The sequence below is a fragment of the Mesorhizobium sp. CA5 genome, assembly GCF_020165105.1.
Taxonomy (GTDB): domain Bacteria; phylum Pseudomonadota; class Alphaproteobacteria; order Rhizobiales; family Rhizobiaceae; genus Mesorhizobium.
Genome location: NZ_JAIUHJ010000001.1, coordinates 326398 through 383697, shown reverse-complemented (window position 1 = coordinate 383697; position 57300 = coordinate 326398). Strand labels below are relative to the sequence as shown.

The window sequence follows — 57300 nt, the reverse complement described above, 5'->3', positions numbered from 1 at the left end:
ACAACACAGCGAAGATCAACAAGGACAAGGACCCGAAGCTGGCCGAGATCGCCAAGGACATCCGCACGACCAACATGCCGATCGGTCCGGTCGGCAAATCGGTCGAGCTTTTCCAGGTGACCACGGCCGTCATCTTCAACTACACGCCCTACCCCAATGCCGCCAAAGCCTATCTGCAGTTCATGTTTGAGGACCCGCAAATGTCCGACTGGATCACCTCGTCGGCAGGCTATTGCTGCCAAACGCTGAAAGCCTTCGACAACAACCCGGTTTGGAAGGCCGATCCTAACAATGCAGCCTACGCGAAAGCCTCGGCGACGCTGCGCCCCAACGGCTATGCCGGGCCGCTCGGCTATGCATCCGCCGCGACAATGGCTGACTACGTGCTGGTGGACATGTTCGCCAAGGCGGTGACGGGCCAGGCGACGCCGCAGGAAGCGATGGAGGAGGCCGAAAAACGCGCCAATCGCTACTACCGCGTCTGATCCTGGCGCAGTTTGAAGCAGGATGACCGCGCTTTGCGGCTTACTCGAGCCAAGCGCGGTCAGCCACAGTTCCACCCGCATAACAAGGAGCCCGCGCCATGGCCGTGCCGTCCGTTGCCGTTCAGACGCGCCCGTCGATCCGTTCGAGGCTCGCCGAGAGCAGGAACGCTCTCGGCTTCGGCTTCATGCTGCCGGCGGCGGCGCTGCTCCTGGTCTTTCTCACCTATCCGCTCGGGCTCGGTGTCTGGCTCGGCTTCACGGACACGCGCATCGGCCGGCCGGGCATCTTCATCGGCGTCGAGAACTACGAATATCTGTGGAGCGACAGCGTCTTCTGGCTCTCGGTATTCAACACGCTGCTCTACACGGTCAGCGCTTCGATCCTAAAATTCGTGCTCGGCCTCTGGCTGGCTCTCATCCTCAACGAGAAGCTGCCCTTTAAGTCATTCTTCCGCGCCGTCGTGCTGCTGCCCTGGGTCGTACCGACGGTGCTGTCGGCCATCGCCTTCTGGTGGATCTACGACTCGCAGTTTTCGATCCTGTCCTGGGCGTTGCAGCAGATGGGCCTGATCGACCACCGCATCAATTTTCTCGGTGACCCGACCAATGCGCGCGCCTCGGTCATCGCGGCCAATGTGTGGCGCGGCATTCCCTTTGTCGCCATCACGCTGCTTGCCGGGCTGCAGACGATTCCGCAATCGCTCTACGAGGCCGCTACGCTCGACGGCGCCAGCCGCTGGCAGCTGTTCCGCTACGTGACCCTGCCGTTGCTGACGCCGATCATAGCCATCACCATGACATTTTCGGTGCTGTTCACCTTCACCGACTTCCAGCTGATCTATGTCCTGACCCGCGGCGGGCCGGTGAACGCCACGCATCTGATGGCGACATTGTCATTCCAGCGCGGTATTGCGGGCGGCCAACTGGGCGAAGGCGCGGCAATCGCGGTTGCCATGATTCCCTTCCTGCTGGCCGCGATCCTGTTCAGCTATTTCGGGCTGCAACGGCGCAGATGGCAGCAAGGCGGCGGAGACTGACATGGCCGCGATCAAGGAAGTCGAGCGCCTGGAGACCGACGAAGGCGGCATGGGATACCTGCAAAGCCTTCCGCGGCGTGTGGTGACGGTCTATCTGCCGCTGCTGGTGTTCCTGATCGTGCTCCTGTTTCCGTTCTACTGGATGACGATCACGGCGATTAAGCCCAATCTCGAGATGACCGACTATGTGAACTACAATCCGCTCTGGGTCGTGCATCCGACGCTGGAGCACATCCGTTATTTACTCTTCGAGACCTCCTATCCAGGTTGGTTGCTCAACACGATCATCATCTCGACCGCCGCAACTTTCCTGTCGCTGGCGGCTGCCGTGCTTGCCGCCTACGCCATCGAGCGGCTGAGGTTTTCGGGGGCGCGGCAGGTTGGCCTCGCCGTCTTCCTCGCCTATCTCGTGCCGCCCTCTATCTTGTTCATTCCGCTGTCGGTGATGGTGTTCAATCTCGGTCTTTACGACACGCCGTTCGCGCTGATCCTCACCTATCCGACCTTCCTCATCCCGTTCTGCACCTGGCTTCTGATGGGCTACTTCCGCTCGATTCCCTTCGAGTTGGAGGAATGCGCGCTCATCGACGGCGCAAGCCGCTGGCAGATCCTCACCAAGATCGTGCTGCCGCTGTCGGTGCCCGGCCTGATCTCGGCCGGCATCTTCGCTTTTACCTTGTCCTGGAATGAGTTCATCTATGCGCTGACCTTCATCCAGTCTTCGGAGAAGAAGACGGTGCCGGTCGGCGTGCTCACCGAACTCGTTCGCTCCGACGTCTATGAATGGGGCGCGCTCATGGCCGGCGCGCTGATCGGCTCGCTGCCGGTGGTGGTGCTCTATTCCTTTTTCGTCGAGCACTATGTTTCATCGATGACTGGCGCGGTGAAGGAATAGAAGTGCATCAGCGCCTGCGTCGCCGCGTCGCGGATGGTGCGGACACGACGAGAGTTCCGCGTTAAGCCGCCCGCCAGATAGGCCATCGATGGCATCGCCCGACGCCAGACCATCGGCACGCCGAAAGTATCGGGGTGTTTCGACGCGTCACAACCGACTTTGTCCGCCATCGTAAAGCGGGCGCGGCGATCGAATTCAGCAAAATATCAGCAGCCGTTCAGGACAAATAAGCTCGCCGCGGCAATGCTTGCGCTTCGATCACTGCGACGAGCACTGGAGGTTGGTCATGAACATCAACGCTGACGCGCCGTTCCCTCCCGCCCAGTTGGCGCGAGAGGAATTGCTTCGTTTCCTCTCGACCGGTTTCGCCGGCCCGTGCTTCGGCGAAAGCAACGAGATGCTAAACTATCTTGAAAAGGCGGCATCCAGCGAGACATCGGCTGATCCGACCTTCGGGCGCCCCCGGCCGCGGCTGCGCCTTCGCGGCATTGTCTCACGCTTGCACCTGTTTCCGGCTTGACCTCAGCCGCATTTGCCGTTCCCATGAACGGCGCGCAATGAGGCGCGGCGATGAGGCGGCGGGTTGGCGCTACGGATCGGCGGCGCGGTTCTGGATCTTGACCGGGGTACGCTCCGGCGCGACGGCGAGATTGTGCCCGTCCGGCCAAAAACTCTCGAGTTGCTCGCCTTCCTGACGCGCAATCCCGGACGGGTGCTGAGCAAGGACGAGCTGTTGCAGGCAGTCTGGCCGGGCGTCATCGTCACCGAGGACTCGCTCACCCAATCGATCCGCGACGCGCGCAAATCCATTGGCGACGAGGCGCAGGCGCTGATCCGCACGGTACCGCGGCGAGGCTACCTGTTCCAGCCGGAGATCGAGGCGGCACCAGCGCCCGTCGGCGCCATGCCTGCTGCCCGGGCGGAGCCGATGGTGGCTATTTTGCCGTTCCAGGTCGATCCGGTCGACGGCACTGCCAAGGCATTGTTCGACGGCGCGGTCGAGGAGATCACCAATGCGCTCTCCTACTTCAAGACTGTCGCCGTGCTGGCGCGTCATTCCGCTTTCGCTTTGGCCGAGCATTCGCGCGAGGACATCCGGGCGACCGCCGTGCGCTTCGGAGCCGACTACCTCGCCGAGGGCAGCGTCGGGACTTCCGAAGCGGAATACAGCGCACGCGTGGTGCTTACCGAGACGACGTCCGGGCGACGCGTCTGGGGCCAGAGCTTCACCTTCGCCAAAGGCGAGATCTTCACGTTCCAGACGATGGTGGCGCAACGCATCGTGACGGCCCTGGTTACCAATATCGAAAGCGCAGTGATGCGGCGCGGCCTACCCGCAGCCGCGGCCAATGTCGAAGCCTATCTGCATTTCCTGCGGGGGAAGGAGCTGCTGCGCAGCTACGGCGAACGGGTCAACCAGGATGCGCGCGAGCATTTCCTCAAGGCGATCGAGCTTGATCCGCAATCAGGGCTGGCACATGCCTATCTTGCCCTCGCCGAAGTGATTATCGGCGGCTATAACGACGCGCCGCGCGCCGCGCTCGACCAGGCGCGCGACCGTGCGCTGCATGCGATCGCGCTCAGCCCGGACGAGGCGCGCTGCCACCGCATGCTGGCGCTGACGCTTCTCTATCGCGGGCGCGACGAATACGACGCAGTCGAGAAGCACTTCGCCCGCGCGCTTGATCTCAACCCTTACGATGCGGACACGCTCGCCCAAACCGGCTTCTTCCGGGCGCTGCGTGGCGACGGCGAGGCCGGGCTGGCCCTGCTCGACAAGGCCATCCAGCTCAATCCGATGCATCCGACCTGGTACTATTACGATCGGGGCGAAGCGCTGCTGATCCTCGGGCGCTACCGCGAAGCGGCTGCGTCCTTCTCATGCCTGCCCCGCAAGAGCGCCTGGCAATGGGCGAGACTGGCAACGTGCCACGCCCTGGCCGGTGATGCCGGGAAGGCGCTGGCCTGCGTGCGTGAAGGACGCGCCCTCGAGCCCGGCCTCACCATCGCGCAAATCATCGAGGAAACGCGCATCGAGCGATCCGAGGACCGCGAAAGAATACGCGAGGGTCTCGAGCTGGCAGGCTGGGACAGCGACGGCCCGCCGCTCGCTAAAAACTGATCTCCACCGCGGCGGCACTTCGCTTCGCCTGGCCATGAAACACCGCCTCGATGTTGTTGCCGTCGGGATCGAGCAGGAAGCAGGCATAGTAGCCGGGGTGGTAGGGGCGCTCGCCCGGCGCGCCATTGTCCTTGCCGCCGGCGGCGAGCCCGGCCTGGTAGAAGGCATCGACCATGGCGCGGTCCTTCGCCTGGAAGGCGAGATGGTGACGGCCGGTGAGCACGCCTTGGGCGGAACGGCTGTCGGGGGTCGAGACGAACAGCTCGTCGGCCCAGAAATGGTCCTCAGCGCCACCGCCGATCGGGATGCCCAGCACTTCGAACAGGCTGCTGTAGAAACGCCGGCTGGCCTCGATGTCGCGCACCACCAGGTGAAGGTGATCGATGAGCCGGCCGCGATAGAGTTCCATGGGATGCTCCTGGTTGAGAGGCTAAATCTAGATGGGGCTGGTGTGCGGTCAATGACGGGTACTGCCGGCTGCTGACACTTCAGCCACTCGGAGACAGCGCCTGGGACAACGAAATCGGCCCTCAAAAAAATCCGGATAAAAAATGCAACCAGATTGTAGGATCGGCTCCCGCTCCGGCGTCCTTCGGACGCAAGCGGCCCGGTGGACTGGAAAAACCGTGCCGCATCAAACAGGATGCCTTATGGCATGGAGAAAACCATGAACCATTCTTATCGTTGGGTCATCGTCGCGGCCGGCGCGCTGATGACCTGCGTGGCGCTCGGCGCCATGTTTTCGCTGGCGATCTTTCTGGAGCCGATGTCGCTCGACACGAACTGGTCGCGCACCGGCATTTCCAGCGCCATGACCTTGAATTTCCTGGTGATGGGTCTGGGCGGCTTCGCCTGGGGCGCGATCTATGACCGGGTCGGCGCCAGGCCCGTGGTGCTTGCGGGCGCGGTGCTGCTTGGATTGTCGCTGGTGGTGGCGAGCCGGGCGACCTCGCTGCTGGTCTTCCAGCTCAGCTACGGCGTCATCGTCGGGCTGGCGGCCAGCGCCTTCTTCGCGCCGATGATCGCGCTCACCACCGCCTGGTTCGAAACCAATCGCAGCCTCGCCGTCTCGCTGGTCTCGGCCGGCATGGGCGTGGCGCCGATGACGATCTCGCCCTTCGCCCGCTGGCTGATCACGGCCTATGACTGGCGCACCGCCATGTTCGACATCGGCGTCATGGCCTGGGTGCTCCTGTTGCCCGCCGTCTTGCTGGTGCGCCAGCCACCGGCGGCGGTCGCAGCCAGCGACGGCACGCCGGCGCCGGTCACCGACGATCCAGGCATGAGCGTCGGCCAGGCGCTGCGCTCGCCGCAATTCATCGTGCTGGGCCTCACCTTCTTCGCCTGCTGCGCGGCGCATTCGGGCCCGATCTTCCACATGGTGAGCTATGCCATGTCCTGCGGTGTGGCGCCGATGGCGGCCGTGTCGATCTACAGCGTCGAGGGGCTGGCCGGCCTTGGCGGGCGCGTGCTCTACGGCGTGCTCGGCGACCGGCTGGGCGTCAAGCCTGTGCTGGTCACCGGGCTTGCTATCCAGGGCCTGGTGATCGCCGCTTATCTCACCGTCGGCCAGCTCGAGCAGTTCTACCTTCTGGCCGTCATCTTCGGCGCCACCTATGGCGGCGTGATGCCGCTTTACGCGGTGCTGGCGCGCGAATATTTCGGCCTGCGCATCATCGGCACCGTCCTCGGCGCGGCCACGATGCTCTCCAGCCTCGGCATGTCGCTCGGGCCGCTCGCCGGCGGCATGATCTACGACGCCACTGCCAGCTATCGCTGGCTGTTCATCGGCTCGGCGCTGATCGGGCTGGGCGCCGCCGGCATCGCGATTGCCTTCCCGCCGCAGCCGAGCCGGCAGAAACTGCAGATGGCTTGAGAACTGCTGATGGTCTCCCCCCTTGTGGGGGAGATTAGCCAGTCCTCTCACCCCGTGCCCGTGCCCGTGCGTACCGCCTCGCGGTCGCTCTCGTCGCGCTTCACCCGCTCGTCGGAGATCAGCACCACCGGGCATGGGCTGCGCCGCAGGACGGCCGTCGTCGTCTCGCCGAAGATCAGCTCCTCGCCCTGGCGCCGCGCCACGCCCATGACGATCAACGCCACGTTGCGGCCTGCCTGGCGGGCGATGGCGTCGGCGGCGGCGGCTCTGCTGCGGATCGCCGTCTCGATCTCGACGCCGTAGCGGTCGGCAAGCGCGACGATGTCCTTCAGCACGGCTTCCCTGCGGCGGTGCGAGACGGTGTCGCGCAGCTCGTCGCGGCCGGCCCGTGCGACATAGAGCGTCTTGACGGGCGCGCCGGTGACGGCGGCAACGGCCAAAGCCAGTTCGGCGCCGCGCCGGGCAACGGCCGTGCCGTTGACCGGCACCAGTATCTTGCCCGATCGCGGGCCGAGCCGAGGCATCTGGCGGCCGGCGGTGGCCGGCTTCAACACCAGGCAGAGCGGCCCGTCGAAGGCGCCGGCGACCTCGTTCAGCCGATGCGAGAAGGCCCCCTTGGAAGTGACGGCGCGGCCGAGGCCGACGAGCAGCATGCCGTAGCCCTTGCGCGCCTCCTTGGTGACAGCTTCGGCCGAGAGCTCCTCATGCTGGCGGCGGGTGACCGGGGCCTCGCGCACCGGCGTCTCGTCGCCTTGTTTCGCCGCCTCACGGCTGTCTTCGGCGCCTTTCTCGATTTCCTCCAGATGCAACCCTTCGGTCGGCTCGGCATCGGTCTCGCCGCTCGAATGCAGCACCGTCGTCGGCTTGCCGGCGCCGATGACGCCGGCGAGATAGGCGGCGAAGCGTCCGACGATACCCTCGTCGACTACAACCAGCAGCCGCTCCAGATTGGCGACGAATCCGCGCTGGTCGATCTCCTCGCGCTCCAGTCTTTTCTGCTCGCCTTCGCCCATCGGCAGGCGGCGCAGCGCCCAGCGCAATGTCGGCGGCATGGCCAGGGTGGTGATGACCGCCATGGTGACGATCATGGTGAAGAGGTTGTGCGACAGCACGCCCATCGACAGGCCGATCGAGGCGACGATGACCTCCGTGGAACCGCGCGCGTTCATGCCGCAGCCCACCGCGACGCCCTCGGCGCGGCTCATGCCGGCGAACTCGGCGCCGATGAAGGCGCCGCCGAACTTGCCGATGCTGGCGATGATGACCAGCGCCACCGTCAGCAGCGCAAGCTGAGGATCGAGAAGCACAGTGAGGTCTGCGGATAGTCCGGCGACGCCGAAAAACACCGGCATGAAAAGGGCGGTGATGATGCCACGCAGCTGCCCTTCGATGTGGCGCGACAGGATTGGGGACTCGCCGACCAAGATGCCTGCGACGAAGGCGCCGAGCACGGTGTGCACGCCGATCAGATCGGTGATCAAGGCCATGGCGCCCATGATGGCGAGGATGACGGTGACGACCGCATATTCGGAGCGGAAAGTGTCGTTGGTCCAGCGGATGGCGTCGAAGACGATGCGGCGCCCGAGCGTGAAGGAAAACGCCATGAAGAGGGCGACGCCGGCAACCGTGAAGGCCAGGTTGCCGATCTGGATCCGCCCCTGGGTGGCGATGCCGATGGTGATGGCGATGATCACCCAGCCGATCGTGTCCTCGATGATGGCCGACGAGACGATGATCTGGCCGAGGTCGCGGCGCATGAAGTTCATATCGCGCACCACCATGGCGACGATCTTGACCGAGGAGATGGAGAGCGCGGTGCCGAGGAACAGCCCGGCGACGATGCGTTCGCTGCCTGCGGCAAGCAGCGTGGCCGGCATGAACTGGGCGGCGACGAAGCCGAGCGCGAAGGGCACCGCCACGCCGGCGGCCGAAATGGAAAAACAGGCGCGGCCGACGCGGCGCACGAGCCGCAGATCCGTTTCCATGCCGGTGAGCAGGAGCAGCATCAACACGCCCAGCTGGGCGATGGCGTTAATCATCGACTTTTGCGAGGCGTCACCGGCAAAGACCAGCCGCTCGGCCGCCGGCCAGACCCAGCCGAACAGCGAAGGCCCAAGCAGGATGCCGCCGATCAGCTGTCCCATCACCGCCGGCTGGCCCAGTATTTCCAGAACCTCGCCGATGCCGCGACCGACGACAAGGAGCAGGATGAGTTCGGCGACGAAAATGCCTTCCGAGGACATGCCGGTCTTCTCGGCGGCGAAGGCGACGACGGGCATCAGCAGAAGCGCAGCGGCGGCTAACACGACCGACCGGCGCCGATTGAGTATTTTGGACAAGCTGTCTCCCCTCGATTTCGCGTCATAACGGTTTGGCCGGTGGTTCGGTTGCACGGCGTCGGAGCTGCCAATCTCCCCCCTCGTGGGGGAGATGTCCGGCAGGACAGAGGAGGGCGCGAAGGAACGCGGCTTCACAGCCAGAAGCGTTAACATCTGCAGGTCCGGCATGGGACATGCAGCAAGAGAGACAGGCAGAAGTTGGTGCTCTACGGCGCCCCCCTCTGCCCTGCCGGACATCTCCCCCACAAGTGGGGAGATCAGCAGTTCCGGCGCCGTCTCCGACAATTCTAATCAAATGCCACCACGGATTTTTGCTTCCCGGTAAAACGACTCGGCGATGTTCGCGCCGTGGCGGGCAATAAGGAGAAGCTAATGAAAAGCGACTTTGCCGCCGCCCACCTGCACCTCGACCGGGCCTGCCATTACCTGCGCGGCGACGATGAAACGAGCCGCGCGGCACTTGCGGCGCTCGACCTTGTGATCGAGGCAGTGGCGGCAGCCCAGCATGCCAGGCCGATGGCCGATGTGCTGCCGTTTCCGCGGCGCGCGAATGGTGGTGTCCCCCGCTTGCAACCTGACTTATCCGCCTGAAAAGGCGGGAACATTCCGGCCGGCCGCACGTTGAAGCAACAGGGGTGTGGCCGGTCGATGTCAAGGCGAGGACCGGCCATGGCGGCGGGAGGCGCCCGGCAGAATGTCCCAGACGAATGCCGCAAAATCCACAGATGCAGCTGTGGCAAGGTCGACAGAGGCGGCTGCGCCGGCAAGATCCACCGAGAAGGCCGCGCCGCCGCGCGCTTCCGACACGCTGGCGCTCAAGCTCAGCTCTCCTGAATTCACCACGACGCTGTCGCATTTTCACCGCGCCGAGATCGCGCGCATGGCCGGCTGGCGCGACCGGCTCGACCGCACCAGCAACTGGGCGATCACGGTGGTGGCTGCGATGCTGTCGGTATCGCTGTCGACACCCAGCGCGCATCACGGCGTGCTTTTGTTCGCCATGCTCCTGATCACGCTGCTGTTGTGGATCGAGGCGCGGCGCTACCGCTTCTTCGACGTCTACCGCGCCCGCGTGCGGCAATTCGAGCGTTACTACTTCGCGCAGATCTTTTCGCCACAGCCGGACTATGCTTCCAACTGGCTGGCCATCCTCGGCGAAGGCCTGCGCTCGCCGCGTTTCCTGATCACGCAGCGCGCGGCGCTGATCCGCCGGCTGCGCCGCAACTACATCTTCATGTACACGATCCTGCTGCTTGCCTGGATCCTGAAGATAACCACGCCGAGCCTGTCGCGCGAAGGCTCTCCCATCGGCTTCGGCGCTTCGCTCGTCGACACGTTCCGGGTGGCGACGCTCGGCCCGATTCCCGGCGTCGTCGTCGTGTGCGGCGTGGCCGGCTGCTACCTCGCGCTGCTCGCCGCGGCGTTCCTGGTCCGCGCCGACGACGGTGAGCTGTCCTTCGGCGACGTGCATGTGTGAGGGAAAGGAATAGGGCAGTAGTGAGTAGTGAGTAGTGAGTAGTGAGTAGTGAGTAGTGAGTAAGTTAGCGATGGGAGTTCGCGGCGTCTATGTGGCCTGAGACTCTTGACCTACTCCCCTACTCCCTCACCTACAGCGACAGCGCCGTCCGAAACTCCCGGGTCGAATTGCGGGCGGGATAAGGCTCTTCCGGCACGGGAACGCCCAGATGGGCGCAAAGCGGGGCCCAGCCGTCGCCGAGCTTGTGGACCAGCAGACGTTCGGCCGGCACGGTATTCAGCACCGCCTCGACATTGTCCTGATAGATCGCGATCGCGTGGGCGCGATCCTGCGGGCGGCCGTCAAAAGCCTGTTTCGAAACGAGCGAGATGCCGAGCGACTCCTGGTCCGTGCTGCCGACGATCGCCGGCAGGATGGTTTTTTCGAAACTCTCCCACCAGCTTTCGGGCGAGCGCCAGGTCAGGATGACGCGCGCCTGGGGATAGATTTCGATCAACTCGCGCCAATAATGCGCCGAGGGCCAGTCGACGCAGGATTTATAACCGGCAAAGAGCCTGTCCCAGTCGGGCGCGGCGCCCTTGGCCAGCGCCCGCCAGAGCGCCTTCTGCTCCTCATGCGCCATCACCTCCGACATATGATGGCAAGGGCCGAAACCCAGCATGGTCAGCGCCTCGCGCATCGAATCCGTCCCGGTCCGACCGAAGCCGGTTCCAATCACCTTGAGCGACATTTCCCCTCCTCCTCCCGTCTTCAAGCGGCTGCGATCAATCTCCCTGTACCACGAGCCGCAGGCGGTTGCCTTCCGGATCGGCGGTCGAGATAACGCGACCGTCCCTTTTCACCGGTATGTCGGCCGCTTCGAGCCTGCGCTCCACGGCGGCGAGCTCCTGCGCGGAGCCAAGCTCGACGGTGAAATGGTCGAGGCCGGCCGCACCCGGCGGCGGCTCGCGCAGCTCGTCGCGCGCCCAGATGTTGAAGGCCACCATATGGGCGCGGCGCGCCGTGCCGCAGTCGAACATGCCGAAAGTCCGGGACTGGATATGCGGCCGGAAGCCGAGCACCCCGAGATAGAATTTCATCAGCATCTCGGGCGCGCGGGCGCGCAAATGGATGTGGCCGATAAAGGCATCCTGCGCCATCTTCTGCTCGATATGGCCGGAGTTGCCGAGGTCGCGCAGCAAGCCCGATACGTCGAGCGGCTCGAGCCCCGAATGCGCGCTGCCGTCGGTGGCAATCAGCGTCACGCGGCCATTGGGCGACACTTCGCGGCGCAGCAGGCGCTCCGGCGTGTCGAAGCAGATCTCGATGCCGTTACCGGAGGGGTCGGAGACATAGAGCGATTCCGAAACCAGGTGATCCTGGGCGCTGAACCGTAAGCCAGATGCCTTGAGGCGGGCGGCCGTATGCGCGAGATCGCGGCGGCTGGTGATATGGACGGCGACGTGGAAGAGATCGCGCGACTTCTGCGGCAACGGTGCCTCCGCGCCGGCATGGAGCACGATCAGTGTCCGGCCGCCGGCGCCAAGCTCCGCCATGGTGGCGTCCTCGCCAAGCAGCGCCAACCCAAGCGCGTCGCGCCAGACATTCAAGGCCGCCGGCACGTCGGTCACCTTGAGATGGACCGGCCCGAGACGGGTCACCGGAGACAGCAATCCATCATCCATCATCGTCTGTCCGATTGCGGCCAATGACATATTAGCTGTGAATGAATTGCCTGTCGCGCTCCAAGTTCGGGTTGACCCCTTCCCGGCGGACGGCAACTATTGCGACGGTCGGTTTTCTGGAATTGGTTCAGCAGGAGGAGATCGCATGGACGAGACCGAACAGTGGCGCAACATGGCGAGCGCGCCGCGGGACGGCAGCCGCATCCTGGTGACGGTGCGCTCCTCCGAGCAGGGACCGGCCGAGGTCGACATGGCCTACTGGTCGCGCGCCGACCAGTTCGGCGAGGAAGGCTGGCGGGCGTCGGATTCCTCGCCCGGCCGCATCGTCGAATATGCAGAACCGGAACTCAGATGCTGGATGCCGCTGCCGACCGCAGGACTCGGGACGATGCCCAGCCCGTGGGAGGGAGATGACGTGCCGCTGGTGGACGGAGAGGGAATTTAAGGTGAAGCCCGCCGTGGCTCGGAAGGCCGGCTTTCAAAGCCGAAACGAGGCGGGTCCTCGCCCGGCACGCCGGCGAGAGAGCGCTGCACGGGCCGACGCCGCCAAGGCAAGAAGCCTGCTCACGAGCATTGGTAGACTTATCCTGGGAGCGCCGGGAAACCGTTGAGCTAACTGCCGCTCCCGGTACCGCGCCTGGGCGATGTCGTGACGAAAGATTGCGGGTGGGTTGCCTTGGGGCCGGCAGAAACCGTCTTCTTGCCGGAAGGGCCAGTCGGTCGGGCTGAATGGCAGCATTGAGGTTCTCCCACGTTTCAGGTTCGGCAACTCTCTGGCGCGACCGTGATAAAGCTGGAGATGGCAGCGTGATCGAAACGTGAAAAAGACCGCTTGGGACAGATAGCGGTTGAATTACTAGGGGCGAAGCGAAAGAATTGCCATGACCGTGGCCGGGGCCGAACTCAATGAAAGGGCCTCATCTTTATCTTCTGGGCGGATTTGATCTCGCCGGCACTGGCGCGGCTGCTCCAACTTTGAGCCGCAAGGCACGGGCGATGATGGCGTATCTCGCCCTGCAAGCCGGACAGGCACAATCGCGCGAGAAGCTGGCCGCCCTGCTCTGGAGCCTGAATGGCGAAACCCAGGCCCGGATGAGCCTCAGGCAAGCCGTTTCGGCCATCCGAAAGGCCATGCATAAGTGCGGCAGCGGACGGTTTCTGACGGACGGCGCCAGTGTCGGCCTGTATCTCAACGAGATCGACTTCGATGTCGCCCGGTTCGAGACGCTTGCGACAGGATGGTCGCCCGAACACCTCGAGCAGGCACTCGCCGTCTACCGCGGCGACCTGCTCGACGGTCTTGGCGTGAAAGAGGAGCCGTTCGAAGATTGGCTTCGAGTTGAACGCGAGCGGCTGAGAACGATCGCGGTTGCAGCGCTGGACAGGCTGGTGGCGCATTACAGCGCGTCGAACGACCTTTCATCCTGTGCGCGGACGGCTGCGCGACTGCTCGCAATGGAGCCTCTGCGCGAAGATATCCACCGGGCATTGATGAGGGCCTATGCCGCGCAGGGCCGCATCAACCTTGCTCTTAAACAGTATGAGCTCTGCCGTGAGGCGCTGGAGAGAGATCTTGGGCTGCAGCCAGAATTGGAAACGCGCCAACTATACAAGGCTCTCCGGACACGCCGGATGAGCTCATCGCCTCACTCGACACGTCCGGTTGCGGCCGCCGAGCCGGCGGCCGGTTCGGGGGCAAATGCCGGTGGGAGCCTTTCCGGCGGCGAGCCGATGCCACCGACCACCCACTACGTCAAATCGGCAGGAATCAACATCGCCTATCAGGTGACCGGCGAAGGGCCGATTGACCTCATATACGTGCCCGGCTGGGTCTCCAACCTCGACCTTGCCTGGGGCTCGCCGCGCTTCGCGCATGTGCTCAAGCGGCTCGGCACCTTTTCACGCCTGATCCGATTCGACAAACGCGGCACCGGTCTATCCGACCGCAATGTCGGCCTGCCGACGCTGGAAGAGCGCATGGAGGATATGCGTGCGGTGCTGGACGCAGTCGGCTCCACCCGAGCGGTGCTGTTCGGCAGCTCGGAGGGCGGTCCGATGTGCATGCTTTTCGCCGCCACCTATCCCGAGCGTACGTCCGCGCTGGTGCTTAACGGAACCTACGCCAAGGGCACTTGGTCAAAAGAGTATCCGTGGGCCAGAACTGTGGCGCAGGTGGACGACGACGTAGCAGCCGTCGAGAGACAATGGGGCAAGCCAGCCGACATGAGCAACGCAGCGCCGAGCCTGACCGAAGACATGGTCGAACGCGAATGGTTCGCCGCCTATCTCAGGAATTCGGCCTCGCCCGCCGATGCAATCGCGCTCTGGCGCTGGGGTACCGAGGTCGACGTTCGCGACATCCTGCCGGCGATCCGCGTGCCGACGCTGATCGTGCAGAGGACCGGCGATCGCTGGGTGCGCCCAGAGGAAGGGCGTTACTTGGCAACCCACATCCAAGGCGCCAGATACGTCGAGCTGGCCGGCAGAGACCACGTGATCTGGGGTGAAGATTGCGACAGTCTGGTTGACGAGATACGAAGCTTCGTCACCGGATCGACATCCCGAAAGACCATCTCTGCGCTCACCGGATGAGCGGGGGCATGTCGTCGGCAGAACTGCTCATTTCCCATCCGTGGGAAGGTTGGCGGTTCCGACGCCGCGCCAAAAGGGGCGCAGCCCTCAGAATAAAAACGCCGCCGTGGCCGGATCGGGTCCCGTCCGGCCGTCGGCCGAATCCAGACCGTGAACGGTCTGCATGTCGTCCGCGTCCAGCTCGAAGCCGAAGATGTCGAAATTGCCGGCGATGCGCTCCCGGTGGATTGACTTCGGAATGACGACCAGCCCCTCCTGCAGGTGCCAGCGGATGATGACCTGCGCCACCGACTTGCCGTGCTTCTTCGCGATCTTCTCCAGCGTCGGATCGGCCAGCAGCCGGCCGCTGCCCAGCGGGCTCCAGCTCTCGATACGGATGTTGTGCCTGGCGTGAAAATCGCGCTTGTCACGCTGCTGGAAGCGCGGATGCAATTCGATCTGGTTGACGACCGGCGTCACGCCGGTCTCGCCGATGATGCGCTCCAGATGGTCCTGGTTGAAGTTCGAGACGCCGACAGACTTGATACGGCCGGCCTTCCGCAGTTCGACCAGCGTCTTCCAGGCTTCGACATATTTGTTCTGGCTGGGCACCGGCCAGTGGATGAGGAACAGGTCGATCTGGTCAATGCCGAGCTTCTGCATCGTATCGTCGAAGGCGCGCAGCGCCGCGTCACGCTGATGCGCGCCGTTGCGCAGCTTGGAGGTAATGAACGGCTCGGCGCGCGGGACGCCGGCAGCACGGATCGCCTCGCCGACGCCTTCCTCGTTGCGATAACCCTCGGCGGTGTCGATCAGCCGGTAGCCGGCCTCGATGCCCCAGCGCACAACCTTGGCCGTGATCTCCGGATCGACCTGCCAGACGCCCAGCCCTATCTGCGGGATGGTGGCGCCGTCGTTCAATTTGAGCTGTTCGGGCATGGGAGGTTCCTTTTGGAAGGGAGGGTGGTGCCGACTATGTAGGCCACGGGTTGGGGAATGCCAGTTGGGCAGAGGTTGGCGAGACAGCAATCCCTCTGTCCTGCCGGACATCTCCCCACGAGGGGGAGATTAGCAGTTCCCGCGCCTCAGCCCCTCGCCCCGAACCGCAGCCCATCCATCAAGAGCTTCACCAGCCGCCCCGACCGCTCGCGCCAGTCTGGCGTGTTCGGCGCCGAGTAGATGCCGCCCAGCGCATGCATCACATCGGAGGCATCGACGTCGGCGCGGATTTTTCCCGAGGCGGCAGCGGCCTCGATCAGGCTTCGCATGGCGCCCGAGACGCGGCCGGACGTGTCGGAGAACAGCGTCGAGTTGGTGGTGAGCAATAGGCGCAGGCTGGTGGCGAGGCCGCGCTTGGTGGCGATATAATCGACGAAGCGCTGCATCCAGAGCTCCAGCGCGACATCGGCAGGATGCTCACGAGCAAGTTCCTCGGCGGCGTGGCAAAGTCCTTCCACCTCGCGGCGATAGACGACCTCGACCAGATGCTCGCGAGTCGGGAAATGGCGGTAGAGCGTGCCGATGCCGACCCCTGCCCGCTTGGCGATCTCCTCCAGCGAGGCGTCGACGCCATCGGTAGCAAAAGCCTGCGCGGCCACCTCGACCAGCCTGTCGCGGTTGCGTTGCGCATCGGCGCGCAGCGGCTTTGGCGCATGCGTGTCGCGCTTCGCTTCAGCGGTCATTTCCTGGTCAGGCACTTTTTTCTCCACCGAACGCAATATGGGGGTTGAACCATGACCGGCCAGACCCCACGTAAATAAACGGAGGCACCTCCGTTTTAGTGGAGTGCTTTTATCATATAACCAGGGGAAGCGGTATGTCACGTAGAGAAGGACGGGAAACGCACCCTGGTTGGTGGAGCGCGGCGATGAGGCTGCTGATCTCCTCCCGTGCGGGGGAGATGTCCGGCAGGCCAGAGGGGGGCGCTGTCCTGCCAACGTCTTGGCAAGTGACGGGCGCTTCCTTCCTGGCGCTATCTAGCGGATCGCAGAAACGGCAAACGCCTCGTTCCGTCACACCCCCCTCTGCCCTGCCGGGCATCTCCCCCGCAAGGGGGGAGATTAGTCTCCCCGCCGTCCGCGCCCTCCCTCAAACGTTGCCCTTGCCCCTGTCCTCCCAAGCCCCATTTCCATCCGCTCAAGCGTCCAGCAATCGGAGCCCGACGCCCCATGAATGACCAAGTCACCATCAGTCCCACCACCCTTTCCCTCAATCTCACCATCAATGGCCGGACCCACGCGCTGGAAATCGAACCACGCGTGACGCTGCTCGATGCGCTGCGCGAACGGCTCCACCTCACCGGCACCAAGAAAGGCTGCGACCAGGGCCAGTGCGGCGCCTGCACCGTGCATGTCGACGGCGAGCGCGTGCTGGCCTGCCTGACGCTCGCGGCCCAAGTCGAAGGGCGCTCGATCACCACTATCGAGGGTCTTGCCGGCGAGGACGGCACGCTGCATGCCGTGCAGGCCGCGTTCCTCGAGCAGGATGCCTTCCAGTGCGGCTATTGCACGCCGGGACAGATCATGTCGGCGGTGGCCTGCATCCGCGAGGGCCATGCCGGCTCCGATGATGAGATCCGTGAATACATGGCCGGCAATCTTTGCCGCTGCGGCGCCTATCCGCACATCGTCGCCGCCGTTCGGCAGGCCGCACAGGAGCTGCGCTCGTGAGAGATTTTTCCTACTTCCGCGCCGACAATATCGAGGCCGCGCGCAACGCCGCCGCTCTTCCCGGCGCCATGTTGCTTGCAGGCGGCACCACGCTCATCGACCTCGCCAAATGCGGCGTCGCCGAACCCTCGACCGTCATCGACATCAGCCACATCGAAGGGCTCAAGGCCATCGATGTCACCGCCGACCGCGCCGTGATCGGCGCGCTGGCCAGGATGAGCCATGTCGCCGACCACGCCTCCGTGAAGAGCTGCTTCCCGGCCGTATCGGAAGCCCTGTGGCAGGCGGCCTCGGCTCAGCTGCGCAACATGGCGACCATCGGCGGCAACCTGATGCAGCGCACGCGCTGCCCCTATTTCCGCGATCCGCAAAACTTCCCGGCCTGCAACAAGCGCGCGCCCGGCAGCGGCTGCTCGGCGATCGGCGGCGCGACGCGCGGCCATGCCGTGCTCGGCGTCAGCGAGGCCTGCATCGCCACCTATCCGGGCGATCTCGCCGTGGCGCTCGTCGCCTTCGACGCCGAGGTCGATCTCGGCGGGCGCAAGCTCAAGGTCGAGGACTTCTTCCTTGCGCCGGGCGCCACCGCCGAGCAGGAGCACGACATCCGCCCCGGCGAAGTGATCACCGCAGTAGAGATCCCAGGCTCGGCCGCGGCCAGACGCTCGACCTACATCAAGGTGCGCGACCGCCAGTCCTATGAGTTCGCGGCGGCAAGCGCGGCCGTCGGGCTGGAGCTTGAATGCGACGGCCGCACCGTGCGCGACATCCGCGTCGCGCTCGGCGGCGTCGCCACGAAACCGTGGCGGGCGCGCGCCGTCGAAGAGGCGCTGAAAGGCAAGCCGCTCGACGAAGCCACGATCCGCAAGGCGAGCGAGCTCGCCATGGAGGGCGCCGTCGACCATGGCGCCAACCACTGCAAGATTGCGCTGGCGCCGCGCGTGATCGCGCGCGCCATTCTCAAATTGGGAGAGACGGCATGACCGTTCATGACATGAAACACGCCGCGTCCGACAGCGCGCGCCTCGAAGCGGTCGGCGGGCGGCTGTCGCGCGTCGACGGCCCGGCCAAGATCACGGGCGCAGCGAAATATGCCTTCGAGCAGCAGCTCGAGGGGCTGACGCATGCGGTGCTGGTCGGCGCAACGATTGCCGCCGGCAAGGTGACGGCGATCGACGCCCGCGCGGCCGAGACCGCGCCCGGTGTGCTCGCTGTGCTGACGCCTGACACCATCATGGAATTGAGGGGCGCATCGGACTGGCTCGGCAACCCGCCCTCGCAGCCGACCTACGCGCCGCTCGTGCGCGAGGTCACCTTTTCCGGCCAGCATATCGCGGCGGTGGTGGCCGAGACATTCGAGCAGGCGGTCGCCGCCGCGGCGCTGGTCAAGGTGTGGTATGACGAGACGCCGGCCATCGTCGACCTGAGCGACGGCAAGGCGGGCGACGGCATCCCGATCGACGCCATGACCAAGGAATGGGGCGACGCTGAAGCCGCCTTCGCCGAAGCGCCTGTGCGCATCTGCGCGGCCTACAACACGCCGCGCGAATTCCAGGCGGCGATGGAGCCGCATGGGCTCATCGCGCGCTGGGAAGGCGACGAGCTGACCATCTGGGAGCCCAGCCAATGGCTCGACGGCATGGCGCGCACCTATGCCGAGTGGTTTTCCGTGCCGTTCGCGAATGTGCGGCTGGTCTCACCCTATATCGGCGGCGGCTTCGGCTCCAAGGCGCTGGCGCTGGCGCACAGCGCGGTTGCGGCGGCTGCCGCCAGAATGCTCGACCGGCCGGTGAAGCTGGTGCTCACCCGCCCGCAGAATTTTACGTCCTATGGCGGTCGCGCGGCGACGCGTCAGACCGTTGCGATCGGCGCCGACAGGGATGGCAAGATCCAGTCGATCGTGCATCGCGGTGTCAACGAGACCGCGGTCGACGGGACGTGGGTCGAGCCGCTCGGCTCTGTCACCTCGATCATGTATGCCACGCCCAACTTCTCCTCGAAGCAGAATGTGGTGCGGGTCAATACGGTGGTGCCCGGCGCAAAACGCGCGCCTGGCGAGAACCCGAGCGCCTTCGGCATCGAAAGCGCCATCGACGAGCTTGCCTATGAGCTCGGTATCGATCCGCTGGAGATGCGGCTGATCAATTATGCCGAGCAGGACCCGCATGCGAAGAAGGCGTGGTCGACACGCCAGTTGCGCGAGGCCTTTGCCGCCGGCGCGGAAGCGTTCGGCTGGGCGAAGCGCAGCAACCCGCCGCGCTCGATGCGCGACGGCCGCCAGCTCATCGGCTGGGGTGTCGCGGCCGGCACCTATCCGGTGCGGCGCGCGCATGGCGAGGCGGTGGTGAAGCTGCTTTCCGACGGTTCGGTCGAAGTCGAAAGCTCGTCCATCGACATGGGCCAAGGCACTTACACGATCCTGGCGCAGACCGCGGCCGAGACGCTTGGCGTGCCGGTGGAGCGGGTGGCGGTGAAGCTCGGCGACTCGCATTTCGCCCGCGCCGGCGTCACCGGCGGCTCGCGACTTGCCGGCGTCATGACCGGCGCGGTCCACAAGGCGGCCGGCCAGGCGTTGGACGAGCTGATCGGGCTCGCGCTTTCCGACCCGCGCTCGCCGTTCCAGAAGCTGCAGGCGAACACGCTGCAAGTGAGGGATGGCCGCATCGCCTCGCCGCGCGGCGAAGGGCCGGACCTGTCGATCGCCGACTTCATGATGGCGATCGGCCGCGACCAAATCGAAGCCAAGGGCGACACGCTGCCGGCCAGCACGACGCCGGAAGAGCGTTACAAGAACTACACCACGATAGCCATGTCGATCCCGCACACCGAGGGCGACTATTCGCGCCATTCCTGGTGCGCGCATTTCGTCGAGGTGCGCGTCGACGAGGATTTCGGCACGGTGCGCGTGGCGCGCGTGGTGTCGGCGCTGGATTCAGGCCGGCTCTACAATCCGAAGCTGGCGGAAAGCCAGTGGAAGGGCGGCATCATCATGGGCATCGGCCAGGCGCTGCTCGAGGAAGGCATCGTCGATCGTCGCCACGGCCGCATCGTCAACGGCAATTTCGCCGACTACATGCTGCCGACCAATGCCGATATCCCGGACATCCAGACCATCTCGGTCGGCATCCCCGACCCGCACTCCTCCGCCCTTGGGGGCAAGGGCGTGGGCGAACTGGCGATCGTCGGCATCGCGCCGGCGATTGCCAACGCAGTGTTCCACGCGACAGGGAAAAGGGTGCGGGATCTGCCGATCACGCTTGAGAAGCTGATCTGAGCTCGACGCCAGGGACGGCCCCGCCCTGGCCGGCGGCACGTGTCGCGCCGACGGGCCGAGCGCGCCGCAACGCTTTCCCGGTCAGTGTGGCCATGCAGCCTCAGTCGATTGCCCGTCTGGACGCGGAGATTGGGTGTGAGTCTACCTGGCACCGCCCGGCGCCGACGAGGAACCCGGCGCGGCCAGCTCAGCGGCGGGCGGCAGCCTGATCAGTCCCGAAAGGCATGCCTATGTCCGAAATCAGTTTGACGAGATCGGCTTGGCGCCTCGTGCCGGTCTTGGCGAATATCCGGTTGAGATGGGTCTTCAAAGTGTTTTCACTGATGCCGAGCGATGAGGCGCTCCTGGACGCGGGCAATCCGCTGCCGATCCGCAGGAGGACCCGGGCCTCCGCGGGAGTAAGATCGAACAGCGTCGTGAGAACGGCCTCCGGCAGCGGAGAAGAGGACGTCGTGGTCGATACGAAGACGGCAGCGCAGGCGGGCCGGAAAGCCGCGCGCGCGGTTCCTTCGGTCAGCGGCAACACATAGGCTACGGCGGGCGGTTGACCCGGCGCTGAAACGGGCAGCCCTATGCCGCGAGAGCCAAGCGAAGCATCTGCGCCGGCGGCGCTGGCTAATGCTTCCGCCAAAGCGCGGGCGACCGCCGGATTCTGCGGTTGGAGCAGGCCCTTCCTGGAAAGAATGGGACCCTGCCCGGAAAACATCCGGTCGGCAGCCCCATTCGCATAGAGGATTGCTCCGTCGGCGCCGGCAAAAACGACAGGCACGGCGAGATGGTCGAGCGCTTCGCGATAGAAATTGGCGGTAATGCGGGTCTGATCGAGCAGATCTCCAATCAGGGAAGCGCGACGCAGATGCGGCGAGAGCAATGCCAGGAACCGCTGCTCTTCAACGGTTATGATACCCCTGTTGGCACGCGTGGTGCAGCCCATGAGCCCAATCCGGTCCGGCGTGTGAACGAATTTGGTGATGCAAGCCTCGCGCAATCCCTGCGGCCCGGCCCAATTCTGGAAGAACGGCGTTTGCTGGAGCTCGGCCTCGCTCATATGCGACAGCGTCGCAACAGGCGTGTCGATGTCGCCAATGACCGCGGCCTTCAATCCGGGAATTTCGTCAAAGTCATAATCTTCCTGGAGCGCGCGCATTTGCACCGGATCCCAAGCTGATTGAGCCGCGAAACGGCCCTGATTGTCAGCGGTGCTGGCCAGCGCGACAGTGGTATAGGCAGCGTCGACAGCTTCGGTGACCCGGGTCATCACTCCGGTCCAGCCTTCCGGATTCAAAACGCAATCATAAATTTCACCGATAATCGAATAAAGTACTTCGCTGCCCAGCCTCTCCACCACGCCCCCTGACATGCCCTGCCCCGCATGAGGGATGAGCGAAAAAAGATGAATACAGCAACAAATTGACAGCCGCCCGGCGCAAAAACGCCGATCCGTCTGGAAGGATTTCGCGACGTCATACTTTGGGGTGACGCCACGCCTGGTTGAACTCGATTAAGGGTCTAATGCGATCGGTCGAACGCCGAGCGATCAATGTCGCTTGTTATTCCCGGATTGGAAAGCATCGCGTTCGACAATTTTTGAAGCTGTAGCTTTTCGAGGTGTTCGATTGTCGCGAAAGACGGTGTTTTCATCGGCTCAGTTGCCCTCGCATCTCAATGAACGCGATCGGTTTTCCCTCTGGCAGGACACCCATGTCGCGGAGATATGGTCGGTTGAATACGGCATATCCGCAGACCTGCCTTTCGAGGCGGCGATCGAAGCCACGGCTGTCGGATCACTAGTTCTCGGCCAGATGTCCGGAACGATCAGGCATGCAACGAGGAAAGCAAGCAACATTGCCGACGACGGCAATGACGGATATCTCCTGCTGATCAACAAGGCCGACACCGTTTTGACCGGGGCGCAGGTCGGCCGCGAATACGGCGTCGGCAAGGGAGAAGCGGTCCTGGTCACGGCATCGGAAGCACTGAAAATGGTCGGTGCCGACCGGAATGTGTGGGCCAACGTGGTGGTCCCACGCGCCGTCCTCATACAGGCCTTCCCACAGATCGATGACAGGCTGGCGTTGAAGATCGGCGCCGAAAGCGAGGCTCTCGATCTTCTCAAGCGTTATTGCCAACTTCTCGAGACCGGCCGCCCCCTCGTCTCGGCCGATCTCATCACGCACGCAACGGACGTGATCGTCGATCTGATCGGTCTGGTGACGGGCGCGAAAGGTGAGGCTGCCGAATTGGCTGGCCTGCGCGGCCTGCGCGCGGCCAGGCTGCGGGCGGTCCTGGCCAACATCGCAGACAATTTCGCCCATCCTGGCATCTCCGCGCAGGGCGTCGCAAAGGAACTCCGTCTGTCGACGCGCTATATTCACGACATCCTCCAGGAGACGGGTATCAGCTTCTCCGAGCGTGTGCTCGAGCTGCGCTTGCAAAGCGCACATAAGATGCTCGCCCAAAGACACAATGACCGTATGCGGGTCAGCGAAATTGCAATGATGAGCGGATTCAGCGACGTGTCCTACTTCAATCGCTGCTTCCGCCGTCGCTTCGGCTACACGCCGACGAGCGCCAGATAGAACCGGGCGTCTCCCGAAATCGGTCAGGCGACGCGATTTCCGATTTACCCATTCGCTCTATCTGTTTGTTTTAGCCGCATTTCTGCGACGCCAAGCGACGCCGCTTGGCTGCAAAATGCTCGGTGGTGCCAAACCATCACAGCGCGCAGAAAAGAACCGGCATCTCTTTCCAGTCCAATTCCAGTGCGGCGCTGCCCAAGACAATGCCGGGCTCCAATGACATGTCACCTTCAGGGTGAAATGACTTGTCTGTCAGGGGATTAAATGCCGAAGAATGGATTTGAAGGCCGGAAGAAGGCGTTGAAATATCTGGCGTTGACGTCGACGGCGCTGATCGGCCTTGGCCAGCCAAGCGCCACGGCAGCCGAGATCTGGACCGGCGCGGCGTCCACGGATTGGTTCACCGCCGGAAACTGGAATCCCACCGCTGTCCCGACATCGAGCGACGACGTCACCCTCGACGCGGCGTTTCCGCACCCGGCCGTGGTCAATGCGCCGAGCGCAGCCGCGCAAAATCTGTTTGTTGGCACCATTGCGAGCTACACAGGCTCGCTGACGATTACGAACGGCGGCACGCTTGCCGACACCGCCGGCTATCTCGGCTACGCTTCGAACGCCCACAGCAAGGTAAGCGTCGTTGGAGCGGGCTCGCTCTGGAGCAACAGTTCCGACCTTTTCCTTGCCTTGGGCACCGACAGCACCGGCACCCTTACGATTTCAAACGGTGGCGCCGTGAGCGACACCGTGGGCCATGTCGGTTTCGGTCAGGGCACAGGCACGGTAACAGTGGACGGGACCGGCTCGACCTGGACCAACAGCGGCGATCTCTATATCGCCGAACGTGGCGTCGGCACACTGGACATCACCAATGGCGGCGCGGTCAACAATGCCACGGGCAGCATCGGTACGCATGCAGGCTCCAACGGCATGGTGACGGTCGACGGCGCGGGTTCGACCTGGACAAACTCTTCCCACCTGTACGTCGGCGATCAGGGCACCGGCGCGCTGAACATCTCGAGCGGCGGCAAGGTTAGCAATCTGAGCGGCATTCTAGGCAACCTGGCGGGCTCCACTGGCACAGCAACTGTCGACGGTGCTGGTTCGACCTGGGCGAACGCGGCCCTTGCGGTTGGAAACGCGGGCTTCGGCGCGCTGGAGATCACCAATGGCGGCGCAGTCACCAGTTCGGTGGGCTATGCCGGCTATGCCGCAGGCTCCAAAGGCCTGGTGACGGTCGACGGTGCCGGCTCGGCCTGGACCAACACTTCGGACCTCTTCATCGGCTTCCAGGGCCAGGGTGCGCTGACGGTCTCGAATGGCGGCGCGGTCAGCAACACCATCGGTATGATCGGCGCGCAGACGGGCTCTGTCGGCACAGCGGTGGTCACCGGTGCCAGCTCGACCTGGACCAGCAGTTCGAACTTCTATGTCGGCGATAGCGGCACCGGTGTGCTGACGATCGGAAATGGTGGCGCGGCCAGCAATGGTGAGGGCAATATCGCCGCGCAGGCAGGCTCCACCGGCATCGCGTTCGTCGATGGCGCCGGCTCGACCTGGACAAACAGCTCCAACCTGATGGTGGGCGATTTCGGTAACGGCACCCTGGCGATCTCTCACGGTGCCGTTGTCAGCAACACTTGGGCCGCTGTCGGCGCGAAGGCGGGCTCCATCGGCATGGTGTTCGTCGACGGCGCCGGCTCGACCTGGACCAACAGCTCCAACCTGGGTATTGGCGATTTCGGCGCCGGCACATTGGCGATAAGCAATGGCGGCGCGGTCAGCAGCGCCTCGGGCTATGTCGGCAACTCGGCGGGCTCGACTGGCGCGGTGTTCGTCGACGGCGCGGGATCAAAATGGACGAACAGCGGGAACCTCTACGTCGGAGGCCTCAGCAAGGGAACGTTGACGATCTCGAACGGCGGCGCGGTCAGCAATGACCTGGGCTACCTTGGCTTCGACGCGGCCTCGACCGGCGCGGCAACGGTCGACGGCGCCGGCTCGACCTGGACCAATAGCGGGAATCTCGTCGTCGGCTATCATGGTGCCGGCACACTGGCGATTTCAAACGGCGGCGCTGTCAGCGATACCAAGGGTTATGTCGCACTCGAAGCCGATTCGGCCGGCGGAGTCGTGGTCGATGGACCGGGTTCGACCTGGATGAATTCTGGCGACCTGTTCGTCGGTTTCAAGGGCGCGGGTACGCTCCAGGTCACCGATGGCGGTCACGTCCTCAACCAGGCCGCGATCCTCGGAGAATTCGATACCGCAACCGCGACCGTGACTGTGGACGGAGCGGGATCTTCCTGGAGCACCGATGACAGTCTTACCCTGGGAGGCGCCGGTCACGCGACACTTTCCATCTCCAACGGCGGCTCAGCAGATGCCAATTTCGTTTTTGTCGGCCAGGCGGCAGCAGCCACCGGTGCAATTACCGTCGACGGCGCGGGCTCGAAATGGACCAACAAGAACGGCATGTACCTTGGCGGTCTCGGAAGCGGCACTCTTGCGGTCACCAATGGCGGCGTCGCCTCCGGCGGCACCGCCTACATAGCGATCGCCACCGGTGCCACCGGACAGGCAACCGTCGACGGCCCGGCCGCGCTGTGGGAGATGCACGGCGATCTTGGGATCGGTTTCGGCGGCACGGCTTCGGTGACGCTCTCCAACGGCGGCGTCGCTCTGGTGGACGGCGTTACCGTGATCGCCAGCCAGGCCGGCTCGACCGGCACGCTGAACATCGGCGGCGCAGCGGGCACTGCTGCGACGGGCGCCGGCGTCCTCGATTCGGCCACGTTGCAGTTCGGCGCCGGCACCGGCACGCTCAATTTCAACCATACCAGCGCAAACAATGGCTTCGCTGCCGCGATCAGCGGACTGGGGACGATCAACCAGATCGCCGGCAACACCAAGTTGACCGGTAATTCCGCCGGGTTCACCGGGACGACGAACGTTCTCGGCGGCGGCCTCTATGTCAACGGCTCGCTCGGCGGCGCGATCAATGTCACCGGCGGCCTGCTTGGCGGATCGGGCACGGCAGGCAATGTGACCATTGCTTCGGGCGGGACCTTCGCCCCAGGCAATTCGATCGGCACGATCAATGTGAGCAATACAACCTTCTCGGCCGGTTCGATTTATGCCGTTGAAGTCGAAAGCGGCGGCACATCCGATCTGATCAGCGCCACCGGCGCCGTGACGATCGGCGGCGGCACGGTCGTCGTCATCCCCTATCCGGATTATGCGACCGGAACGACCTACACGATCGTCACGGCGGCGGGCGGTGTCACCGGTGCCTTCGACAAGGCCAGTCTCGAAGGCTCGATCTTCATTGCGCCGACGCTGACCTATGACGCGAACAATGTCTATCTCAACCTGGCCAAGGCAAGCTTTGCCAGCGTTGGCCTGACGCCGAACCAGATCGCCACCGGCGGCGGAGCGGATAGTCTGGGCGTCGGCAATCCGCTCTTCGATGCCATCTTTGCCTTGCCGAGCAAGGCAGCCGCCCAGGACGCCTTCGACCAGCTTTCCGGCGAAATTCACGCCTCGGCCAAGGGGATGCTCCTCGAGGACAGCCGCTTCATCCGCGACGCCGCCACCAGGCGGATCAGCGCCGCGTTTGGCGATGCCGACGCAGCCGCGTTGCCGGTCATGGCCTATGGCGAGGGCGGGCCGGAAATGGTCGCGGCCGACACCGATCGCGTCGCCGTCTGGGGCCAAGCTTTCGGCTCGTGGGGGCATGTCGGCAGCGACGGCAATGCCGCCGCCTTCGATCGTTCGACCGGGGGGCTGCTGGTCGGCGCCGATAGCCTGGTCGGGGACTGGCGCGTCGGCGCCATAGGCGGCTACAGCCATTCGAGTTTCGACGCCGACGCTCGCCGTTCCAGCGGCGCCGGCGACAATTATCATCTCGGGCTCTACGGGGGCACCAACTGGGGCGCCATCGCGTTCCGCACCGGCGCCGCCTACAGCTGGAACAGCATCTCGACAAAGCGCGCGGTTGCCTTCAATGGCTTCGCCGGTCAACTGTCGGCCGACTACGACGCCGGCACGGCACAGGTGTTCGGCGAACTCGCTTACAAGGTCGATGCCGGGCGCTTCAAGTTCGAGCCCTTCGCCAATCTCGCCTATGTCAGCGTGCACACCGACGGCTTCGCCGAGAAAGGTGGCGGTGCAGCCCTGACCAGCGCAAGCTCAACTGCCAACGCGACCTTCACCACGCTCGGGCTGCGCGCCTCGACCGGCCTGACCCTGGGCAGCATCGAGGCAACCGCGCGCGGCACGCTCGGCTGGCGCCATGCCTTCGGCGATGTCACGCCGACTTCGACTTTCGCTTTCGCCGGCGGCAACGCCTTCACCATTGCCGGCGTGCCCATCGCCAGGGACAGCGTGGTGATCGAGGCCGGTTTCGACCTGCCGATCTCGGCCAATGCCACGCTCGGCCTGTCCTACACCGGTCAGTTCGGCTCCCATAAGGCCGACAACGGCGTCAAGGCCAACCTCGACCTCCAGTTCTGATGGCGAAAGGTGAGAAGGATCGGGAGTAGCGTGAGAACGCTCGGTCGACGGAGCCCGGCCGAATATGGCAAGGGCTCGGGCGGCGAGGCGGATTGAAGCTCCCACATCTTCCTGTCAGGGAAGTCGGCTTCAGGGAGACCGAGAGATTCATTGCTTTCGCCCACTCCAGCGTCGGCTCTTCCTACCAATCCAAGCCGAACACCAGCTTGCCGAAATGCAGGCCGCCGGCGGCCATGTAGGTGTAGGCTTCGGTCGCCTCGTTTTGTGAAAACACCTTGTCGACGACCGGCTCGATCCGGGCGGCGCCGATGGCACGGGCAGCGTCGCGCAGGTCCGAGACCGATCCGGTGTTGTTGCCCACCACCTTCAGCGCCTTGATGATGATCGGCAGCAGATTGACCGTGGCCTCGGCGCCGGTGACGAAGCCGATGGTGAACAGCGTGCCGCCGGGGGCGGTGGCGTTGACGGCGCGCGCGAAGGTGGCGGTGCCGCCGGTCTCGACGACGAGGTCGGCGCCGAGGCCATCGGTCAGTTCCAGCACCTTGCCGTCCCAATCCGGTGTCGCGCGGTAATTGATCAGGTGATCGGCGCCGAGCGCCTTGGCCCGCTCGAGCTTCTCGTCCGAGGACGACGTGATGATGACGGTGGCCCCGGCCGCCTTGGCAAGCTGCAGGGTGAAGATCGAGACGCCGCCCGTGCCGAGCAGCACGACGACGGAGCCCGGCCCGACATCGGCGGCGCGGATGGCGTTCCACGCGGTGGTGCCGGCGATCGGCAAGGTCGAGGCCGCCCCGAAGGAGAGATGCGCCGGGACCGGCACGACCGAGTTGGCCGGCAGCGCGACATATTCGGCCAGCGACCCGGGCAACGAGATGCCGCGCATCTGCGTCATCTCGTGGGGACGCGGCCGGCCGCCGATCCAGCGCGGCTTGGCGTGGGCAACAACGCGGTCGCCAGTTTTGAATGTCGTCACGCCCTCGCCCAGCGCGACGATCTCGCCGGCGCCGTCGGCGACGGGAACGAGCGGAAACACCGGGCCGGGATAATTGCCGCTCGCAACGGCGACATCGACGAAGTTCAGGCTCGCCGCACGCTGGCGGATCAGCACCTCGCCGCGTTGCGGTTCGGGCGTGGCGATGCTGGCGGCGCGGAAGGCGTCGAGCCGGGGTTGGCTGAGTTCGATGGCTTTCATGGGTTCACTCCGTGCGTGGTCGATGGACGATTGAGCGAACCTAGCTGCTGCGCTACTACTCGATAATCGTTGGACTTTGCATTTGAGTATTGCAAATCATGCAGAAATCAGTTGAGCCCTCCGCCCTTGCCGAAATGGCGGCCTTCGCGGCCGTCGCCGAGGCGTGCTCCTTCACCAGGGCGGCAGCGAGAGTCGGGCGCGACGCGACCATTCTGTCGCGCCGTCTCCAATCGCTGGAAGAGCGGCTGGGGGTGCGGCTGCTCCACCGCACCACGCGCAGCGTGTCGCTTACCGAGGCGGGCGCGGAATTCCTGTTGCGCGTGCGCGCCATCCTGGCTTCGGTCGACGAGGCCGAGGCGGCCGCATCGGCGCATGCCGCCGGCGGGCCGCGCGGCCTGCTCAAGCTGGCGCTGCCGGGGACCTTCGGACGCATGTGGATCGGGCCGCTCTTGCCGCAATTCCTGGTGGAGTTTCCCGAGGTCCACATCGAGGCAGAGTTCTCCAACCGCTTCGCCGATCTCGTCGCCGAGAATTTCGACGTCGCCGTACGGCTGGGCAGCCTGGAGGACTCGCGCCTGGTGGCGCGCAAGGTGGCGACGCGCCGCCGGCTGCTCTGCGCCGCGCCCTCCTACCTCGCCAGAAGGGGCAGGCCGGAAACGCCGCAGGCGCTGCTGGAGCATAGCTGCCTGGGTTTCTCCGGCTTCCAGACCTTTCCCGCCTGGGAGATGACCGACCGCGAGGGCCGGCGCGTGCGCATCGAGGTTTCGGGGCCGTTGGTCAGCGACGACGCCGAGGTGCTGGTCGAGGCCGCCGTGCAGGGCGTCGGCTTGATGATGAGCACCGACTGGCTGGTGGGGCGCGAGCTCGCCGACGGCCGGCTGGTGCCGATCCTGGAAGACTGGACACTTGCCGACGAGGGCGCGGTCTATGTCGTCATGCCCTCGGCCAAGGGTCAGGCCGCCAAGACCCGCGCCTTCGCCGACTGGATCGGCAAGTGCTTCGCGCCTGAGCCGCCGTGGCGAAAGTAAGCGCGAGATAGCGGGCATTCGCGCCGGCGATCGCGAACGCCGCGTTCGCAGGACAAGGTTTCTCGCCCCAGAAGGGGATAGCCACAAGGGGACAGGCAGTTCCGGCTGCTGCGCCCTACCCTTTTGCCTCCAGCAAATTCGCATCCCGCGCCAGCCGCCAGCGGCCGTCATTCTCCTTGCGCAGCAGCGTCAGCGTATAGCCGGACCGCCGCACCGGCTCGCCGCCGGGCGGTGTCGCCGTCATATCGATGCGGTTGCGGATATAGGCCCAGTCGCCGAGCAGTTTGAGCTCGACGATCTCGCTATCACCGTCGATCTTGGTCTCGCCCATGCCCCTGGAGGCCGCGGCGAAGGCTTCCTTGCCGAAGGGCTCCTTGCCGGGAACCATGAAGACGACATCGTCTGTCATCAGGCCAAGCACGGTCTCCAGATCGCCTTTCCGGCTCGCCGCCATCCAGGTCTCGACCACCTGGCGGATCGCGGTTGCGTCATCGGTCATCGCTTTACCTCCTTGCAATCGTCGGCGGTCGGATTTGTCGTCAATACCTGGTGCAATCGCCGTCGCCGGCAACGCCGCGGACGAACCCGAGCGCTATCGCCCGCGTTTTGCGACGAAGGAGGTCGCCCGGTTGCGCATGGCAGGCCTAAACTTCCGCAATGAAATCGTGACGAGGCCGGGCGGCTCGCAGATCTTGCTGGTCGACTCTTCCGGCAATCTGCTGGAATTGTTCGAGCCGGCCAAGAGCACTTAAGCGAGATCCATTCAGGAGAGATTGGCCGCTCGCCGACTTTCGCCAATCTCTATATGATGCCCGCCACGGTGGGGGGATCGACTATGAAAAGCGCACTGGCAATCGTCACACTTGCCCTTCTAGCCACCCCTTTCGCCCATGCCGCGCCTTGCGCCTGGTCCGCCCGGATGGAGGAGGACGAAGGCGGCAGCGTGATGACGGCTTCGGTGTGCGGCGGGCCGAAGGGCGATGCGCATCTGATGCTGGCCTGCTTCGACAAGCCGGTGCTGAGCTATGATCTCGGCGCCGCGGGCGGGCAGCTGGAGCCCGGCATCGGCGGATCCTTCACCTTCAAGGCCGGCGGCAAGAGCGTGACCAAAAAGCTCGAGCTCGAGGCGATGTACAATTACTTCACGGCCGAACTCTCCGGCCCCGCCGACCCGTTGCTGGCGCTGCTGCGCGGCAATGGCGAGGTGACGGTCTCGGCCGACAAATACGGCGCGGCGAGCTTTGCGCTGAAAGGCTCAGGTGCTGCGATCGGCAAGGTGCTGGCAGAATGCGGCAAGGGTTCGGGCGGCGAGGCCGATTGACTCTGCCGACGAGGGAAGACCGGCAGCGTCAACGCCTCATTTGCCCTGCCCTTTCATGAATTGCCCGAGCAGTTCCACCGGCAGCGGGAATACCACCGTGGACGAGCGCTCGCCGGCGATGTCGTGCAGGGCCTCGAAATAGCGCAGCTGCATGGCCTGCGGCTCGGCCGCAAGCATGCGGCCGGCCTCGACCAGCTTCGCCGCCGCCTGCTGCTCGCCGTCGGCATTGATCACCTTGGCGCGGCGCAGCCGCTCGGCCTCGGCCTGCTTGGCGATGGCGCGGATCATGCTTTCGTTCAGGTCGACATGCTTGATCTCGACATTGGAGACCTTGATGCCCCAGGCATCGGTGCGCTGGTCGAGGATCTCCTGGATATCGCTGTTGAGCTTGTCGCGTTCGGCTAGCATCTCGTCGAGCTCATGCTTGCCGAGCACCGAGCGCAGCGTGGTCTGCGCCAGCTGGTTGGTGGCGGCCATGAAATCCTCGACTTGGATGATTGCCCGCTCGGCGTCGACGATGCGGAAATAGAGCACGGCGTTGACCTTGACCGAGACGTTGTCGCGCGAGATGACATCCTGCGGCGGCACATCCTGGACGACCACGCGCAGATCGACCCGCACCATCTGCTGGACGAACGGGATGAGGATGATGAGGCCAGGGCCCTTGACCCCGGTGAAGCGGCCGAGCGTAAAGACCACGCCGCGTTCATATTCCCTCAGGATGCGGATGGCGGCCGCCAGGAAGATGATCACCAGCAGCGCAATGATGAGATAGGCCACGTAACCGACCATCATTTCACTCCGTTGTTGCTCGCATCACGACGCCGCACGGTCAGCACGAGGTCGCTGACGTCGATCACCTCGACCCTGTCGCCGGGTACGACGGGTTCGTCGGCCCTCGCCCGCCAACGTTCGCCCAAGGCCAGCACATGGCCCTCGCCGCCCTGCCAGTCGATGATCTCGACGGGCAGGCCGCGCATCGCCTCGCCGCCGACGCGCGGCGGGTTCCTGCGCGCCGTCCAGACATAGGTTCCGGTGAGCAGCGCCAGTCCGAGCGTCAGCACGGCGGCGGGGCCGATGACCGCCCACGACATGGCAAAGCCCGGCCCTTCGATCCTGAGCAGCATGGCCGAGCCGAGCAGGAAAGCGGCGACGCCGCCCAACCCCAGCACCACGGTGGGGTTGAAGGCCTCGATGATCAGGAAGGCGATGCCGAGCAGCATCAGCGCCAGGCCGGTATAGTTGATCGGCAAGAGGTTGAGCGCATAGAGCCCGAGCACCAGGCAGATGGTGCCGATGACGCCGGGCGCCACGGCGCCCGGGCTGGTGAACTCGAAGACGAGGCCATAGACGCCGACCAGCATCAGGATGACGGCGGTGTTCGGGTCGGTGATGACGGAGAGCAGCCGTATGAACCAGCCAGGCTCCAGCGTCTCGACCGGCAGCCCTTTCGTCGCCAGCACTTTCTTGGCGCCGGCGACATCGACGGTGCGCCCGTCGGCAAGCTGCAGCAACTCGGTAGCGTCGCGGGCGACGAAGTCGATGACATGCTCCTGCAGGGCGGCGTTGGCCGACAAGCTCGCTGCCTCGCGCACCGCCTTCTCGCCCCAGTCGCCGTTGCGGCCGCGCATCTCGGCGAGCGAGCGGATGAGCGCGACCGCGTCATTGGTCACCTTGGCCATCATCTCGTCGCCGGGCGGCTCGGCGACGCCCTTCTGGTTCCTGTCCTTGTCGCCGCCCGGCAGCGACGGCAGCCCGCCTATCTCGACCGGCGTCGCCGCGCCCAGATTGGTGCCCGGCGCCATGGCCGCGACATGGGTTGCGTAAAGAATGTAGGTGCCGGCGCTCGCCGCATGGCCGCCGGCCGGCGCGACGTAGCCGATGACGGGCACGGGCGAGGCCAGAATGTCGGCGATCATCTCGCGCATCGAGGTGACCAGGCCGCCCGGCGTGTCGAGCTGAAGGACGAGCACTTCGGCGTTGCGTTGAGCAGCAGTATCGAGCGCCTCCTCGAGCTGCCTGGTGCTGGCCGGCCCGATAGCGCCGTCAATGGCAACGCTCAACGCGACCTTCCCGCTCCCGGTCGAGGAGAAGGAAGAAACGGCAGCCGCGGCCAGGAGGGCAACGGCGAAAAGGGCCACCCGCGCGAAGGTCACGCTCGAAGCTCCATGAGCTCAAATATGGGTTGTGCCGTGGCGAAGTCCAATGAGCGTCGAAGGGCGCCTGCGCCAACCGTCGGCGGCTGCGGTTGGGCGCCATGCTTCAGGCCAGCGCGCTGAAAGCGCTGCGCAGCGGAATCGGTCCTGAAGAGACAAATCAAAAAAAAGCGCTCCCAGCCCGTGTCTGATCGCACGAGCCGGGGCGCGGGGCGTCAATAGTCGGAGCCGCCCTCGACGACGACCCGACGATGATGGTGCCGGTGGATCGAACTCGTGACGACCACGTCCTGACGACGGTGATGGCGATAACGCCAGCTACGCTTGCCATTGTCATAGAAGGCGACCGTGCCGTGATGGCGGTGATGCAAGCGATGGCCCTCGTCATTGATGATGATGGCGGGGCGGTGATGATAATGATGCCTGTGATGCGTCCTGATGACGACATCGGCCTCGGCCGCCGAAGCGACGGCGGGTGCGGCGACGCAGAGCGCCAGGGCAGCAAGAAGCACTGTTTTCATTGCTTTATTCCTGATTCCTGAATCATCCCTTCGGCTGGGTAAACCGCTGCCTGTCGCTTTGGTTCCGGGGAGGACGACATGCGCCATCCGCTCCGGCGCGCGGTCGAGATCGGGTGGGAGGATGGGCCGGCGCCGCAGAGGGCGGGGGTTCGTTGGGGTAGCTGAGGCACCGGCCGAAGGCGGAATGGGCACCGCCGCGTGTCAGAATATGCTCCCCGTGCGGTGACGAAATTGCGCGATCGCGGAAGGGACGGCGTGGCGCCGAAGCTGCCGCTCTCCCCAGATTACGCGATCCGCCCTCTCCGCCCAGCCACCGCTATCGCGACCGCCAACGCCACCAACCCCGTGGCCGCCGCGAAGGTGAACACCATGCCGCCGGCGACCGCTACCGGCGCTGCCGTCGCGACATCCTTGGTGCCCACGGCGAAGGCGAACACCGCGCCCATCACCGCCGTGCCGGTAACAAGGCCGAGATTGCGCGACAGGCTCAGCATGCCCGACACCACGCCGCGCTCGGAGCTGTCGACGTCGGCCATGACGGCGGTGTTGTTGGCCGCCTGGAAGAGCTGGTAGCCGGGCGTCAGCAGGATGATCGCCGCCACGTAGCCGACGACACCGAAGACGCCCGGCAGCACGGCGAGCGCGACGCAGCCGGCGACCATCAGCACCAGCCCGGCCATGATCATCGCGGCAGCGCCGAGGCGGTCGACGACACGCCCGGCAATGATGCCGCAGAACGCCGAGACCACGGGCCCGATCGACATCACGGCTCCGGTCGCAGCGTCGCCGAGGCCCAGCGCACGCGACAGGAAGAACGGGCCGACGACCAGCGTGGCCATCATCACCGTCGAGACCAGCGCGTTCATGGCAAGGCTCGGCGCCAGCACCGGGTCGCGCAACAGCGCGAGCTTGACCAGCGGCGACGCCACCTTGGCTTCGGCGACGACGAACAGCGCCGCGCCAACAATTGCCCCGCCTAGCAGCGCCATGTTCAGGCCACCCATATGATCGCGCCCCATGGTCATGGCCAGCGCGTAGGCGGCAAGCGTGGCGGCAAGCAGCAGCGTCCCCAGCATATCGAAACGCGCGGCTCCTTTCGCCTCTGCGCAGTCGATGCCTGCCCCTTTGTCGCCCGGTAAAAAGCGCCAGGCGGCAAGCAGCGCGACGGCGCCGAGCGCGGCGTTGATGAGGAAGATCGAGCGCCAGCCGAGAGCTGCGATCAGCACGCCGCCGAGTGAGGGGCCAAGCGCCGTGCCGATCGCCGACATGGTGCCGAGCAGGCCCATGGCGCTGCCGGTGCGTTGCTTCGGCACCGTCTCGCCGACGAGGGCTATCGTGAGCGCCATCATCACCGCGGCGCCCAGGCCTTGCACGGCGCGGGCAGCGATCAGCATCGCCAGCGACGGCGCGAGCGCGGCGGCAAACGAAGCGGCGCTGAAAAGCGCCAGGCCGGCGATCAGCAGCAGCCGGCGGCCGACGACATCGCCGAGACGCCCGACGCTGACGATCAGCGCCGTGATGGCGAGCAGATAGGCGAGCACCACCCACTGCACTGCCGGAAAGGACGCGGCGAAGACCGCGCTCAACGTCGGCAGCGCGACATTGGTGATGCTGGTGCCGAGCGAGGAGACGAGCATGGCAAGCGACAGGCCCGCCAACGCGCCCGTCGTCGAATGGCGCAGGGGCGCGGCGCGGGTTTCGGCAATGTCGGCCATGATTTCTTCTCCGTCGGTTGAACTTGCGGGGAAGATAAGCGTGCGCATGACATGGCGGAACACGCAGCGTATGCACTTGAATAGTGCATCAGACGCCATGTCGCTTGACGAATCCGTGCTATGGTCGCGCCATGTCGCGACCCGATCTCAACCTGCTCGTCACGCTTGACGTGCTGCTTGCCGAAGGCAGCGTCGCCAAAGCCGCGCGACGCTTGAAGCTCAGCCCTTCGGCGATGAGCCGGGCGCTGGCGAGGCTACGCGCGGCGACCGGCGATCCGCTTCTGGTGCGCGCCGGGCGCGGCCTGGTGCCGACGCCGCGCGCTGTCGAGCTCGGCGGGCAGGTCGGGCGGCTGGTGAAGGAGGCGGAAGCGGTGCTGCGGCCTGCCGAGCGGCTCGACCTCGCGCGGCTTGGCCGCAGCTTCACGCTGCGAAACAGCGATGGTTTCGTCGAGAATTTCGGCCCGGCGCTGCTCGCCCGCGTGACTGAGGAAGCGCCGGGCGTGCAACTGCGTTTCGTGCCCAAGCCCGACAAGGACAGCGGCCCGATGCGCGAGGGCGCGGTCGATCTGGAGACCGGCGTGGTGGGCGGTTCGACCGGGCCGGAGGTGCGCGCGCAGGCGCTGTTCCGCGACCGCTTTGTCGGCGTCGCGCGGGCCGGCCATCCTTTGTGCGAAGGCCGGATCACCGCCGCGCGCTTCGCCGCCGGTCGGCACATATTGATCTCGCGCCGCGGCCTCGACCGCGGCCCGGTGGATGACGCCTTGCAACTCGCCGGGCTGACGCGGACAGTCGCGACCGTGGTCGGCGGCTTCGCCGAGGCGCTGGCGCTGGCGCGTGGCTCCGACCTCATCGCCACGGTGCCGGAACGCTATACCGGAACGCTGCGCGAGGGCCTGTTTACCTTCACGCTGCCGGTGAAGCTCGCCGCGCTGACGGTCTCGCTCTTGTGGCACCCGAGGCTCGACGCCGATCCGGCGCATCGCTGGCTGCGCGGGCTGGTGAAAGAGGTGTGCCGCCTTTCCTCTCCGCCGTTTCGCGAGGGCGAGGAACCCATGCTCTGATACGCCGCGGCACCGCGGAACCAACCGCGCGTTGCAGGCGAATGCCTTTATTACATTAGCTTCTACTAACTTATACTGTCGTACGCAGGACTAACCGTATCTGTTATGGAACCCGCGGCATAGTCAGCGCGTTGCCGGGCGCGTGAAATAGCCGGAGGCTCGCTTGAGCGAATTCAGGAAGTTCGCCTGCCCCCGGTGTCTGGGCGCCGGCAGGGTGTTCGAGTGCGAGAAACAGGTGGCGTCGAACGGCGCATGTTGTCCCTCTGGCGCGTTCCGCGACAATTGCCCTGGACAACGGGGTTCCTGCCAGGCCTGCAACGGAACCGGCCTGCGCGGCTACGGCGCGCCCTCTTCGATAGAGGAGTAAACCCGGCAGGCTTCGCTTTCGCTACACTTGGGAGTCTTGCCTTTCATTCGTAACTTCTAATATAATGCATAAGGACGAGAGCGGAGCGGCGGGCGCCCCGCATGACAATCTATCGTGTCGAGGAAATGGACGGCGAAGCCGTCGTCGCGGTCCATTCGGCCGCAGCAAAGACGCCTTTCGAGGCGGCTGAGAAGGCGCTTGGCCAGAAAGTCACTTTGCGCGCCGGCGCCGACAGATGGGTCCGCGTCGTCGATCTCACCGAGCGGCCGAAACCGGTCAGGCTCAGGCCCACGACATTCGAATTCAAGGCTATAGGCCAAAGGAAATAGCGCGCTCCGTTGTGCACTGGCGCCAGTGTGCACGAAGGGCGGCGAAGTCGCCGAGCAAACCGCCACGCACTTTTCCTGGCTTTAAGTGCTGGCGCCGCCCATCAGCGCGGCGACCAGGGTCGCCAGGAACACGAGCAGCCCCAAAGCGACCCGGTCCAGCCATGACCGCCGTCTGGCAAGAACCTCGAACAACCGTTTGGCCATCGCAACTTCCCCCATTCGGCGACACTCTATCACGTCTTTCATGAGCGGGTCATGAAACGGCTCACAGATAGATTCGATGCCGCTTTCAAGCGGAATCCGTCGTCGCCGGGCATCAATGCTGTACTGCCGAATTGCACCCAAAAAAAGTCGGGGTCGAAGCGACATGCCGGCCGGCGAAAAATCAGCCTGTTCAAGCGGATAGGATATGCGCGGGGCTGCCTGGTGGATGTCTGAAAAGCCCGGAATTCCGCCATTTCGTGGCTTTTCGCCGTGTCCCCGGCACGGCTGCAAAGCGTGCTTCGAGGACGAAAAGGCGGCTAAAAAGACGCTTCCGGGCCGCTGTCCGGCGGCGTTGACAGGGCACCGCGCCAATGGCACTCGGCAACCACTGGTCACGCCATGACCGTTGCTGTTGGGGACGGACGGGGTTTCAGCAGCTTGGCGGCGGCGCCGGACGGGCGGGCACCTTCGAGGTGTACCGCCCGCTCCTGGCCAGCCTCAATTTTCAAGCCGGATGTCGCGGGACCAAGCCGGAGCGTCACCGCCCCGATTCAACGCTTGACCGACAACGGCACCGCGGCCGCCAGTTCCCGGCGCCTGTCTGGCATCGGCCTCAAATATCGCCCAACCAGGCCTACCGACGGCATCGGCGCGTGATCGGATCGGATCTCAGAACGTAAAGTCCGAGGATGGCACTGCGGCCGTCACCGCCGAAAGCCTGTCACGCCCTCCCTTTATGTTGCACCGCGTTAGATTTGTTGCATTGCGATATGAGCCCGCAGGCGCAAGTCTTCCCCAAGGCGGGATACGAACGAGCTTGCGAGGTTCGTATTCGTGTCAGCATCAGCGCAGGATTTCCGGCCCGACATAGAAGGGTTGCGGGCGGTGGCCGTGGCGGGCGTCATCGCCTACCATTTCGGCCTGACCGCGCTGCCCGGCGGCTTTGCCGGGGTCGACATCTTCTTCGTCATCTCGGGCTATCTGATCACCCGCCATCTGGTCACCGAGATTTCCGGCACCGGCCGGCTCGACCTTCTGCGTTTCTACGCCCGGCGCGCGCGGCGTCTGCTGCCGGCGGCGCTTTTCGTCATCGTCGCCACACTTGCCGCCGGCGCGGTCATCCTGTCGCCGGAAGAACAGGCGCTCTATTCCAAGGGCGCCATGTTCGCCTCGGCCTATATGATCAATCTGTGGCTGATCCGCTGGTCGTTCGGCTATTTCGCCAATGACGCCGCGAGCAACCCGTTCATCCATTACTGGTCGCTGTCGGTCGAGGAACAATTCTACCTCGCCTGGCCGGCGCTGCTGATGCTGGCCGCCTGGCTGAAGCCGGGCAAACGCTCGATCATCATTGCAATCGCCGCGGCCGGCCTGGTCTCCTTTGTCCTCTGCGCCTGGCTGACGATCGTATCGCCACCCTGGGCGTTCTACTTTTCGCCGCTGCGCGCATGGGAATTTGCCGCCGGCGGCCTCGCATCGATGGTGCCGGCGCGGCTGTTGCAGGAGCGTCCGCGGCTGGGGCGGGCGTTGAGCCTGGCCGGACTGGCGATGATCGGGGTCGCTTATCTCACCTTCAGCGAGGACGCTCCCTTCCCCGGCTTTCTGGCGCTTCTGCCGGTGGCCGGCACAGTCCTTCTGCTCAAGGCGGGAGCGGCCGGCGTCAGGGACGGCACTCCTCGTTTGCGCAATTCCGAACGGAACTGCGTGAACGCCGCCCTGGCGCTGCCGCCTTTGCAATGGATCGGCAGGCTCTCCTATTCGCTCTATCTCTGGCATTGGCCGGTCATCGTCTATGCCGGCATGCTGGCGCCGGAGCTGACGCCTGCCGAGCGGCTCTATTGCCTTGCGCTGACACTCGCGCTGTCCATCCTCAGCTACCACCTCATCGAGAACCCGATCCGTCGCAGCGGCTGGCTGATGGCCAATGCGGCGCGGGCGCTGGTGCCGGCCCTCCTCCTGACCGGCACCGGCGTCGCAGCCGCCTATGGCAATGCCAGGCTCGCCGCGCATGATCTCGACCCGCGGCAGCGCATCATCGCCGCGAGCGCCGCCGAACCCTCCACGGCCCGCGCCAAAGCAGGCTGCGTGCTGGACTACGAGACGGTCACGCCGATCCCTTGTGTGTTCGGCGACGGCGGGCGCACCATAGCCCTGTTCGGCGACTCCCACGCCGACCACTGGTCGACGCCGCTGATCGAGGCGGGCCGGAAAAACGGCTACCGGGTGATGACCTGGCTGAAAAACTCCTGCCGCGCCTCGCGCATCAGCGTCTGGTCGTCCGAGCTGAAGCGCGCCTACGCAGAATGCGACCGCTGGCGCGAGCAGGCGATCAAGGAGATCATCCGCGCAAAGCCAGCGCTGGTGGTCATATCGGAACTGGCGCTGAGCAGCGGGCGCAAGATGGCGGGGCGCGACGGCGACATGGACAGTCAGGACGCCGACTGGCGGGCCGGCCTGCGCTCCACGCTCACCAGTCTGAGCCAAGCCGGCCTCAAGGTCGCCTTCATCCGCGACGTGCCATTCAACAACGCGAATGTCGACACCTGCGTGGCGCGGGCGCTTTGGCGGAACGAAACGCCCTCGCGCTGCGACCAGACGCGGGCCTATGCCGCCAACGACAAGATGGCGGCGGTGGAGCGCGATATTGTCGACAGCATCCCCAACGCTGCTTACGTCGACCTCACCGACCGCTTCTGCAGCGCCACCATTTGCCACGTCTTCATCGACGGCAAGCTCGCCTTCCGCGACCGGCACCATATGGCGACACCCTTCGCGAAATCGCTGGAGCCGGACGTGGAGAAGAGGGTGATTTCCAAAGTGGGAAGGTGATGCTGCCAATCTCCCCCTTGTGGGCTACGGCATGCACACATTTCCAAGCGGCTGGCCTTTGGCGATAGCGTGCATGGCAGCTTGGCGCATGCATTGCCTTGTGTAGCGCTGGTCGACCCCCACTCCGTCTCGGCTTCGCCGAGCCACCTCTCCCCGATCGACGGGGTAGAGGAAAGGCGCCAAGCTTTTTGCCGTCAACGCCCGTCCAGCAACGCTCCCTTCATTTCCCTCCGGAGGGGGGAAAGGTGGCGCTGCGAAGCAGCGACGGATTGGGGGAACCACCTGGCAATCAAGCCTCGGCCTGAGCAGTCGCGCCAGTCACAGAGGTTGTGTGCGTAGCGTAGTCGTTGTGGGGAGAGATCAGCAGCTCATGCCCCCTCACCCCACCACAACGACAAAATGCTTCGTCACCGGCTCGAGGATCTTCCACGTCCCTTTGAAATCGGCCTCGACCACGAAAGCATCGCCAGGGCCGACCTCGACCGGCTCGCCGCCGTCGGGCGTGATGATGATGCGGCCGGCGATCATGTGGACGAATTCATAATCGGTGTAGGTGACGTGATAGGTGCCGGGCGAAGCGCGCCAGGTGCCGGACATCACCTTGCCGTCCCCGGTGGTGTGCTGCACGGCCGTCTGCATGGTCGGCCTACCCTCCACGACGATCCAGCCCGGCAGGTCGCCGGCCTCGGCATGCTCGACGGCGCCGAATTTGAGAATGGTCTGCTTGGTCATGGGAGCTCCTGCGGTTGAGATTTACGTCAGGTGGGGCATAGCCGATGGCGCCAAGGTGCGCGAGTGATGCTGCGACATCGCGCGACGCGCTATTCCCGCTGGTCCGTGCGCCCTTGCGGGGGAGCGAGCGTTTTCCCGCATTTGCGAACGGGCTCGTCCCCGAGACAGGGGCCGCGCATTTTCCTCGGAACACCGGCCCCTCGAAACCGTTTATCCCTCGAAGGGGCGTCCTGCAACTCAAGGAGGCAGCGATGAAAAAGCTTCTGCTTGCTTCGATGATCGCCATCGCCTCGGCGTTCGCGATCGCGCCGGCCAGCGCCGGCAGCGTGCAACTCGGTATCGGCGTCGGTCCAGGCTATGACGACGACTATTATGGCGGATACTACCCTCACCGCTATTACCGGCATGTCTACGATGATGACGACTACTATGTCCCGGATCGTGAACGTTATGTGGTCCGCTATCATAGCCGGTATTATGGCGATAGTTGCCGGGTCAGGATCGTGAAGCACTGGCGCCATCACCACCGCGTCATCGAAAAAATCCGCATCTGCGAGCGCTGACCGAGCGGTGCCCATGATTGGCTGATCTCCTACTCGCGAGGGAGATGGCCGCCCGCCCATCCCCAGGGATGGGCGGGCGAATATTAGCAATTTGGAACATACCCTGCCTCCGGCGCGTTTATGGGGTGATCAACTCCAGGAGGAGGTAGTTATGAAAACGCTCCTGCTCGCCTCCGCTATAGCCATTGCGTCGGCATTCGCCGTGATCGGCCCGGCCAATGCCGGACGCCTAGAATTCGGGATCGGCATCGGGGACGGTTATTACGACGACTATTACAACGATTACGGGCCATATTACGGTGACGACTATTACAGTGACCCCTACATGTACCGGCCGTATTACCACCAGTATTATAGCTACAGGCCGCATTACTATCGGAATTACTATCTCCGGCATCACAGGCGCTGCCAAGTCGAATATGTGAGACACTGGCGTCATCACCACCGGGTCTACGAGGCGATCCGCGTCTGCAGGTATTGAATCTCGCTGGCAACGAGGGGCTGGCTTGTTAGCCGTTTTTGCGACCTATCCTCGAAGGTGACCACGCGCTGCGAATATTAGCGATCGGGAACATACGCTTGCAGCGACCGTTTATTTGGTAATCGGCCTTCAGGAGGAGGTTGCCATGAGAAAACTCTTACTTGCTTCGGCGATTGCCATCGCCTCCGCCGCAGCCACGGTCGCGCCTGCGGATGCACAGTTCTTCGGGCCGTTCGGCGGCTTCAGCCCGTTCTTCGGTGTCCCGTTCTACGGCGGCGGCCCGTTCTACGATTACGGCGGCCGCTATTACGGCCCGCGCTACTACGATGACTACTATCCCGGCTACGTGGTCCGCTATCCGCACTACCGGTACCATCGGTATTACAGGCACTACTACATCTATCCCCATCGGTACCACCACAGGCATCATCATCGGCACCATCACAGGCATCACCACGGGTATTATTACCGGTATTAGCGGGCCGGCGGACTGATCTCCCTCCTCGTGGGGGGAGATCGTGTCGGCGCCTTGCAAATTCCCGGCAAAATGCCATCTAATTCTCCGGCATCCACGGAGAACATCCTTGACGCAGCGAAGCGGCAGCGCCGACCTGCCGCTGCATGGCGGGCGGGTCCCGAAGTGGCTGGGCGATCGGATGACGAAGCTCGGCGCAGTGCTGTGCGAGGCGATCATCCACCACTACGGCCGCGATGAGCTTTTGCGGCGTCTGGCGCATCCCTTTTGGTTCCAGTCCTTCGGCGCCGTGATGGGCATGGACTGGCATTCCTCCGGCATCACCACCTCCGTCATCGGCGCGCTGAAGCGGGGGCTCAATCCGCTCAGCAATGAGCTCGGCATCCATGTCTGCGGCGGGCGCGGCGCGCATTCGCGCAAGACGCCCGGCGAGTTGCTGGCGATCGGCGAGCGCGTCGGGCTGGACGGCGATGCCCTGGCCACCGCCAGCCGGCTCGTCGCCAAGGTGGACAGCGCCGCCGTGCAGGACGGTTACGACCTCTATCTGCACGGCTTCATCGTCACCGATGATGGGCGCTGGGTGGTGGTGCAGCAAGGCATGAATGGCGATGCTCGCCAGGCACGCCGCTACCACTGGCTGTCGGAGGGGCTCAAAAGCTTCGTCGACCAACCGCATGCGGCGATCGAAGGCGAGCGCCAGGGCGAGATCGTCAACCTGACCGACCGTCGCGCCGAGAAAGCCCGCGGCGGCCAGATCGCGCTACTCAAGACGATGAGCCCGGAAAAGATCCTGACCGAGCTGGCCGCGCTGGAACCGCAGTCGGAGCCTGAACCGGCCGCGCAGCCGCTGCTGCCCAACCTCGTCATGCCGGCGCATCACGACGTGCGCGAAAGCGACATCGTCATGCGCCGCCTGCATGGCAACATCGCCTCGGCCATCGAAAGCGGCCCGAAGGATTTTCCTGAACTGCTGCTGGTCCCCGGTGTCGGCCCACGCACGGTGCGGGCTCTGGCCATGGTGTCGGAAGTGGTGCACGGCGCGCCCTATCGCTTCTCCGACCCGGCGCGCTTCTCCCTCGCCCATGGCGGCAAGGACCGCCACCCCTTCCCCGTGCCGCTGAAAGTCTATGACGAGACGATCACCGTGCTGAAATCGGCAGTGGGCAAGGCCAAGCTCGGAAGAACCGAAGAGTTGGAGGCGCTGAGGCGGCTGGATGGAGAGTCGCGCAGGATGGAGCGCTACGTGACGGGGCCGAGCCTGAAGGAGATCGTCGCCGGCGAGATGGACCAGTCGCATTTGCTGGGCGGACGGAGCGTGTTCGGGTGGGAGGGGAAGCCTGAGGGTGGCGAGGAGCCAACCTCCAAAACGCACACCGGACTCCGCAAATAACGTTGAAGGTCAGCGCTGCCCCTCATTGCCCTGCCGGGCAATTTCTCCCCGTGAACTGGGAGAAAGCGACCGTCGCCGATGCCGCGCTTCTCCTTCGCCCCGTTTACGGGGAGAAGGTGCCCGAAGGGCGGATGAGGGGCAGCGCCGAGCCTCTGCAAGTTCGCGTCAGCCACCTCACATCGTGATTCACTTTGCTTTGCTAAGTGGCCGCGTCCATGCCGCCCCCCTACCCGACCTTCTTCCCCATCATCATCCCGTAGTGCACCGCCAGCAGATCCAACCCCACCTTCAGCAGCTTCACCACCACGTCGCGGCCGTCGCCGCTGCGCTCGGCGATGGCCTTCACCGACTGGCCTTCGAGGCAGATTTTTCGGGCCACTTCCGCCACTTCCCAATGGGCGAGCGCAGCGGCAGCGTGGGCATACGCCCGGCCGGCTGAGAGCACCCGGTCCGGGACGCCGCCGCCGATCCGGCCGCTATCGACGCGCTCGCTCCAGGATTGCGGCTGCAGGCCTTCGCGCTGGCTACGCTCGAAATCGTCGCGGAAGCGCTGGCCGGCTTCGCGCTGCTGGCGGGTGAGCGAGGTGATGCCGGTGAGCGGATCGACATTGCGCAGGCGCACGACGCCGCCAGTGGAGGTGTAGCCGCCGTTCGACACCTCGTAGATGCGGCGCGCCTCGGCCGTACCGGTGGTGAGGCGCTGACGGCCGAAGCCGTCGGGCTTCAGCGCGAAGTCGTGACCGACGTCGCGGCGGATGCGCACCTGCTCGGCCTCGCCCTTGGGTAGCTTTGGCGGCTGGGGTTTCTTCGCGGCTTTGCGGGGCATGGTGCGGTCCTTGGGTTGGAATTCTAGAAATGTTGGCGCGAGACACCCTCATCCGGCTCGGCGCAGAGCGCCGAGCCGGATGCTCCCACAAGGGGAGAAGGGAGAGCCTGGTGCCCTCACATCACCTGCCGCGATGGCCGTGAAACCTTGCATGGTGATGGGCGCAGTAGGAGCGCGTGGCCGACGTCGGCAGGCCGCAGCAGAGCATGTCCGGTCCCGGGCGCGTGCCGACGGGATCGGCTTCGGCATCCTCGCGCAGCGCGAGATCGAGCGGTGCGCGGCAGCGGCCGAACAGGCAATCGAGAAAGCGCATGGCCGCGACGTGCGGCTGGCGGCCGGGGTTCACCGGAAGCGGCGGCGCCGGGAGCTTGTAAAGATGCGCTTCGGATTTTTCGCGGGTGCCGGGGGCGAGCCAGGCGGGCGGCAGGGTGCGCGCGGGTTTGCGCGGCTTGGGATTTTTGAGCTTGGGCGGAATGCGGGCAGTGACGACATTCGCTTGCGTGACGGTTCCATCGACGGACAGGTCTGCGGGACAGCACCCCCTCTGTTCTGCCCGTCCTCCGCAGCAGCTGCGGAGGGTGGACCGGACATCTCCCCCGCAAGGGGGGAGATTGACTGTGGCAGCGTCGGTGTCTTCCACTTGCCGCGCAAGCGCAGCCGGCTCGGAGAGCGTCACGCCTCCGGCCGCCGTCCTGCCCCGCCTGCCCGGACGATCCGGCCGGGCGTGCTTCCTCGGCCTGCCGCCGGCGCGGCCGCCTTTGGGATTGGCGAAGCCGATGGCGCTCAAACCGGCGTTGCGGTGGACGATGCCGATGATGGCGTTGCGCGAGACCGGGCTGCCGCGCAGCGCGCTGAAGCGGCCGGCGATGCGCGAGGCCGACAGCCCCTCCTTCAGTAAAGCGGCGATCTCGTCGATTTCCTTCTCGGTGTAGGCGGCTGCCATCTGCTCATTCCGTTGATTGCGAAGCGCTTGGGGCGAAGCGCCAGGCTTAAGGCCAGGCGCCAGGGTTCGGCCGCGAGGCCGTTTGGTGGTCAGGTCAGCGAAGGCGTTGAAGGTCAGGCGGCGCCGGCAGCGTTGTCTTGGCGCAATTCCGGACGGAAAACCGCTTCGCACTTTTCCTGGAATTGCGCCGGCGCCACGCCGGTCAGTCGCAGAAGAGCGGCCTCGGCCGCAGCCCGCGTCAGGCCCGACACCGCGCGGCCCGTCTTCCGGTCGAACAAGATGACGGTGCCGTCCTCTGTGCGGATGCAGCTTATGCCCGAATTGGGGGCCGGAGCCGGGGGAGGAACGGCTCCGGCCGTTCCGGTGAACCGGGGTGCGGGCGGTTCAGCCGGATCCGGGGCAAGCGCCCCGGAATGCGCCCGGACCGGGGAGGAGGACGGTCCGGACGATTGGAATTCGACAGGCGATTCGAACGGGAAAGACGGTTCGAATTGGAAAGGCAACGCGTTCATGCCGCCTCCTTTTGCGTGGCGGCGAACGCGTCGATGCTCCGCCAGGAATCGATAAGCCCTGAGATGCTCGTCGGCGGCACCGGAATCACCGGCTGGGCGGAAATGCTTGCGGGATGTTCATTCATGCGCTAAGCGTACGTTATGCACGAAATACGCGCAAGCGAAATCGTACACTTTGGACGATAATTTTCAGGCATTTTGTACGATGACGGATTCTCGGCACAGATTGCAGCAGGCGCGCGCCCAGGCCGGCTATGCCTCGCCTAGCGATGCGGCGCGGGCCTTGCGCGACATCAACAAGAACACGCTGATCAGCCACGAGAACGGCAACCGGCCGCTGTCGCGCAAGGCGGCGGAGAAGTACGGCCGGCTGTTCGGCGTCGATCCCGGCTGGCTCTTGTTCAACGGGGATGGCGCAGAGGCGGCGCCGGTCAATTTCGCCCCCTCGCCCGTCACCATAGATGTGCCGATCGTGTCGTGGATCAGCGCTGGCGAGCTCGGCAGCCAGGACAGCGTCGTCAATCTCTCCGACTATCCGACCATCCCCACCGCCGACCTCGAGGAAGGCGAGTGGATCGCGCTGCGCGTCGACGGGCCGTCGATGAACAAGATCTCGCCGCCGGATTCGATCATCTTCGTGAACCTGCGCGACAAGCGGCTGGTGACCAATGGCTGCTACGTGATTTCAGACGAGACGGGACGCGCCACCTACAAGCGCTGGCGCCCGAACGACAACCCGCCGTTCCAGCCGGCATCCTACCTCGACATCCCGCCGCCGGAGCTGGAGGGGGCGATCACGATCATCGGACGGGTGAAGCGGTCGATGATCGATATGTGAGGGGATAGGCCGGTGTCGTCCGGCAAAGGTCACGATCCTCCGCCCCTTTTGTCCTTTTGTCCTTTTGTCCAACCAGGCCAAGCGCATAAATTCAGCCCTTGCAATTTTTGCTTGCATTAAGGAACAAAAAGAGAACTATATAAGCGTCCGCCGCAGCAGCCGCGGTAACTCCGGGGGGGAGGATCAACAATGTCATGCCGCATCGGCGCGTTTTTGCGCGTGCTTGTTGGTGAGGTTTTGCGCAGGCCGCTGATAGTCCTGGCGGGGATGCTGGTGCTTGTCGGGCTGACCGAGCCAGCGCTCGCTGTTGTCAAGGACCCTGCCCTTTGTTTTGGCGACAAAAAAAGCGCCGGCGATGCCAAAGTCGCAGCCGACCGCCGCATTGCAGCCTGCAGCGTGATTGCCGAGGACGTCACGGGGGCATCCCCTTTGCGCGCCAAGGCTTATTTCTTCAGGGCCATGGCCTTGGACGACGAGCAAGACTGGGATGGCGCGATCGCCGATTATGGCGAGGTGATCGCGCTCGATCCCAAGCAGACTTCGGCCTATTTCAATCGCGGCACCGACTGGTCCAACAAGGGGGACGACGACCGGGCGATCGCGGACTTCAACATAGCGATCAGCCTGGAGCCGTCCGACAGCCAAGCCTATTCCAGCCGGGGCTTGGCCTTCCTGCACAAGGGTAAGGTTGACGCGGCCATCCTCGACTTCCAGCAGGCGATCGAGGCTGATCCGGGAAACGGCAGGGCGCATGCCGAACTCGGCTCCGCCTTGGCCGCGACGGGCGAGCAGGAAAAGGCGATCGCCGCATATGACGAGGCGATCCGGATCGATCCGACGGACGTGACCGCCTTGGTCAACCGCGGCATCGCCCACGCCGCCAAGGGCGGATTCGACCGTGCTATTGCCGATTACGACACTGCGCTGGGCATCGACCCCAGGAGCGCCGACGCCTATGCCAAACGCGGCGCTGCTTGGGCCAACAAGAAGGAGTGGGTTCGCGCGATCGCCGATGCCAACAAGGCGATCGAGCTCGATGCTGGAAACGTCGACGGCTATTACTACCGAGCCGTCGCCTGGGCGGGCAAAGGCAACGACGAACGCGCCATTGCCGATTTCGGCCAGGTGATCGCACTTGATCCGAACGATGCCGGAGCCTGGTTCGCCCGTTCGCTGATACGAGCCCGGCGCGGCGACGCTGCCGGCGCGGCGGCCGATTGCAGGAAGGCCATCGCGCTCAAGCCGGAGAAGGCCGGTGATTGCGATGCGGGACCCGCCGACGCCGAGGTGCCTGCGGTAGAAACGGCGTCCAAACCGGATCTTTCCGCTTTGACCAAGCAGTTGGAGGCCACTGGCAGGCAGATCCGTTCCAAAGATGCTGCCGCGCAAATCCAGGATGCATTGAAGCAGCAGGTCTCCGGCGACGTGCCGGGCGCGATCGCTTCCTTCGGCTATGCCATATCACTCGATCCCGACAACGCCGAGGCCTATTACGACCGGGCGGTCGCCGCGGCCTCGCAAGGAGACGATGCCCTTGCGGCGAGCGACTGCCGGCGCGCCGTCGAACTGGACCCGAAACGTGCCGACGCGTGCGCCGCGCTCATGGCCCAAACCGTTCCGGTCGCCACCACAAATCAGGCCGCCGCCAGGATATTGGTCGAACGCGCAGGAGCGCGTCTGGCAAAATATGGCGTCGACGGCGCACTGCTCGATTTCGACAAGGCGATCAGCTTCGATCCCAAAAATGCCGACGCTTATCTCGGCCGCAGCCGCGCCAGGACGCTCAAGGGCGACCAGGCCGGCGCGGCGGCGGATTGCCGGCGCGCCGTCGAACTGGATCGCGCACGGTCGGGAAGCTGCGACCAGCAGGCTGCCGGTGATGAGGGCAAAGCTGCGCCGGCGCCAGACCTGGAGCAGCCAAGACGGGCGATCGTCAGTCCGAAGTCTGCGACCGCGGCTTTTGGCATGCCACCGGTCGTGCTGAATTTCGCCGCCACGGACGACCTTGCCGAGAGGTCTCTCGAGGCGAGAGACCCGCATGAAGTGGAACTGATCCTGGGCGGCGACGCCTGGCTGGACATGGGCCAATATGACGAAGCGATCGGCGCCTATAATGGGGCTATCGCGCTCGATCCCGACAACCGGTTCGCCTATTTCGGCCTGGGCAACGCGGCTGTGAACAAACGCGCCTACGCCCAAGCGATTGCCGATTACGACACGGCCATTAAACTCGCCCCTTCTTTTACCACGGCCTATCTTCGCCGGGGTCTTGTGAAGATAATGTTGGGTGACGTGGACGGCGGGCTCGCCGACTGCAACAGAGCCGCCAAACTGGACCCGAAGGCGCGCGAAGCTCACTACTGCAAAGGCTTGGCCTGGCAGGCAAAGGGCGACGCCGGGCGCGCCATCGCCGCCTATTCGGTCGCCATCGGGATCGATGCCAAGGATGACGCCAGTTACTATGGGCGCGGCATGGCGCGCGCCGGACGGCAAGACTATGACGGCGCCATCGCCGACTTCGACCAAGCGCTCCGGCTCGACCCCGGCAATTCGGATTATGCCGCCAGCCGCAGGGCGGCTTTGGAGGCCGGCGGAGAGGCGCCCGAGCCTGCCGGCGACGCCTCCAAAGCGTATGGCTCCGATGTCGCGATGGTTATTGAACATGCCGACCAGCTAACCAAGCAGCACAAATTCGCTCGGGCGCTTGTCGAATACGGCAGGGCCATCGAGCTCGCCCCGGACGATGCCCTTGCTTATTATCACCGGGGAATGGCCAAGGCGCAGTCCGGCGACAACGACGGATGCAGGCAGGATTACGAAAGGGCCGCCCAGCTCGATCCCAACAATGCCGACATCGTCGCCACGTTGGCCGCTACGGTGGCGGCCAAAGGTGAAACGGAGCGCGCTATTGACGGCTACACGAAGGCCATAACGCTGAAGCCGGGCGATGCGTTCTTCTATTCATTACGCGGCGACGCCTTCAAAGATATCGGCGACTATGATCGCGCCGTCGCGGACTATGAACAAGTGATCAAGCTTGACCCCGACCGTGACGATATCGGCGGCCGGCGCGCGGAAGCAGTCGCCGCGAAAGCCGAGCAACAGGCGATCCTGCAAGCCAATCGAAATATGTCGGACACAGAAATTGCGCTGGCCGCCTTCACTGCGGGAAGCGACTGGTTCGCGAAAGGTGACAACAACCGCGCCTCCGCCGACTACAATTTAGCCGTCAAGCTCGCTCCCGAAAACGTGGTCGGCTATTTCGGCCGCGGCAATTTGTGGTTCCGCCTGCAGAAATACGATCGGGCTATGGCCGACTACAACAAGGCCGTGCAGTTCGATCCGAGCTTGGCCAATGCCTATGTCCGCCGCGGCCTGACATGGATGAAGAAGGGCAATTTCGATCTGGCCATCGCCGATTGCGAACGGGCGATGGGCATCGACGCGAAGTCGCGCGATGCGTATTTTTGTAGAGCCCTCACCTTTGAGACCAAGGGCGATCCCGACAAAGCCATTGCCGACTATGGCCGGGCGATCGATCTCAAGCCGCAGGACGCCTCCATGTATGTGGCGCGCGGCAAGCTTTTGGCGGACAAGAAGGACTACGGTCGCGCCATCGCCGATTTCGACAAAGCACTCGGCCTGCAGCCAGGCAATGCCGACGCCAGCAAGGGCCGCAAGCTGGCACTGGCCGCGAAGGCAAAGACGTCAGGCAAGATCGAGAGCGGAGCGGCGACCTCGGCAGGCAGCATCCCATCCGCAGCCAGGGCGGCTTTCAACGAGGCTCAGGTGCTGGACAACAAAAACGACTATGACGGCGCCATCGTGCAGTACGGCAAAGCGATTGTGCTGTTTCCCGCCTTCCGGGACGCCTATGTAGCGCGCGCCATCCTTTGGGAGACGAAGGGCGATTATGCCCACGCCATCGCCGATTACAGCCAAGCTATAGCCATCGACCCAGACATCGGCGACACCTACAGCGATCGCGGCCGCGTCCTCAGCTACCAGGGGGACTATGACGGAGCATCGGCGGACTACGAAAACGCCGTCCGCCTCGATCCAACGAACGCAAGGATCTATGCCGGTCGGGGCGCGTTCCGCATGAAGCTCCATAAAGACACAGGAGCACTCAGCGATTTCGAGACGGTGCTTAGACTCGATGGCAACAATGTTTTCGGTTACTCGGGCCGCGGCACGATCCGCGCCCGCAAAGCGGACTATGACGGCGCGATCGCCGACCTCAACCAAGCGATCAAGTTAAGGCCAAATTTCGCTGCCGCGTACAAATCGCGAAGCGCGGTGTGGGAAGCCAAGGGCAATCGCAAGCGTGCGGAAGCCGACCGCAAGAAGGCGCTAAGTCTCGGGGCAGAGTGAGCAGGGTGTCGGAGCGCAGGCGGATGTCACCTTGGAAATGGTTGCAAGTTGCGGCGGTCGTCCCCGTCAGCATCGTTGGGGCTGAAGTGATGCCAACGATGTTCGGCGGCGGCAGACATCATCACCATCAATCAGTGGAGATGCCGCCCCAGCCGGTAACCACCGCCGACATCGATGCCGAAATCCAGAAGCAGGATCTCCAGATCTTCGAGGCTATCGCCCGCGAATTTCCGGACGACTACGACGCGATGTTGCGCAAGATCACTGCCGCGGCCCAGACCGGAAACCAAACAGAAGTGCGCAATGCCAGCAGGCAGGCGGTCGCCGATCTGAGGCACAGATACGCACCGCTCCTACCTTCGGCGCCGGACAGCAACGTCTCGGAAGCGCTTTCGGCGCAACTCGACATGCTCAATCATGTCATGGCGCGCGAAACGCCGACCACCTGCAACAATTACCTGCGCAACGGGCCGGACGCGATCAGCGCGCCCGGCCACGATTTCCGGGCTGACCTGGACAGGATCGGCGCCACCCTGTTCCGCGCCTTCGGCGCCGCCAAAAGAAGCGGCCTACCGGCGGCAGTGCCTAGCGATCAGGACTGGTCGCTGGTCGCCGACGTTTTCACGAAGATCGGCGGCACGCCGGCCGAGGTGGAGGCTATCTCGAACATCAACCAGGGCTTCCCGGGTCTGTGCCCGGCCATGGCGAAATTCTATGAGGCCGCCCTAGTAATGCATGGCGAACCCGGGTGGCACATTAAGACCGGGCTGCTTCTTGCCATCGTCGAGAATTAGGCACCGCACCGGATTTCCGGGCAGGTTCCGGCGCGACACTGCGTTCCTGCGTCCTCTCAGGCACTCAGAAACTCGTTGCTGAAAAATGCCCCGAGATCCGGCCTCTCGTTCATCGCCTTGCCATTGCCGTCGAGCAATATCCCCGAGGCGAACAGATACCCGCCCATCGCCTCCATCTTGGCCTTGTCCATCGTGCCGATGGCGCCGTCCGCGCTTTTCAGGAAGTGCCCGTCGTTCAGCGCCTTCAGCGAGGCTTGCACCAGCGCTGGGTTGGTCAGCGTATCCTTGTTCGCGGCGATCAGCAGCTCGCCCGCCTGCTGCGCATGATCGACGGCGAATGCGTAGCCGCGCCGCGTCGCCTGGACGAAGGCCGCGGCCGCCTGTCGGTTGGCGGCGAGGAAGGCGTTGCTGGAGACGATCAACGTGGTGTGCTCGTCCGACACGCCATAATCGGCATAGCGGAAGCTGCGCTGCTTGAGGCCTTTCAGTCCGGCCTCGACGCCTTCCCAGGTCGAGACTTCCAGCGTGAAATCGACCGCGCCGTTGGCCAATGCCTCATAAGCCGAGGTACCCAGCGTCACAGTGGAAAACTCACCTTTGCCGCCGTCATGGCGGATGATGGTCGAGATCAGCGCGTTCTCCCAGGCGCTGCCGAAGCCGCCATAGGTCAGGCCGTCGAGATTTTTCGGAGTCTTGATGGCGGCGCGGTCGGCGTTGAAGACGACGCGACCGGTCTCCGACTGGACGACGGCGTAGACGGCCTTCAAATCCGCGCCCGCGCTCTTTTGCGTGAACAGGCCGAGCGAGCCGGAAATGCCGAAATCGGCGACCTGGCTGGCCACCAGCGTGCCCGAGCCGGTGTCGCCATAGGGCAGGATTTCGACCTCGATGCCCGCATCGCGGTAAAAGCCCTTGTCGCGGGCGACGAACAGGCCGATGTGATTGGTGTTGACGGTCCAGTCAAGCGCGACGGTGATTTTTTGCGCGGCGGCCCGGGCACGTGCAGCAGTCCCGGCAAATGGCAGGCTGGCGGCCAGAAGCATCGCCTGGCGGCGGGTGAAGTCGGTCATCGGTTTTCTCCATCGGATGGTCGGGAAATCGGTTCGGCGGCGCCGAGCAAAATGTCGAGGATGCCGGCCTCGATCCCGGCGACCTCACGGGCAAACGCCGTGCTCTCGGTGCGCGGGCGCGGCAGCGGCACAGCCACCTCACGCACCACGCGCGCGGGCCGCGCCGACAGCACATAGATACGGTCGGACAGAAGCACCGCCTCGCGCACGTCATGGGTGATGAGCAGCGCCGTCCAGCGATGGTTTCGCCACATCGTCTCCAGCCAGCGCTGCATGGCCGCGCGGGTGAGCGCGTCGAGCGCGCCGAACGGCTCGTCGAGGAGCAGCATGTCGCGCTGCTGCACGACGGTGCGCAGCAATGCCGCGCGCTGGCGCATGCCGCCGGACAGCTCGGCCGGCCAGGCGCGCTCGAACCCGGCAAGGCCGAACTCGGCGAACAACGGGGCCACGCGCTCGCGCGCCGCGCGGCGCTTCATGCCCTGCACCTCGAGCCCCAGCGTCGCATTGTCGATGACGCGCCGCCACGGCATCAGCGCATCGCGCTGCGGCATGAAGGCGAAGCGGGCGCCATCGAGCGGCGCGCCGTCGAAGCGCATCTCGCCCTCGCCCCGGATCGCGCCGGTGAGTAACTGGAACAGTGTCGACTTGCCCGCGCCGGAGGGGCCGAGGATCGAGACGAACTCGCCCTCTTCGACATGCAGCGAAATGCCTGCCAGAACCTCGAGCGCGCCGAAGTTTTTTCGCATGTTGCGGAGCTCGAGCCGGGTCATGGCCGGCCCTCTCGGGAAGGCTTGTCGCCATAGCGCCCCGCCCTTTCGCTCTTTGCATTTTCCCAGGGCATGGCGAGACGCTGGGCGAGCACGGCGAGGCCGAACAGCGTGAGCGTGAGCGCCGAGCTGACCGCGACGGCGGCGAGCACCAGGTCGGGGCGGAAATTGTTCTTGGCGTTGAGCATATAGATGCCGAGCCCTTTGGCGGCACCCGCATATTCGGCGAAGATGGCGCCGACCACCGCATAGGTGATGGAGATGCGCAGTCCGGCGAAGAAATAGGGCAGCGCCGACGGCAACCGAGCGAGCCAGAAGATGCGCCGGCGCCCTGCTCCCATGGCGGCGAGCATCTGGCTGATTTCCTTGGCCGTGGCGGCATAGCCCTCGACCAATGCCACCATCATCGGAAAGAAGGTGACCAGCGCCACGAGCAGGATCTTCGGCAACAGCCCGAAGCCGAACCAAAGCACCACCAGCGGCGCGATCGCCACCAGCGGCAAGGTCTGGCTGGCGATCAGGAGCGGGAACAGCGCGCGGCGCAAGGGGGCAAAGAAGTCAACCAGCGCCGAGAGGATGAAGGCGGCAACGAGCGAGCATGCAAAGCCCGCCAGCGTGGCGCGGATGGTGGGAAGCGTGTTGTCGGCCAGCGCCGCCCGGTTCTCCCAGGCCTGCGCCAGCACGCGCGAGGGTGTAGGGAGCACGGTAGGGGCGATGCCGCCAAGGCGGGCGTAGAGCTCCCAAGCGACGAGAAGGAGAGCGAATGCGAGGGCAGCGGGGAAGATCTTGGCGATGGCGGACGCTACAGCTGATCTCCCCCCTTGAGGGGGAGATGGAGGGGGGCGCGAAGGAACGCCAGCTTTCGAAAGTTGTGCGAAAGCAATTGGCGAACGCCGCGCGCGCAACCAGTTGAGAGGCCGGCGGGACAGCACCCCCGTCTGCCCTGCCGGGCATCTCCCCCGCAAGGGGGGAGATTCGCCGTCACCTCTGCCTTCGCCAATCGCCGAAGGTTCCCCTCTCTCCTGCGAGATGGGACTGGGGGCATCTCCCCCACGCGATGGATCAAGCCAAACAGCCACGACATCTACCTCGATAGATCGAGCTTGCGCTCAAGCCGCGGTCGGGCTGTTCGCCGAAATGGTGATGTCGAGCGTCACGTGACCGGCGCCCGGCCCGAAGCGGCAGAAGGCTTCGTTCAGCGTGGCGAACACCGCGCCGGCGTCGCCGCGCAGCTTGGTGCAAAAATGCTTGGAGCGTTCGAAGACGCCCGACTGTTTCAGGAAATCGATGCAGCCATAGATCTCGTCCATGTGGTCGCCGGTGCCCATCACACAGAGCGAGAATTGCGCCGCCACCGGCTGGTTGGTCGAAAGCGTGGCCCCGACGGCGCGCAGCGCGGCGCGCTTGCGGTCGTCGAGCGGGATCGCCGGGCCGCCGATCTCCTCGGAGCGGCAGATCGGGTCATCCGGCTCGCCGGGGCAGCCGCGCGAGACGGCTGCCGACAGAACACAGTGCCTGCCGCTTTTGGCGGCCGCCACGAACAGGTCGCGCATGGCTGGGAACAGCACCTCGGGCGGCCCGACCAGCAGCGTCGAGATATCGTCGGTTTCGATCCTCAGCCTGTCGCGGTAAGGATCGAGCGCGCCAAGCGCGCCAAGGATCACGCCGACGAAATCGTCGGCCATGGGATAAAGGGAAATCTGTGCGCCGGAAAACATGGCCCGCCTCGCTCCGCTGGTATTATCCAGATCAGCTTTAGGGTCCGGAGGCTTGCCGCCACCATCTCAGCCCCGACCGTACGGAGCACCCCTGTGGATGGCGGGGTTAAAGCACTGTTTACGGTGCTGGGAAAGCGGTTTTTTGCGGTGTCAGTTGGGCCAGGCGCCCATCTCCCTATGGGAGATGCCGATGGTTATAACCGTTTTATCTAACCTATTTTGTCGTTCAAATTGTACGAATCTCGCTTGATTGCTTTTCGTACGTAAAGTACGATACTTCCCTTCCTTTGAGGGGATTTACTTGAACACCGCGAACCATGCCGCTTTTGCCGACCTCTCCCATCCGTTGTTGTCGCCTTTGCCGCTCGCCGAGCGCGAACGCCTTGCCGGCGCCTGGCGCGTGGCCAGCCAGGACATCGCCGACGACATCCGCTTCATCCGCCAATATCTGAAGGTGATCGCCGAAAAGGAGGAGCGGCTTTCGACCGGCGCGCTGGTGCATGGCCGCGCCTATGTCGAGGCCTGTGCCGCCTGGCTGCCGGAAACGGCGGCGCGGTATTTGCGCAACCTCAGGCTGATCAGCGAATGCGAAAGCGCGATGATCGCCGCGGGGGTCAGGTTTGCCCGATCGAGCGATGCGTGGTGAGCGTTCTGATCTCTTTCGTTAGAGAAGGGAAGGAACTCCAAGGCCGCCAGCGACGCGAACAATCATGTCGCTGCAACCCTTGGCTCTAAGCCTCGAAAAATGCATCGTTTCACACAATCGCCAATTGGTGGACGCGGGCGAGGGGCCGGGCGTTAATTCTGCGCAGGCGAAGGAGGGTAAAGCCGTATAGCAGGGAGGAATTCGTTTTGATGGACCAACAAATCGACATCGGCATACAGTCTGACGATCAGCCCTACGAAGTCACTTCATTCGCCCGCAAGCATGGCCTGACGGTCCCGGTTGCCGACGCGGTCCTTTTCGCCAAAGGTCCGTCGCCGTCACGCGCAGCTTGCGACATGGCAGCGCTTGCCTTCCTCTGCGCGGTCGCGCGATACGCCGGAAAACAAGGGACGCGATAGCCTCCTCTTATAGCTTAATTGCAACCCGCATGCCGCCGGCCTGGCTGCTGGCGGCAGCGATGCCGAGCGTGCCGGTCAGCCGGCCGCCATGGTCGAAGCCTTCGCTCAGAGGTCGTGACAGTTCAGCGGGGAGCGTAGATGCGAAGCATGGTGCCATTATCGTAAGCGGCCGTCACGAGGACATTTAGCCTGAGCGCGTCCGTCAAACCGCTGAATAGCGGTTTGCCACCGCCATAGGCGATCGGCCGAGTCAGGATGATATACTCATCAGCCCTGCCTTCGACAGCGCCTGAGCGAACACTGCGCCGCCCCATGCAATGATTTCGCCGCCGGGTTGCTTTTTCAATTTAGCGATTTCCTCGTGCAGGTCACCTTTAGTGGACTCTGGCCAAGTCGCCTCTTTCAGTGTTTTCGAAAACACGACCTTGGGGATGTCGTTCATCGGCGCGGCATAGGCATCCGCGGATTTTTGCCAGTACGGCCCCATTTCCTCGTAACTCACGCGGTCCATGATGTGTGCCAGCGCGACTGA

At 64.7% G+C, this 57300-nt stretch carries 53 protein-coding genes, 1 pseudogene and 1 riboswitch (2 of these 55 cut by a window edge); of the genes and pseudogenes, 29 read left to right on the top strand and 25 right to left on the bottom strand.

What is annotated here, in order from left to right; genetic code table 11:
• From LB529_RS02090 to LB529_RS02080, 3 genes are all read left to right on the top strand, one after another.
• A protein-coding gene (locus LB529_RS02090; RefSeq protein WP_095768332.1) for an ABC transporter substrate-binding protein crosses the window boundary here: on the top strand, window positions 1-485 show its 3' end. It extends 841 nt beyond the left edge of the window; only the last 485 of its 1326 coding nucleotides appear in the window; the start codon falls outside the window, past its left edge; it ends in the stop codon at window positions 483-485.
• A 185-nt stretch (window positions 486-670) separates the two neighbouring features.
• Entirely contained in the window at window positions 671-1522 is an 852-nt protein-coding gene (locus LB529_RS02085) for a carbohydrate ABC transporter permease (protein WP_411909051.1), read from the top strand.
• 1 nt (window position 1523) lies between these two features.
• A complete protein-coding gene (locus tag LB529_RS02080; RefSeq protein WP_224529496.1) occupies window positions 1524-2417 on the top strand; it encodes a carbohydrate ABC transporter permease in 894 nt (297 codons plus the stop codon).
• Here LB529_RS02080 and LB529_RS02075 read toward each other — a convergent pair.
• Entirely contained in the window at window positions 2381-2587 is a 207-nt protein-coding gene (locus LB529_RS02075) for a hypothetical protein (protein ID WP_224710025.1), read from the bottom strand. The two genes, LB529_RS02080 and LB529_RS02075, sit on opposite strands and share 37 nt — an antisense overlap.
• Window positions 2588-2697: 110 nt before the next feature.
• Here LB529_RS02075 and LB529_RS02070 point away from each other — a divergent pair, with 110 nt between their 5' ends.
• Both LB529_RS02070 and LB529_RS02065 read left to right on the top strand, forming a co-directional pair.
• Window positions 2698-2937, top strand: coding sequence for a hypothetical protein (locus tag LB529_RS02070; protein ID WP_224710024.1), 240 nt, complete (start codon window positions 2698-2700; stop codon window positions 2935-2937).
• A gap of 63 nt (window positions 2938-3000) precedes the next feature.
• Complete coding sequence (locus LB529_RS02065) at window positions 3001-4539, top strand: winged helix-turn-helix domain-containing tetratricopeptide repeat protein (protein ID WP_224710023.1); 1539 nt, start codon at window positions 3001-3003, stop codon at window positions 4537-4539.
• Here LB529_RS02065 and LB529_RS02060 read toward each other — a convergent pair.
• Window positions 4529-4948, bottom strand: coding sequence for a VOC family protein (locus LB529_RS02060; protein ID WP_224548932.1), 420 nt, complete (start codon window positions 4946-4948; stop codon window positions 4529-4531). The two genes, LB529_RS02065 and LB529_RS02060, sit on opposite strands and share 11 nt — an antisense overlap.
• A 258-nt stretch (window positions 4949-5206) precedes the next feature.
• On the opposite strand from LB529_RS02060, the gene LB529_RS02055 reads away from it, so the two are divergent.
• Entirely contained in the window at window positions 5207-6415 is a 1209-nt protein-coding gene (locus LB529_RS02055) for an MFS transporter (protein ID WP_224710022.1), read from the top strand.
• Between the two features lie 47 nt (window positions 6416-6462).
• Here the strand turns inward: LB529_RS02055 and LB529_RS02050 are convergent, their stop codons facing one another.
• Window positions 6463-8694, bottom strand: a complete 2232-nt coding sequence (locus tag LB529_RS02050) for a cation:proton antiporter (RefSeq protein WP_224710121.1) — start codon at window positions 8692-8694, stop codon at window positions 6463-6465.
• A gap of 432 nt (window positions 8695-9126) precedes the next feature.
• Here LB529_RS02050 and LB529_RS02045 point away from each other — a divergent pair, with 432 nt between their 5' ends.
• Window positions 9127-9345, top strand: a complete 219-nt coding sequence (locus LB529_RS02045; RefSeq protein ID WP_224548928.1) for a hypothetical protein — start codon at window positions 9127-9129, stop codon at window positions 9343-9345.
• Between the two features lie 103 nt (window positions 9346-9448).
• Entirely contained in the window at window positions 9449-10231 is a 783-nt protein-coding gene (locus LB529_RS02040) for a DUF2270 domain-containing protein (protein WP_140541618.1), read from the top strand.
• Window positions 10232-10361: 130 nt separating this feature from the next.
• Here LB529_RS02040 and LB529_RS02035 read toward each other — a convergent pair whose 3' ends face one another.
• The gene (locus LB529_RS02035; RefSeq protein ID WP_224710021.1) at window positions 10362-10961 is read right to left on the bottom strand and encodes a sulfotransferase family protein; all 600 of its coding nucleotides are present in this window, start codon (window positions 10959-10961) and stop codon (window positions 10362-10364) included.
• A 34-nt stretch (window positions 10962-10995) separates the two neighbouring features.
• A complete protein-coding gene (locus tag LB529_RS02030; RefSeq protein WP_224710020.1) occupies window positions 10996-11895 on the bottom strand; it encodes a VOC family protein in 900 nt (299 codons plus the stop codon).
• A gap of 145 nt (window positions 11896-12040) precedes the next feature.
• Here LB529_RS02030 and LB529_RS02025 point away from each other — a divergent pair, with 145 nt between their 5' ends.
• On the top strand, window positions 12041-12340 hold the full coding sequence (locus LB529_RS02025; protein WP_224710019.1) for a hypothetical protein: 300 nt from the start codon (window positions 12041-12043) through the stop codon (window positions 12338-12340).
• Window positions 12341-12801: 461 nt separating this feature from the next.
• Window positions 12802-14487, top strand: a complete 1686-nt coding sequence (locus LB529_RS02020; protein ID WP_224710018.1) for an alpha/beta fold hydrolase — start codon at window positions 12802-12804, stop codon at window positions 14485-14487.
• Between the two features lie 87 nt (window positions 14488-14574).
• Here LB529_RS02020 and LB529_RS02015 read toward each other — a convergent pair whose 3' ends face one another.
• Window positions 14575-15405 (bottom strand): aldo/keto reductase, encoded by an 831-nt coding sequence (locus LB529_RS02015; RefSeq protein WP_224710017.1) that lies wholly within the window; start codon window positions 15403-15405, stop codon window positions 14575-14577.
• A gap of 146 nt (window positions 15406-15551) precedes the next feature.
• On the bottom strand, window positions 15552-16148 hold the full coding sequence (locus tag LB529_RS02010; RefSeq protein ID WP_224710120.1) for a TetR/AcrR family transcriptional regulator: 597 nt from the start codon (window positions 16146-16148) through the stop codon (window positions 15552-15554).
• A gap of 486 nt (window positions 16149-16634) precedes the next feature.
• Here LB529_RS02010 and LB529_RS02005 point away from each other — a divergent pair, with 486 nt between their 5' ends.
• From LB529_RS02005 to LB529_RS01995, 3 genes are read left to right on the top strand one after another with little or no spacing between them, the layout of a single operon-like run.
• A complete protein-coding gene (locus LB529_RS02005) occupies window positions 16635-17135 on the top strand; it encodes a (2Fe-2S)-binding protein (RefSeq protein WP_224710016.1) in 501 nt (166 codons plus the stop codon).
• Window positions 17132-18115, top strand: coding sequence for an FAD binding domain-containing protein (locus tag LB529_RS02000; RefSeq protein WP_224710015.1), 984 nt, complete (start codon window positions 17132-17134; stop codon window positions 18113-18115). The genes LB529_RS02005 and LB529_RS02000 overlap by 4 nt, the downstream gene beginning before the upstream one ends.
• Window positions 18112-20406 (top strand): xanthine dehydrogenase family protein molybdopterin-binding subunit, encoded by a 2295-nt coding sequence (locus LB529_RS01995; protein WP_224710014.1) that lies wholly within the window; start codon window positions 18112-18114, stop codon window positions 20404-20406. Before LB529_RS02000 ends, LB529_RS01995 begins: the two co-directional genes overlap by 4 nt.
• A gap of 187 nt (window positions 20407-20593) precedes the next feature.
• On the opposite strand, the gene LB529_RS01990 is transcribed toward LB529_RS01995, so the two are convergent.
• Window positions 20594-21766: a helix-turn-helix transcriptional regulator gene (locus tag LB529_RS01990; RefSeq protein ID WP_224710013.1), complete on the bottom strand. Its 1173-nt coding sequence runs from the start codon at window positions 21764-21766 to the stop codon at window positions 20594-20596.
• 256 nt (window positions 21767-22022) lie between these two features.
• Between LB529_RS01990 and LB529_RS01985 the strand changes: the two genes are divergently transcribed.
• Entirely contained in the window at window positions 22023-22985 is a 963-nt protein-coding gene (locus LB529_RS01985; RefSeq protein WP_224710012.1) for an AraC family transcriptional regulator, read from the top strand.
• Between the two features lie 264 nt (window positions 22986-23249).
• Complete coding sequence (locus tag LB529_RS01980; protein WP_224710011.1) at window positions 23250-27497, top strand: autotransporter outer membrane beta-barrel domain-containing protein; 4248 nt, start codon at window positions 23250-23252, stop codon at window positions 27495-27497.
• Window positions 27498-27678: 181 nt separating this feature from the next.
• On the opposite strand, the gene LB529_RS01975 is transcribed toward LB529_RS01980, so the two are convergent.
• A complete protein-coding gene (locus LB529_RS01975) occupies window positions 27679-28689 on the bottom strand; it encodes a zinc-dependent alcohol dehydrogenase family protein (protein WP_224549828.1) in 1011 nt (336 codons plus the stop codon).
• Between the two features lie 98 nt (window positions 28690-28787).
• Here LB529_RS01975 and LB529_RS01970 point away from each other — a divergent pair, with 98 nt between their 5' ends.
• Entirely contained in the window at window positions 28788-29717 is a 930-nt protein-coding gene (locus LB529_RS01970; protein WP_224710010.1) for a LysR family transcriptional regulator, read from the top strand.
• A gap of 115 nt (window positions 29718-29832) precedes the next feature.
• Here the strand turns inward: LB529_RS01970 and LB529_RS01965 are convergent, their stop codons facing one another.
• Window positions 29833-30216, bottom strand: coding sequence for an SgcJ/EcaC family oxidoreductase (locus LB529_RS01965; protein ID WP_095768312.1), 384 nt, complete (start codon window positions 30214-30216; stop codon window positions 29833-29835).
• Between the two features lie 118 nt (window positions 30217-30334).
• Between LB529_RS01965 and LB529_RS01960 the strand changes: the two are divergent.
• Both LB529_RS01960 and LB529_RS01955 read left to right on the top strand, forming a co-directional pair.
• Window positions 30335-30469, top strand: a pseudogene (locus tag LB529_RS01960) (VOC family protein); the annotation flags it as partial.
• 83 nt (window positions 30470-30552) lie between these two features.
• On the top strand, window positions 30553-31038 hold the full coding sequence (locus tag LB529_RS01955; protein ID WP_224710009.1) for a hypothetical protein: 486 nt from the start codon (window positions 30553-30555) through the stop codon (window positions 31036-31038).
• A gap of 36 nt (window positions 31039-31074) precedes the next feature.
• Here the strand turns inward: LB529_RS01955 and LB529_RS01950 are convergent, their stop codons facing one another.
• From LB529_RS01950 to LB529_RS01935, 4 genes are all read right to left on the bottom strand, one after another.
• Complete coding sequence (locus tag LB529_RS01950; RefSeq protein ID WP_095768310.1) at window positions 31075-31833, bottom strand: slipin family protein; 759 nt, start codon at window positions 31831-31833, stop codon at window positions 31075-31077.
• Window positions 31830-33194, bottom strand: coding sequence for an NfeD family protein (locus tag LB529_RS01945; RefSeq protein WP_224710008.1), 1365 nt, complete (start codon window positions 33192-33194; stop codon window positions 31830-31832). The genes LB529_RS01950 and LB529_RS01945 overlap by 4 nt, the downstream gene beginning before the upstream one ends.
• A 215-nt stretch (window positions 33195-33409) precedes the next feature.
• Window positions 33410-33715: a hypothetical protein gene (locus tag LB529_RS01940; protein WP_095768308.1), complete on the bottom strand. Its 306-nt coding sequence runs from the start codon at window positions 33713-33715 to the stop codon at window positions 33410-33412.
• A gap of 284 nt (window positions 33716-33999) precedes the next feature.
• Window positions 34000-35430: an MFS transporter gene (locus LB529_RS01935; RefSeq protein ID WP_224710007.1), complete on the bottom strand. Its 1431-nt coding sequence runs from the start codon at window positions 35428-35430 to the stop codon at window positions 34000-34002.
• Between the two features lie 131 nt (window positions 35431-35561).
• On the opposite strand from LB529_RS01935, the gene LB529_RS01930 reads away from it, so the two are divergent.
• Together LB529_RS01930 and LB529_RS01925 are read left to right on the top strand one after the other, a co-directional pair.
• The gene (locus LB529_RS01930; protein WP_224710006.1) at window positions 35562-36491 is read left to right on the top strand and encodes a LysR family transcriptional regulator; all 930 of its coding nucleotides are present in this window, start codon (window positions 35562-35564) and stop codon (window positions 36489-36491) included.
• Window positions 36492-36959: 468 nt separating this feature from the next.
• Window positions 36960-37187 carry a hypothetical protein gene (locus LB529_RS01925; protein WP_095768306.1) on the top strand — a complete coding sequence of 76 codons (228 nt, stop codon included), beginning with the start codon at window positions 36960-36962 and terminating at the stop codon, window positions 37185-37187.
• Between the two features lie 81 nt (window positions 37188-37268).
• Here the strand turns inward: LB529_RS01925 and LB529_RS28940 are convergent, their stop codons facing one another.
• Window positions 37269-37391, bottom strand: a complete 123-nt coding sequence (locus tag LB529_RS28940) for a hypothetical protein (protein ID WP_263483512.1) — start codon at window positions 37389-37391, stop codon at window positions 37269-37271.
• Window positions 37392-38225: 834 nt separating this feature from the next.
• On the opposite strand from LB529_RS28940, the gene LB529_RS01920 reads away from it, so the two are divergent.
• Complete coding sequence (locus LB529_RS01920) at window positions 38226-40220, top strand: acyltransferase family protein (protein ID WP_224710005.1); 1995 nt, start codon at window positions 38226-38228, stop codon at window positions 40218-40220.
• Between the two features lie 378 nt (window positions 40221-40598).
• Here LB529_RS01920 and LB529_RS01915 read toward each other — a convergent pair whose 3' ends face one another.
• Complete coding sequence (locus LB529_RS01915; protein ID WP_224710004.1) at window positions 40599-40952, bottom strand: cupin domain-containing protein; 354 nt, start codon at window positions 40950-40952, stop codon at window positions 40599-40601.
• Window positions 40953-41203: 251 nt separating this feature from the next.
• On the opposite strand from LB529_RS01915, the gene LB529_RS01910 reads away from it, so the two are divergent.
• The 4 genes from LB529_RS01910 to LB529_RS01895 all read left to right on the top strand — a co-directional run bounded on the left by LB529_RS01910 (window position 41204) and on the right by LB529_RS01895 (window position 43861).
• Window positions 41204-41515 carry a hypothetical protein gene (locus LB529_RS01910; protein WP_224710003.1) on the top strand — a complete coding sequence of 104 codons (312 nt, stop codon included), beginning with the start codon at window positions 41204-41206 and terminating at the stop codon, window positions 41513-41515.
• Window positions 41516-41666: 151 nt separating this feature from the next.
• Window positions 41667-41996 carry a hypothetical protein gene (locus LB529_RS01905; protein ID WP_224710002.1) on the top strand — a complete coding sequence of 110 codons (330 nt, stop codon included), beginning with the start codon at window positions 41667-41669 and terminating at the stop codon, window positions 41994-41996.
• A gap of 145 nt (window positions 41997-42141) precedes the next feature.
• A complete protein-coding gene (locus tag LB529_RS01900; RefSeq protein ID WP_224529568.1) occupies window positions 42142-42474 on the top strand; it encodes a hypothetical protein in 333 nt (110 codons plus the stop codon).
• A 106-nt stretch (window positions 42475-42580) separates the two neighbouring features.
• Window positions 42581-43861, top strand: a complete 1281-nt coding sequence (locus LB529_RS01895; RefSeq protein ID WP_224710001.1) for a DUF763 domain-containing protein — start codon at window positions 42581-42583, stop codon at window positions 43859-43861.
• Window positions 43862-44087: 226 nt separating this feature from the next.
• Here the strand turns inward: LB529_RS01895 and LB529_RS01890 are convergent, their stop codons facing one another.
• The 3 genes from LB529_RS01890 to LB529_RS01880 all read right to left on the bottom strand — a co-directional run bounded on the left by LB529_RS01890 (window position 44088) and on the right by LB529_RS01880 (window position 46142).
• On the bottom strand, window positions 44088-44687 hold the full coding sequence (locus LB529_RS01890) for a DUF6456 domain-containing protein (RefSeq protein ID WP_224710000.1): 600 nt from the start codon (window positions 44685-44687) through the stop codon (window positions 44088-44090).
• Between the two features lie 121 nt (window positions 44688-44808).
• The gene (locus tag LB529_RS01885) at window positions 44809-45630 is read right to left on the bottom strand and encodes a GcrA cell cycle regulator (protein ID WP_224709999.1); all 822 of its coding nucleotides are present in this window, start codon (window positions 45628-45630) and stop codon (window positions 44809-44811) included.
• A 113-nt stretch (window positions 45631-45743) separates the two neighbouring features.
• Window positions 45744-46142 (bottom strand): hypothetical protein, encoded by a 399-nt coding sequence (locus LB529_RS01880; RefSeq protein WP_224709998.1) that lies wholly within the window; start codon window positions 46140-46142, stop codon window positions 45744-45746.
• Window positions 46143-46347: 205 nt separating this feature from the next.
• Here LB529_RS01880 and LB529_RS01875 point away from each other — a divergent pair, with 205 nt between their 5' ends.
• A complete protein-coding gene (locus tag LB529_RS01875) occupies window positions 46348-46980 on the top strand; it encodes a helix-turn-helix transcriptional regulator (protein WP_224709997.1) in 633 nt (210 codons plus the stop codon).
• 192 nt (window positions 46981-47172) lie between these two features.
• Here LB529_RS01875 and LB529_RS01870 read toward each other — a convergent pair whose 3' ends face one another.
• A complete protein-coding gene (locus LB529_RS01870; protein WP_224548551.1) occupies window positions 47173-47460 on the bottom strand; it encodes a hypothetical protein in 288 nt (95 codons plus the stop codon).
• On the opposite strand from LB529_RS01870, the gene LB529_RS01865 reads away from it, so the two are divergent.
• A complete protein-coding gene (locus LB529_RS01865) occupies window positions 47440-51354 on the top strand; it encodes a tetratricopeptide repeat protein (RefSeq protein ID WP_411962418.1) in 3915 nt (1304 codons plus the stop codon). The two genes, LB529_RS01870 and LB529_RS01865, sit on opposite strands and share 21 nt — an antisense overlap.
• 23 nt (window positions 51355-51377) lie before the next feature.
• The gene (locus LB529_RS01860; RefSeq protein ID WP_224709995.1) at window positions 51378-52148 is read left to right on the top strand and encodes a hypothetical protein; all 771 of its coding nucleotides are present in this window, start codon (window positions 51378-51380) and stop codon (window positions 52146-52148) included.
• A 56-nt stretch (window positions 52149-52204) separates the two neighbouring features.
• Here LB529_RS01860 and LB529_RS01855 read toward each other — a convergent pair whose 3' ends face one another.
• The 4 genes from LB529_RS01855 to LB529_RS01840 form a co-directional block, all read right to left on the bottom strand.
• Window positions 52205-53218: an ABC transporter substrate-binding protein gene (locus LB529_RS01855; RefSeq protein ID WP_224709994.1), complete on the bottom strand. Its 1014-nt coding sequence runs from the start codon at window positions 53216-53218 to the stop codon at window positions 52205-52207.
• Window positions 53215-53988, bottom strand: coding sequence for an ABC transporter ATP-binding protein (locus tag LB529_RS01850; RefSeq protein WP_140845427.1), 774 nt, complete (start codon window positions 53986-53988; stop codon window positions 53215-53217). The genes LB529_RS01855 and LB529_RS01850 overlap by 4 nt, the downstream gene beginning before the upstream one ends.
• Window positions 53985-54779, bottom strand: coding sequence for an ABC transporter permease (locus LB529_RS01845; protein WP_224710119.1), 795 nt, complete (start codon window positions 54777-54779; stop codon window positions 53985-53987). Before LB529_RS01845 ends, LB529_RS01850 begins: the two co-directional genes overlap by 4 nt.
• Before the next feature lie 315 nt (window positions 54780-55094).
• Window positions 55095-55703, bottom strand: a complete 609-nt coding sequence (locus LB529_RS01840) for a Ykof family thiamine-binding protein (RefSeq protein ID WP_224709993.1) — start codon at window positions 55701-55703, stop codon at window positions 55095-55097.
• Window positions 55694-55806: riboswitch (TPP riboswitch) on the bottom strand. Its footprint overlaps the gene before it by 10 nt.
• 198 nt (window positions 55807-56004) lie before the next feature.
• Between LB529_RS01840 and LB529_RS01835 the strand changes: the two genes are divergently transcribed.
• Window positions 56005-56349: a hypothetical protein gene (locus tag LB529_RS01835; RefSeq protein ID WP_224709184.1), complete on the top strand. Its 345-nt coding sequence runs from the start codon at window positions 56005-56007 to the stop codon at window positions 56347-56349.
• Window positions 56350-57018: 669 nt separating this feature from the next.
• Here the strand turns inward: LB529_RS01835 and LB529_RS01830 are convergent.
• Window positions 57019-57300 carry the 3' portion of a dihydrofolate reductase family protein gene (locus LB529_RS01830; protein WP_411962412.1) on the bottom strand. 105 nt of this gene lie beyond the right edge of the window, so only the last 282 of its 387 coding nucleotides appear in the window; the start codon falls outside the window, past its right edge; it ends in the stop codon at window positions 57019-57021.

Coding starts and splice junctions, on each gene's coding strand:
- LB529_RS01930 (WP_224710006.1), top strand. CDS start 35,562: ATGTCGCGACCCGATCTCAACCTGCTCGTCACGCTTGACGTGCTGCTT.
- LB529_RS02010 (WP_224710120.1), bottom strand. CDS start 16,148: ATGACCGCTGAAGCGAAGCGCGACACGCATGCGCCAAAGCCGCTGCGC.
- LB529_RS02025 (WP_224710019.1), top strand. CDS start 12,041: ATGGACGAGACCGAACAGTGGCGCAACATGGCGAGCGCGCCGCGGGAC.
- LB529_RS02035 (WP_224710021.1), bottom strand. CDS start 10,961: ATGTCGCTCAAGGTGATTGGAACCGGCTTCGGTCGGACCGGGACGGAT.
- LB529_RS02030 (WP_224710020.1), bottom strand. CDS start 11,895: ATGGATGATGGATTGCTGTCTCCGGTGACCCGTCTCGGGCCGGTCCAT.
- LB529_RS01880 (WP_224709998.1), bottom strand. CDS start 46,142: ATGAACGCGTTGCCTTTCCAATTCGAACCGTCTTTCCCGTTCGAATCG.
- LB529_RS02020 (WP_224710018.1), top strand. CDS start 12,802: ATGAAAGGGCCTCATCTTTATCTTCTGGGCGGATTTGATCTCGCCGGC.
- LB529_RS01875 (WP_224709997.1), top strand. CDS start 46,348: ATGACGGATTCTCGGCACAGATTGCAGCAGGCGCGCGCCCAGGCCGGC.
- LB529_RS01915 (WP_224710004.1), bottom strand. CDS start 40,952: ATGACCAAGCAGACCATTCTCAAATTCGGCGCCGTCGAGCATGCCGAG.
- LB529_RS02080 (WP_224529496.1), top strand. CDS start 1,524: ATGGCCGCGATCAAGGAAGTCGAGCGCCTGGAGACCGACGAAGGCGGC.
- LB529_RS01840 (WP_224709993.1), bottom strand. CDS start 55,703: ATGTTTTCCGGCGCACAGATTTCCCTTTATCCCATGGCCGACGATTTC.
- LB529_RS01890 (WP_224710000.1), bottom strand. CDS start 44,687: ATGCCCCGCAAAGCCGCGAAGAAACCCCAGCCGCCAAAGCTACCCAAG.
- LB529_RS01970 (WP_224710010.1), top strand. CDS start 28,788: ATGCAGAAATCAGTTGAGCCCTCCGCCCTTGCCGAAATGGCGGCCTTC.
- LB529_RS02085 (WP_411909051.1), top strand. CDS start 671: ATGCTGCCGGCGGCGGCGCTGCTCCTGGTCTTTCTCACCTATCCGCTC.
- LB529_RS02040 (WP_140541618.1), top strand. CDS start 9,449: ATGTCCCAGACGAATGCCGCAAAATCCACAGATGCAGCTGTGGCAAGG.
- LB529_RS02075 (WP_224710025.1), bottom strand. CDS start 2,587: ATGGCGGACAAAGTCGGTTGTGACGCGTCGAAACACCCCGATACTTTC.
- LB529_RS01905 (WP_224710002.1), top strand. CDS start 41,667: ATGAAAACGCTCCTGCTCGCCTCCGCTATAGCCATTGCGTCGGCATTC.
- LB529_RS01990 (WP_224710013.1), bottom strand. CDS start 21,766: ATGTCAGGGGGCGTGGTGGAGAGGCTGGGCAGCGAAGTACTTTATTCG.
- LB529_RS01955 (WP_224710009.1), top strand. CDS start 30,553: ATGAAAAGCGCACTGGCAATCGTCACACTTGCCCTTCTAGCCACCCCT.
- LB529_RS28940 (WP_263483512.1), bottom strand. CDS start 37,391: ATGGCCAAACGGTTGTTCGAGGTTCTTGCCAGACGGCGGTCATGGCTG.
- LB529_RS01925 (WP_095768306.1), top strand. CDS start 36,960: ATGACAATCTATCGTGTCGAGGAAATGGACGGCGAAGCCGTCGTCGCG.
- LB529_RS01975 (WP_224549828.1), bottom strand. CDS start 28,689: ATGAAAGCCATCGAACTCAGCCAACCCCGGCTCGACGCCTTCCGCGCC.
- LB529_RS02050 (WP_224710121.1), bottom strand. CDS start 8,694: ATGCCCGTCGTCGCCTTCGCCGCCGAGAAGACCGGCATGTCCTCGGAA.
- LB529_RS01850 (WP_140845427.1), bottom strand. CDS start 53,988: ATGACCCGGCTCGAGCTCCGCAACATGCGAAAAAACTTCGGCGCGCTC.
- LB529_RS02055 (WP_224710022.1), top strand. CDS start 5,207: ATGAACCATTCTTATCGTTGGGTCATCGTCGCGGCCGGCGCGCTGATG.
- LB529_RS01950 (WP_095768310.1), bottom strand. CDS start 31,833: ATGATGGTCGGTTACGTGGCCTATCTCATCATTGCGCTGCTGGTGATC.
- LB529_RS01855 (WP_224709994.1), bottom strand. CDS start 53,218: ATGACCGACTTCACCCGCCGCCAGGCGATGCTTCTGGCCGCCAGCCTG.
- LB529_RS02005 (WP_224710016.1), top strand. CDS start 16,635: ATGAATGACCAAGTCACCATCAGTCCCACCACCCTTTCCCTCAATCTC.
- LB529_RS01860 (WP_224709995.1), top strand. CDS start 51,378: ATGTCACCTTGGAAATGGTTGCAAGTTGCGGCGGTCGTCCCCGTCAGC.
- LB529_RS01980 (WP_224710011.1), top strand. CDS start 23,250: ATGCCGAAGAATGGATTTGAAGGCCGGAAGAAGGCGTTGAAATATCTG.
- LB529_RS01900 (WP_224529568.1), top strand. CDS start 42,142: ATGAGAAAACTCTTACTTGCTTCGGCGATTGCCATCGCCTCCGCCGCA.
- LB529_RS01940 (WP_095768308.1), bottom strand. CDS start 33,715: ATGAAAACAGTGCTTCTTGCTGCCCTGGCGCTCTGCGTCGCCGCACCC.
- LB529_RS01935 (WP_224710007.1), bottom strand. CDS start 35,430: ATGGCCGACATTGCCGAAACCCGCGCCGCGCCCCTGCGCCATTCGACG.
- LB529_RS01885 (WP_224709999.1), bottom strand. CDS start 45,630: ATGGCAGCCGCCTACACCGAGAAGGAAATCGACGAGATCGCCGCTTTA.
- LB529_RS01965 (WP_095768312.1), bottom strand. CDS start 30,216: ATGACCGATGACGCAACCGCGATCCGCCAGGTGGTCGAGACCTGGATG.
- LB529_RS01995 (WP_224710014.1), top strand. CDS start 18,112: ATGACCGTTCATGACATGAAACACGCCGCGTCCGACAGCGCGCGCCTC.
- LB529_RS01910 (WP_224710003.1), top strand. CDS start 41,204: ATGAAAAAGCTTCTGCTTGCTTCGATGATCGCCATCGCCTCGGCGTTC.
- LB529_RS01865 (WP_411962418.1), top strand. CDS start 47,440: ATGGCCTTGGACGACGAGCAAGACTGGGATGGCGCGATCGCCGATTAT.
- LB529_RS02015 (WP_224710017.1), bottom strand. CDS start 15,405: ATGCCCGAACAGCTCAAATTGAACGACGGCGCCACCATCCCGCAGATA.
- LB529_RS02060 (WP_224548932.1), bottom strand. CDS start 4,948: ATGGAACTCTATCGCGGCCGGCTCATCGATCACCTTCACCTGGTGGTG.
- LB529_RS02045 (WP_224548928.1), top strand. CDS start 9,127: ATGAAAAGCGACTTTGCCGCCGCCCACCTGCACCTCGACCGGGCCTGC.